Source organism: Flintibacter sp. SJQ-8 (genome assembly GCF_054108085.1).
In genome coordinates this window covers 1-55,926 of record NZ_JBPJWR010000001.1, presented here as the reverse complement: position 1 = coordinate 55,926, position 55,926 = coordinate 1, and the positions used below count along the sequence as shown (strand labels likewise).

The 55,926-nt window shown below is 62.1% G+C and carries 53 protein-coding genes, 1 pseudogene and 2 riboswitches (1 of these 56 only partly in view); of the genes and pseudogenes, 26 read left to right on the top strand and 28 right to left on the bottom strand.

The window, feature by feature from the left end:
• From ACSAMP_RS00270 to ACSAMP_RS00245, 6 genes are all read right to left on the bottom strand, one after another.
• On the bottom strand, positions 1-587 hold the 5' end (the start) of the coding sequence (locus ACSAMP_RS00270; RefSeq protein WP_441796043.1) for an ATP-binding protein. 613 nt of this gene lie to the left of the window's left edge; 587 of the gene's 1,200 nt are visible here — the first part of the coding sequence; the start codon lies at positions 585-587; its stop codon lies beyond the left edge, outside the window.
• Positions 588-732: 145 nt separating this feature from the next.
• A complete protein-coding gene (locus ACSAMP_RS00265; RefSeq protein WP_441796042.1) occupies positions 733-1,038 on the bottom strand; it encodes a type II toxin-antitoxin system prevent-host-death family antitoxin in 306 nt (101 codons plus the stop codon).
• Positions 1,039-1,234: 196 nt separating this feature from the next.
• Entirely contained in the window at positions 1,235-1,780 is a 546-nt protein-coding gene (locus tag ACSAMP_RS00260) for an NADH peroxidase (protein WP_441796041.1), read from the bottom strand.
• A gap of 13 nt (positions 1,781-1,793) precedes the next feature.
• Entirely contained in the window at positions 1,794-2,204 is a 411-nt protein-coding gene (locus tag ACSAMP_RS00255) for a Fur family transcriptional regulator (protein WP_457799175.1), read from the bottom strand.
• Positions 2,205-2,438: 234 nt separating this feature from the next.
• The gene (locus ACSAMP_RS00250; RefSeq protein WP_457799174.1) at positions 2,439-3,122 is read right to left on the bottom strand and encodes a TVP38/TMEM64 family protein; all 684 of its coding nucleotides are present in this window, start codon (positions 3,120-3,122) and stop codon (positions 2,439-2,441) included.
• A 13-nt stretch (positions 3,123-3,135) separates the two neighbouring features.
• A complete protein-coding gene (locus tag ACSAMP_RS00245; RefSeq protein WP_441796038.1) occupies positions 3,136-3,897 on the bottom strand; it encodes an exodeoxyribonuclease III in 762 nt (253 codons plus the stop codon).
• 141 nt (positions 3,898-4,038) lie between these two features.
• On the opposite strand from ACSAMP_RS00245, the gene asnA reads away from it, so the two are divergent.
• From asnA to ACSAMP_RS00215, 6 genes and pseudogenes are all read left to right on the top strand, one after another.
• A complete protein-coding gene (gene asnA, locus ACSAMP_RS00240) occupies positions 4,039-5,052 on the top strand; it encodes an aspartate--ammonia ligase (protein WP_441796037.1) in 1,014 nt (337 codons plus the stop codon).
• Positions 5,049-5,933, top strand: a complete 885-nt coding sequence (locus ACSAMP_RS00235; protein WP_441796036.1) for a glycoside hydrolase family 25 protein — start codon at positions 5,049-5,051, stop codon at positions 5,931-5,933. Before asnA ends, ACSAMP_RS00235 begins: the two co-directional genes overlap by 4 nt.
• Before the next feature lie 154 nt (positions 5,934-6,087).
• On the top strand, positions 6,088-6,618 hold the full coding sequence (locus tag ACSAMP_RS00230) for an ECF transporter S component (protein WP_457799173.1): 531 nt from the start codon (positions 6,088-6,090) through the stop codon (positions 6,616-6,618).
• A gap of 145 nt (positions 6,619-6,763) precedes the next feature.
• Positions 6,764-7,525: a carboxymuconolactone decarboxylase family protein gene (locus tag ACSAMP_RS00225; protein ID WP_457799172.1), complete on the top strand. Its 762-nt coding sequence runs from the start codon at positions 6,764-6,766 to the stop codon at positions 7,523-7,525.
• Positions 7,526-7,539: 14 nt separating this feature from the next.
• Positions 7,540-8,544: pseudogene (locus ACSAMP_RS00220) on the top strand (aldo/keto reductase).
• 83 nt (positions 8,545-8,627) lie between these two features.
• Positions 8,628-9,002 carry a sensor histidine kinase gene (locus ACSAMP_RS00215; protein ID WP_457799171.1) on the top strand — a complete coding sequence of 125 codons (375 nt, stop codon included), beginning with the start codon at positions 8,628-8,630 and terminating at the stop codon, positions 9,000-9,002.
• 63 nt (positions 9,003-9,065) lie between these two features.
• Here the strand turns inward: ACSAMP_RS00215 and ACSAMP_RS00210 are convergent, their stop codons facing one another.
• The 6 genes from ACSAMP_RS00210 to ACSAMP_RS00185 all read right to left on the bottom strand — a co-directional run bounded on the left by ACSAMP_RS00210 (position 9,066) and on the right by ACSAMP_RS00185 (position 16,853).
• Complete coding sequence (locus tag ACSAMP_RS00210) at positions 9,066-9,971, bottom strand: GGDEF domain-containing protein (protein WP_457799170.1); 906 nt, start codon at positions 9,969-9,971, stop codon at positions 9,066-9,068.
• Between the two features lie 21 nt (positions 9,972-9,992).
• The gene (locus ACSAMP_RS00205; RefSeq protein WP_457799169.1) at positions 9,993-10,457 is read right to left on the bottom strand and encodes a hypothetical protein; all 465 of its coding nucleotides are present in this window, start codon (positions 10,455-10,457) and stop codon (positions 9,993-9,995) included.
• Between the two features lie 158 nt (positions 10,458-10,615).
• Positions 10,616-13,333 (bottom strand): LPXTG cell wall anchor domain-containing protein, encoded by a 2,718-nt coding sequence (locus ACSAMP_RS00200; RefSeq protein ID WP_457799168.1) that lies wholly within the window; start codon positions 13,331-13,333, stop codon positions 10,616-10,618.
• 170 nt (positions 13,334-13,503) lie between these two features.
• Positions 13,504-13,592: riboswitch (cyclic di-GMP riboswitch) on the bottom strand.
• Between the two features lie 240 nt (positions 13,593-13,832).
• Positions 13,833-15,293, bottom strand: a complete 1,461-nt coding sequence (locus tag ACSAMP_RS00195) for an alanine/glycine:cation symporter family protein (protein ID WP_457799167.1) — start codon at positions 15,291-15,293, stop codon at positions 13,833-13,835.
• Positions 15,294-15,539: 246 nt separating this feature from the next.
• Entirely contained in the window at positions 15,540-16,100 is a 561-nt protein-coding gene (locus tag ACSAMP_RS00190) for a hypothetical protein (RefSeq protein WP_457799166.1), read from the bottom strand.
• Between the two features lie 45 nt (positions 16,101-16,145).
• A complete protein-coding gene (locus ACSAMP_RS00185) occupies positions 16,146-16,853 on the bottom strand; it encodes a ZIP family metal transporter (RefSeq protein WP_457799165.1) in 708 nt (235 codons plus the stop codon).
• A gap of 245 nt (positions 16,854-17,098) precedes the next feature.
• On the opposite strand from ACSAMP_RS00185, the gene pyrE reads away from it, so the two are divergent.
• The 10 genes from pyrE to ACSAMP_RS00135 all read left to right on the top strand — a co-directional run bounded on the left by pyrE (position 17,099) and on the right by ACSAMP_RS00135 (position 28,830).
• Positions 17,099-17,773 carry an orotate phosphoribosyltransferase gene (gene pyrE, locus ACSAMP_RS00180; protein ID WP_147563586.1) on the top strand — a complete coding sequence of 225 codons (675 nt, stop codon included), beginning with the start codon at positions 17,099-17,101 and terminating at the stop codon, positions 17,771-17,773.
• A 42-nt stretch (positions 17,774-17,815) separates the two neighbouring features.
• The gene (locus ACSAMP_RS00175; RefSeq protein ID WP_457799164.1) at positions 17,816-18,514 is read left to right on the top strand and encodes a JAB domain-containing protein; all 699 of its coding nucleotides are present in this window, start codon (positions 17,816-17,818) and stop codon (positions 18,512-18,514) included.
• A 152-nt stretch (positions 18,515-18,666) separates the two neighbouring features.
• Positions 18,667-20,640 (top strand): excinuclease ABC subunit UvrB, encoded by a 1,974-nt coding sequence (gene uvrB, locus ACSAMP_RS00170; RefSeq protein WP_457799163.1) that lies wholly within the window; start codon positions 18,667-18,669, stop codon positions 20,638-20,640.
• 24 nt (positions 20,641-20,664) lie between these two features.
• Positions 20,665-21,153, top strand: coding sequence for a Cys-tRNA(Pro) deacylase (ybaK, locus tag ACSAMP_RS00165; protein WP_441796024.1), 489 nt, complete (start codon positions 20,665-20,667; stop codon positions 21,151-21,153).
• Between the two features lie 354 nt (positions 21,154-21,507).
• On the top strand, positions 21,508-22,065 hold the full coding sequence (locus tag ACSAMP_RS00160) for a hypothetical protein (protein WP_457799162.1): 558 nt from the start codon (positions 21,508-21,510) through the stop codon (positions 22,063-22,065).
• A 41-nt stretch (positions 22,066-22,106) separates the two neighbouring features.
• On the top strand, positions 22,107-24,932 hold the full coding sequence (gene uvrA, locus ACSAMP_RS00155) for an excinuclease ABC subunit UvrA (RefSeq protein ID WP_457799161.1): 2,826 nt from the start codon (positions 22,107-22,109) through the stop codon (positions 24,930-24,932).
• 31 nt (positions 24,933-24,963) lie between these two features.
• Complete coding sequence (locus tag ACSAMP_RS00150; protein WP_441796021.1) at positions 24,964-25,461, top strand: COG2426 family protein; 498 nt, start codon at positions 24,964-24,966, stop codon at positions 25,459-25,461.
• A 46-nt stretch (positions 25,462-25,507) separates the two neighbouring features.
• Entirely contained in the window at positions 25,508-25,846 is a 339-nt protein-coding gene (locus tag ACSAMP_RS00145; RefSeq protein ID WP_457799160.1) for a hypothetical protein, read from the top strand.
• A 131-nt stretch (positions 25,847-25,977) separates the two neighbouring features.
• Positions 25,978-28,188 (top strand): SF1B family DNA helicase RecD2, encoded by a 2,211-nt coding sequence (recD2, locus tag ACSAMP_RS00140; protein WP_457799159.1) that lies wholly within the window; start codon positions 25,978-25,980, stop codon positions 28,186-28,188.
• 27 nt (positions 28,189-28,215) lie between these two features.
• Positions 28,216-28,830: a DUF4230 domain-containing protein gene (locus ACSAMP_RS00135; protein ID WP_457799158.1), complete on the top strand. Its 615-nt coding sequence runs from the start codon at positions 28,216-28,218 to the stop codon at positions 28,828-28,830.
• A gap of 63 nt (positions 28,831-28,893) precedes the next feature.
• Here ACSAMP_RS00135 and ACSAMP_RS00130 read toward each other — a convergent pair whose 3' ends face one another.
• Positions 28,894-29,850, bottom strand: a complete 957-nt coding sequence (locus ACSAMP_RS00130) for a threonine ammonia-lyase (protein WP_457799157.1) — start codon at positions 29,848-29,850, stop codon at positions 28,894-28,896.
• 75 nt (positions 29,851-29,925) lie between these two features.
• A complete protein-coding gene (locus tag ACSAMP_RS00125) occupies positions 29,926-31,641 on the bottom strand; it encodes a glutamine--tRNA ligase/YqeY domain fusion protein (RefSeq protein ID WP_457799156.1) in 1,716 nt (571 codons plus the stop codon).
• Positions 31,642-31,861: 220 nt separating this feature from the next.
• On the opposite strand from ACSAMP_RS00125, the gene ACSAMP_RS00120 reads away from it, so the two are divergent.
• Both ACSAMP_RS00120 and trxA read left to right on the top strand, forming a co-directional pair.
• Positions 31,862-32,710, top strand: coding sequence for an NAD(P)/FAD-dependent oxidoreductase (locus ACSAMP_RS00120; RefSeq protein ID WP_457799155.1), 849 nt, complete (start codon positions 31,862-31,864; stop codon positions 32,708-32,710).
• 36 nt (positions 32,711-32,746) lie between these two features.
• Positions 32,747-33,058 carry a thioredoxin gene (gene trxA, locus ACSAMP_RS00115; protein WP_457799154.1) on the top strand — a complete coding sequence of 104 codons (312 nt, stop codon included), beginning with the start codon at positions 32,747-32,749 and terminating at the stop codon, positions 33,056-33,058.
• A gap of 65 nt (positions 33,059-33,123) precedes the next feature.
• Here the strand turns inward: trxA and murC are convergent, their stop codons facing one another.
• The 12 genes from murC to ACSAMP_RS00055 form a co-directional block, all read right to left on the bottom strand.
• Positions 33,124-34,497: a UDP-N-acetylmuramate--L-alanine ligase gene (gene murC / locus ACSAMP_RS00110; protein WP_457799153.1), complete on the bottom strand. Its 1,374-nt coding sequence runs from the start codon at positions 34,495-34,497 to the stop codon at positions 33,124-33,126.
• A 173-nt stretch (positions 34,498-34,670) separates the two neighbouring features.
• Entirely contained in the window at positions 34,671-35,330 is a 660-nt protein-coding gene (locus ACSAMP_RS00105) for a coiled-coil domain-containing protein (RefSeq protein ID WP_457799152.1), read from the bottom strand.
• A gap of 101 nt (positions 35,331-35,431) precedes the next feature.
• Positions 35,432-36,688, bottom strand: a complete 1,257-nt coding sequence (purD, locus tag ACSAMP_RS00100; RefSeq protein ID WP_457799151.1) for a phosphoribosylamine--glycine ligase — start codon at positions 36,686-36,688, stop codon at positions 35,432-35,434.
• Positions 36,689-36,740: 52 nt separating this feature from the next.
• The gene (locus ACSAMP_RS00095; protein WP_227146171.1) at positions 36,741-37,097 is read right to left on the bottom strand and encodes a four helix bundle protein; all 357 of its coding nucleotides are present in this window, start codon (positions 37,095-37,097) and stop codon (positions 36,741-36,743) included.
• 37 nt (positions 37,098-37,134) lie between these two features.
• The gene (locus tag ACSAMP_RS00090) at positions 37,135-38,307 is read right to left on the bottom strand and encodes a phosphoribosylaminoimidazolecarboxamide formyltransferase (RefSeq protein ID WP_457799150.1); all 1,173 of its coding nucleotides are present in this window, start codon (positions 38,305-38,307) and stop codon (positions 37,135-37,137) included.
• 15 nt (positions 38,308-38,322) lie between these two features.
• Positions 38,323-39,033, bottom strand: a complete 711-nt coding sequence (locus tag ACSAMP_RS00085; RefSeq protein ID WP_457799149.1) for an IMP cyclohydrolase — start codon at positions 39,031-39,033, stop codon at positions 38,323-38,325.
• A gap of 57 nt (positions 39,034-39,090) precedes the next feature.
• Positions 39,091-39,173: riboswitch (ZMP/ZTP riboswitch) on the bottom strand.
• Positions 39,174-39,281: 108 nt separating this feature from the next.
• Complete coding sequence (purN, locus tag ACSAMP_RS00080) at positions 39,282-39,911, bottom strand: phosphoribosylglycinamide formyltransferase (protein WP_457799148.1); 630 nt, start codon at positions 39,909-39,911, stop codon at positions 39,282-39,284.
• On the bottom strand, positions 39,911-40,954 hold the full coding sequence (purM, locus tag ACSAMP_RS00075) for a phosphoribosylformylglycinamidine cyclo-ligase (protein ID WP_227146160.1): 1,044 nt from the start codon (positions 40,952-40,954) through the stop codon (positions 39,911-39,913). Before purM ends, purN begins: the two co-directional genes overlap by 1 nt.
• 103 nt (positions 40,955-41,057) lie before the next feature.
• Positions 41,058-42,482: an amidophosphoribosyltransferase gene (locus ACSAMP_RS00070; RefSeq protein WP_147562639.1), complete on the bottom strand. Its 1,425-nt coding sequence runs from the start codon at positions 42,480-42,482 to the stop codon at positions 41,058-41,060.
• A 21-nt stretch (positions 42,483-42,503) separates the two neighbouring features.
• On the bottom strand, positions 42,504-43,214 hold the full coding sequence (purC, locus tag ACSAMP_RS00065) for a phosphoribosylaminoimidazolesuccinocarboxamide synthase (protein WP_147562638.1): 711 nt from the start codon (positions 43,212-43,214) through the stop codon (positions 42,504-42,506).
• Between the two features lie 90 nt (positions 43,215-43,304).
• Positions 43,305-43,796: a 5-(carboxyamino)imidazole ribonucleotide mutase gene (gene purE, locus ACSAMP_RS00060; protein WP_147562637.1), complete on the bottom strand. Its 492-nt coding sequence runs from the start codon at positions 43,794-43,796 to the stop codon at positions 43,305-43,307.
• A 367-nt stretch (positions 43,797-44,163) separates the two neighbouring features.
• Positions 44,164-45,255 (bottom strand): glycosyltransferase family protein, encoded by a 1,092-nt coding sequence (locus ACSAMP_RS00055; RefSeq protein ID WP_457799147.1) that lies wholly within the window; start codon positions 45,253-45,255, stop codon positions 44,164-44,166.
• 228 nt (positions 45,256-45,483) lie between these two features.
• On the opposite strand from ACSAMP_RS00055, the gene ACSAMP_RS00050 reads away from it, so the two are divergent.
• Both ACSAMP_RS00050 and ACSAMP_RS00045 read left to right on the top strand, forming a co-directional pair.
• Complete coding sequence (locus tag ACSAMP_RS00050) at positions 45,484-46,035, top strand: phosphatase PAP2 family protein (protein ID WP_441796621.1); 552 nt, start codon at positions 45,484-45,486, stop codon at positions 46,033-46,035.
• A gap of 83 nt (positions 46,036-46,118) precedes the next feature.
• On the top strand, positions 46,119-46,970 hold the full coding sequence (locus tag ACSAMP_RS00045) for an aminotransferase class IV (RefSeq protein WP_457799146.1): 852 nt from the start codon (positions 46,119-46,121) through the stop codon (positions 46,968-46,970).
• A gap of 71 nt (positions 46,971-47,041) precedes the next feature.
• On the opposite strand, the gene ACSAMP_RS00040 is transcribed toward ACSAMP_RS00045, so the two are convergent.
• Positions 47,042-48,442 (bottom strand): sodium-dependent transporter, encoded by a 1,401-nt coding sequence (locus tag ACSAMP_RS00040; RefSeq protein ID WP_457799145.1) that lies wholly within the window; start codon positions 48,440-48,442, stop codon positions 47,042-47,044.
• A 181-nt stretch (positions 48,443-48,623) separates the two neighbouring features.
• On the opposite strand from ACSAMP_RS00040, the gene ACSAMP_RS00035 reads away from it, so the two are divergent.
• The gene (locus ACSAMP_RS00035) at positions 48,624-49,358 is read left to right on the top strand and encodes a hypothetical protein (RefSeq protein ID WP_457799144.1); all 735 of its coding nucleotides are present in this window, start codon (positions 48,624-48,626) and stop codon (positions 49,356-49,358) included.
• 351 nt (positions 49,359-49,709) lie between these two features.
• On the opposite strand, the gene ACSAMP_RS00030 is transcribed toward ACSAMP_RS00035, so the two are convergent.
• Positions 49,710-50,285 carry a uracil-DNA glycosylase gene (locus ACSAMP_RS00030; RefSeq protein WP_457799219.1) on the bottom strand — a complete coding sequence of 192 codons (576 nt, stop codon included), beginning with the start codon at positions 50,283-50,285 and terminating at the stop codon, positions 49,710-49,712.
• A 158-nt stretch (positions 50,286-50,443) separates the two neighbouring features.
• Here ACSAMP_RS00030 and ACSAMP_RS00025 point away from each other — a divergent pair, with 158 nt between their 5' ends.
• From ACSAMP_RS00025 to gatB, 5 genes are all read left to right on the top strand, one after another.
• On the top strand, positions 50,444-50,671 hold the full coding sequence (locus tag ACSAMP_RS00025) for a hypothetical protein (RefSeq protein WP_457799143.1): 228 nt from the start codon (positions 50,444-50,446) through the stop codon (positions 50,669-50,671).
• A 418-nt stretch (positions 50,672-51,089) separates the two neighbouring features.
• On the top strand, positions 51,090-52,403 hold the full coding sequence (gene aspS / locus ACSAMP_RS00020) for an aspartate--tRNA(Asn) ligase (RefSeq protein WP_457799142.1): 1,314 nt from the start codon (positions 51,090-51,092) through the stop codon (positions 52,401-52,403).
• 26 nt (positions 52,404-52,429) lie between these two features.
• A complete protein-coding gene (gatC, locus tag ACSAMP_RS00015) occupies positions 52,430-52,717 on the top strand; it encodes an Asp-tRNA(Asn)/Glu-tRNA(Gln) amidotransferase subunit GatC (protein ID WP_457799141.1) in 288 nt (95 codons plus the stop codon).
• A 15-nt stretch (positions 52,718-52,732) separates the two neighbouring features.
• On the top strand, positions 52,733-54,220 hold the full coding sequence (gene gatA / locus ACSAMP_RS00010) for an Asp-tRNA(Asn)/Glu-tRNA(Gln) amidotransferase subunit GatA (RefSeq protein WP_457799140.1): 1,488 nt from the start codon (positions 52,733-52,735) through the stop codon (positions 54,218-54,220).
• 1 nt (position 54,221) lies between these two features.
• Entirely contained in the window at positions 54,222-55,670 is a 1,449-nt protein-coding gene (gene gatB, locus ACSAMP_RS00005) for an Asp-tRNA(Asn)/Glu-tRNA(Gln) amidotransferase subunit GatB (RefSeq protein ID WP_457799139.1), read from the top strand.
• Positions 55,671-55,926: the final 256 nt, after the last annotated feature.

The window sequence follows — 55,926 nt, the reverse complement described above, 5'->3', positions numbered from 1 at the left end:
ACGGTATGATAAATGCCGTTGACAATTTGATAGGCACTCTGCTCGTCATACTCACTAAGCGCAATGATTGGAAAACCGCCAAAGCGAATGTATTCCTCCAGCAGTTCCCGGCGGGACAAGGCGCTGTCTGCCTTAAAGTCCAGATACTCTTTGAAGGAAAGCGTATAGACGGGAATGGAGACATAGCGTCCCGTGAGATAGGTGGATATCTCGCTGGACATGAGCTTGGAATTAGAGCCGGTCACGTAGATGTCGGCGTCTGCGCCCTCCAGCAAACTGTTGACTGCCCTTTCCCAGCCGTCGATTTCCTGAATCTCATCCAGCAGAAGGTAGCAATGGCCCTTTCCCTTCATGGCCTCGACCAACTCGTCATACATCTGCCTGGCGGTAATATTTTCGGAAATGTCCATCTCTGTGTACCGCTTGGAGATGATATGATCCTGGGGTATGCCCCGGCGCAGGAATTCCTCTTTCAGCATTTCAAAAATGGTAGACTTGCCGCAGCGGCGAACGCCAGCCAGTATCTTGACAAGGGGCTGGTCGATAAACGGCGCGATAGCCGCAATGTAGCCAGGTCTGTTGATCATAGTATCGCCTCCTTCATAGTTATTATTATAACCAAAACAATCTCGACATACAACAAGTTTTTCTGGTCTAACCTTAAAAACTTTCAGACTGCTTAGAGACAACAAAAAGGACAAGTACATCTGAATGTCAGATCATACTTGCCCTTTACTCGTTTTTCTTGAGTTCTTTTTCGATTTCTATATGGCAGACCTCCTGAATTGCCTGCTCCATCATAGATGCAACCTCATCCACGGAGTGATCTGGTGCGCCATGGAGACGGTCCTCCTCGACAGCGAGCAGCTCTTCGCGCAGCTTCAGCATTTTTTCCCGTCTTGTGAACGAATCGATATCCATGACAACAAGATCGCCTTCGCCGTTCTTGGTTAGATAGACCGGTTCTCCGGTGGACTTGCACAGTTGGGCAATGGCGTTGTAGTTCTGGCGGATACTTGCACTCGGCTTAATATTCATAACTGCGCCTCCATATAGTCGTCTGATAACTATATTATAATGAAATAACGCTATAAAGCAACGGCCATTCTTTCACAATTTATAAAATTTTAGATGGATCGTGCTGGGGCGGCAGGAGTCAACTTATGTCGTTCTTCCACATGGACACAAAAATGCGGCCCACAAAAACTGTGAGCCGCATTCTGTGCAGTAGATTTTACTTGTTGAAATAACGCTTCAGCAGGCCCTCGAAAGCCTTGCCGTGACGGGCCTCGTCCCGGGCCATCTCGTGGACGGTGTCGTGGATGGCGTCCAGGTTCAGGGCCTTGGCCTTCTTAGCCAGCTCGAACTTACCGGCGGTAGCGCCGTTCTCGGCGTCCACCCGCATCTGCAGGTTCTTCTCGGTGGAGTCGGTGACCACCTCGCCCAGCAGCTCGGCGAACTTGGCGGCGTGCTCGGCCTCCTCATAGGCGGCCTTCTCCCAGTACAGGCCAATTTCGGGATAGCCCTCGCGGTGGGCCACACGGGCCATGGCCAGGTACATACCGACCTCGGTGCACTCGCCCTGGAAGTTCTCACGCAGGCCGGCCAGGATCTCCTCGTCCACGCCCTGGGCCACGCCCACCACGTGCTCGGCAGCCCAGGTCTTCTCAGCGGACTGCTCCTTGAACTTCTCAGCGGGGGCCTTGCAGATGGGGCAGAACTCAGGGGCGGCCTCGCCCTCGAACACGTAACCGCAGACGGTGCAGACAAACTTCTTCATAATAATTTCCTCCTCATTGTTGAATATTTTGGTTGCTTTCTTCCTGTTTCATACATGTTTGGCATCTTCCATAGAAGGTCAGCTCGTGGCGCTCCACGGCCAGACCATATTGCTCGCTGACGTCGCGGGTGAGGGAGCTGTCCAGCTTGATGCTGTGCAGGTCGATCACCGCGCCGCAGTTGGTGCAAACAAAGTGACTGTGGGGAGCGGTGTTTCCGTCGAACCGCTCCTGCCCGTTCACCACGCCTACGCTCTGCACCTGTCCCTGCTGCTGGAAAAAGACCAGATTGCGATAGACGGTGCCCAGGCTTAGGTCGGGGTGGGTGGGCTTTAAGGTTTGATAGATCCACTCGGCGGAGGGATGACAGGTGGTACTGCGGATGGCGTTTAAAATGGCCTCCCGTTTTTTGCTGTATCGGATCATCGGCTCCTCCTTATCAGTAATAACTCTTGTTTGTGTTTTGATAATAGCATATCGGCTCGGGTTTGTAAAGAGGTTTTTTCAAAAAAAGCAAAAAAATTTCGAGTCCGGATATCCGGTCCCGCATAAAATATAAACTTGCCATTCCGAGGAGCGAAGCGACGTGGGAATCCGCTCTTTCATCGAGCATTACGGATTGCCACGTCGGCCCGTTGGGCCTCCTCGCAATGACAGCGATCATTCTTTTCCCAGCCGCTTTAACACGGCCCGCTCCAGCCTGTCGCCATAGAGCATCCCCAGCACGAATATCATCACCCCGGCAAGGCCGATCAGGACCATGGCCCACAGGGGGATGGACAGGGAGGCACCGCCCAGGGCGCTGGCGAACAGCAGGCCCCAGGGCCGGGTGAACAGGGCCAGCAGGGCAAAGCGGCCAAAGGTGATGGGGGTCAGCCCTGCCAGGATGCACAGCATGTCGTCGGGGAAGTAGGGGAGAAGAAAGGCCAGGGCCAGGAAGACGGTGGTCTTCTCCCGGATGACCTTTTGATACTTCTCCGCCAGCTTGCGGCTGACCACCCGGTCCACAAAGTCCCGCCCCAGGGTCCGGGCCAGCCAGAACACCAGCAGAGAGCCAGCCATCACCGCCCCATAGGTGAGGAAAAAGGCGGGCCAGGTGCCGAAGAGCAGACCTCCCGCCGCCGCCGTCAGGTTGCTGGGGATGGGGGCCAGCACCACCGACAGCAGCTGCACCACAAAAAAGGTCAGGTGGGAATAGGGGGCGCTGCGGTCAATATAGGCCCGCAGGGCCGGGATAGAAGTGCAGGCGGCAAAAAATCCGCTGCGAGATAAAAACAGCCCGCCCGCCCCCAGCAGGAGCACCGTAAGAGCCAGAACGGCCCATTTCTTTTTTTGTTTCATCATACGCCCTATTCTTTTAGTCCAGCTCAATATCCAGCAGCACCGGGCAATGATCGCTGCCTTCTACGTCGCTTAGGATCTCGGCCCGGCGGATCTTGTCCCGCAGGCGGTCAGAGACGATGAAGTAATCGATGCGCCATCCGGCGTTGTTCTGGCGGGCGTGGAAGCGATAGGACCACCAGGAGTAGGCCCCGGTGACGTCGGGATAGAGATATCGAAAGCTGTCGGTGAAACCGGAGGAGAGGAGGGTGGTCATCTTCTCCCGCTCCTGGTCAGAGAAACCGGCGTTCTTCCGGTTGGTCTTGGGATTCTTCAGGTCGATCTCTTCATGGGCGACGTTCAGATCCCCGCAGTAGATGACCGGCTTGGTCTTGTCCAGACTCATCAGATAGTCCCGCAGGTCGTCCTCCCACGCCATGCGATAGTCCAGGCGCTTCAGGCCGTCTTGAGCATTTGGGGTGTAGCAGCAGACCAGATAGAACTGGTCATACTCCAAAGTGATGAGCCGCCCCTCGTGGTCGTGGATATCCTTGTCCATGCCATAGGCCACGTTCAGCGGTGCGTGGGTGGTGAACACCGCCGTGCCGGAGTAGCCCTTTTTCTCCGCGGAGTTCCAGAACTCCAGCCAGCCCTCGCCCAGGTCCAATTGGGCCTGGCCCTGGACCATCTTGGTCTCCTGAAGGCAGAGAAAGTCGGGGGACTCCCGGCGGAAAAAGTCCAAAAAGCCCTTGTTCAGACAGGCCCGCAGGCCGTTCACATTCCAGGAAATCAGCTTCATAGAAAATATCCTCTTGTTGCAAAAAAATTTTGTCCACATTATTATACGTATCCCGGCCCCGCGGGGTCAAGAAGCAATTGCAATCTTTCGTCCGATTCGGTATAATAAAGGGGATTTTAGTCCGATAAAGGAGTGTTCATCATGCGTGAAATTTCTCTTCCTCAGGGTTACAGCTCCCTGCTGTCCGTCTATGAGACGCAGAAGGCCATCGGCCTGCTGAAGCGGCTGTTCGCGGACAAGCTGTCCGGTGCTCTCCGGCTGCACCGGGTGTCCGCCCCCCTGTTCGTCTCCGCCGAGACCGGCCTGAACGACGACCTGAACGGCGTGGAGCGCCCTGTCTCCTTTGATATCAACGGCGTGAAAGAGACCGCCCAGGTGGTCCACTCCCTGGCCAAGTGGAAGCGCATGGCCCTCAAGCGCTATGACTTCCAGCCCGGCGAGGGTCTGTACACCGACATGAACGCCATCCGCCGGGACGAGGAGCTGGACGCCCTCCACTCCGCCTATGTGGACCAGTGGGACTGGGAGAAGATCATCACCCGGGAGGACCGGAACGTGGCCTATCTCCAGCAGACGGTGAAGTCCATCGTCCAGGCCCTGGCCGACACCCAGTATTTCCTCCACTCCGTTTTCCCCCAGCTGTCTGTGCTGCCCCGCATGACCACCGACATCACCTTCATCAGCACCCAGGAGCTGGAGGACCTGTACCCCGACAAGACCCCCAAGGAGCGGGAGAACGCCTTTGTGAAGGACCACCCTGTCACCTTCCTCATGGGCATCGGCGGCAAGCTGCACTCCGGCAAGCCCCACGACGGCCGCGCCCCCGACTATGACGACTGGGACCTGAACGGCGACCTGCTGGTCTGGGACAGCGTGAACGGCCAGGCCCTGGAGCTGTCCTCCATGGGCATCCGCGTCAGCCCCGAGAGCCTGGACCGCCAGCTGACTCTGGCCGGCTGCGACAACCGCCGGGAACTGCCCTTCCACAAGCAGCTGCTGGCCGGCGAGCTGCCCTATACCATGGGCGGCGGCATCGGCCAGTCCCGGGTGTCCATGTTCCTGCTGGGCAAGGCCCACATCGGCGAGGTGCAGTGCTCCATGTGGGACGAGGCCAACATCGAGGCCTGTAAGAAGGCGGGCGTGACCCTGCTGTGAGCGTAAACTCCGCCCCGGGCCGCCGCCAGGAGAGACCTGAGAGAGTCAAAAAGGGGAGACGGGGCGCGCCCGTCCCCTGGCTCATCGCCGTGGCCCTTATTCTGGCGGCCTTTGCCGGGTTTCTGTACTATCTGCTCCAGCCCGTCACCTTCACCTATCGGGGCATGACCATGGAGGCCGTCCCCGGTGTGGCGGTGAACCGCTATGACCCCGACGGGTTCTATACCGACGAGAAGGGCCGGGTGCAGTATACCAGCAAGGGAGCCTCCGCCCGGGCGGGCATCGACGTGTCCTATTCCCAGGGGGACATCGACTGGGCTGCCGTGGCGGCGGATGGGGTGGACTTTGCCATCATCCGCCTGGGCTACCGGGGCTATACCCAGGGGGCCATCCAGACGGATAGCTGCTTCTATCAGAACATCCAGGGGGCTCTGGATGCGGGGCTGGACGTGGGAGTATATTTCTTCTCCCAGGCCATCACCCCGGAGGAGGCCCGGCAGGAGGCCGACTATGTGCTCTCTCTGCTGGAGAGCTATCCTATCACCTGCCCCGTGGTCTATGACTGGGAGCCCATCACCTTTGCCGAGGGGGCCCGCACCGACCAGCTGGAGAACGAGGTGCTCACCCAGTGCGCCGCCGCCTTCTGCCAGCAGATCGCCCAGGCGGGCTATACCCCGGCGGTGTACTTCAACCAGGAGATGGGCTATTTCAGCTTTGACCTGAAGGAACTCAGCCCCTTCCAGTTCTGGCTGGCCGAGTACGACAGCTACCCCAGCTTCTACTATGGCTTCACCATGTGGCAATACACCCACGAGGGCCGGGTGGACGGCATCCAGACCCCCGTGGACTGGAACCTGGATTTCAGCGGGCTGAAACGGTAAGCAGTACAAGACACGGACCTGCCGGTTTTTGGGCGGGTCCGTGTTTTTCTCTGCATGCCAAACTGACCCTATAGAATTTTCTTAAATTGGTCCTTAAAACAGTATCACTTCAGGCGTAGAATAGAGGAAAAATTGAGAGAGATGAGTGATTTCTATGTCCAGTGTATCTGATCTGCGCAAGAACCAGCCGGTGAAATGGCTGACCGTTACCGCCATGCTGATGGCTTTGAATATCGCCATGAGTTCCTTCGGCGTCCCCGTGCCCGGCGGGCACCTGTATCTGAACGACGCCGTCATCTGCACCGCCGCCATTCTGCTGGACCCCCTGGGGGCCTTCTTTGTGGGCGGCGTGGGCGCGTTCTTGGGTGACTTTTTCTTCTATCCCGCGCCCATGTTCGTCTCTCTGGTGACCCACGGGCTTCAGGCAGTGGTGGTCTCCCTGTGTGCCCACAAGCTGTCCAAGGAGCACCGTGGCCGTGCCGCCCTGGTGGGCGTGATTTTGGGCGTCATCATCAATGTGGCGGGCTACTCCGTGGGCCGGGCCCTGATGTATGCCACCCCCGAGGCCGCCATGCTGAAGTTCCCCTTCCAGGTGTTCCAGGCCACCTTCGGCGCTGTGGTGTCCATGCTGCTGTGCTTCAAGGCCGGGCTGCTGACCTTCTGGGACAAGTTTTCTCAGCGCTGAGTGATTTTCAAGAAAAGACCGCGGAGCGGGCGAGGGGCCTGCTTCGCGGTCTTGTGCTATCTTGTCATCTTGTCAACGGCACGGCTTTTTGCTATGCTTTTGGTGTGACAGATCAAACGACGACAAAACACAGGAGGTTTTGATCATGGACAGAGCGGAACAGACCAAGCAGACGTTAACGCAGCTTTATGGCCGGAGCGACAGCCCCCTGGCGGGGACCGACCCGGAGTTTGCCGCCATCAAGACGCGGCTCATCTACGGTGAAGTTTACGCCGAGGAGAAGCTGAGCGCCAAGCTGCGGGAGCTGGTCATCTTAGTGGTGGCCACCACCAACCAGACCATGGACGAAGTGAAGCGCCACACCGCCGCCGCCCTGGCCGCCGGGGTCAGGCCGGAGGAGGTGCGGGAGGCCGTGTACCACTGCGCCCCCTACATCGGCCTGGGCAAGGTGGAGAACGCCGTGAAGGCCATGGACCAGGCGTTTGCGGAGCATGGGGTGGCCCTGCCCCTGGAGAGCGGCCAGACCGTCACCGAGGAGAGCCGCCTGGCCGACGGCATCGCCGCCCAGAAGTCCATCTTCGGCGACCACATCGACGCCATGCGCTCCGCCGCCCCGGCCAACCAGAAGAACATCCAGGACTATCTGTCCGCCTATTGCTTCGGGGACTTCTACACCCGCAAGTTCCTGACCATCCCGGAGCGGGAGCTGCTCACCTTCGCGGTGCTCTCCGCCCAGGGGGGCTGCGAGCCCCAGGTGAAGGCCCACGTGGGGGGCAACGCCGCCGTGGGCAACGGAAAGGAGACTCTGCTGGCGGCCCTGACCCTGTGCATGCCCTATATCGGCTTCCCCCGCACCCTGAACGCCCTGGGCTGCATCAACGCCGTCCTGCCCGAGGCCGAGGGCTGAGAGGGGCGCGCGCCATGGAGTACACCAAGCTGGGCCGCACCGACATTGAAATTTCCAAAGTATGCGTGGGCTGCATGAGCTTTGACAAAGCGGGCACCATGCACGACTGGACCCTGGACGAGGGGGCCACGGAGGAAGTGGTCAAGCACGCCCTGGACGTGGGGCATCAACTTCTTCGACACGGCCAACGGCTATTCTGCCGGGACCAGCGAGGAATATCTGGGCCGGGCTTTAAAGAAGAACGTCAGCCGGGACAAGGTGGTCATCGCGTCCAAAGTTTACTTTAACCCCGGCAGGCTGTCCCGCCAGGCCATCCACCGGGAAATCGACGGCAGTTTAAAGCGCCTGGGCACCGACTATCTGGACCTGTACATCATCCACCGCTTTGACTATGACACCCCCATGGAGGAGACCATGGAGGCCCTGAACGACCTGGTGAAGGCGGGCAAGGTCCGGGCCTTGGGAGCCTCGGCCATGTATGGCTATCAGTTTTACAACATGCAGCTCATCGCCCGGGACCACGGCTGGGCCCGGTTCCAGGCCATGGAGAACCACTATAACCTGCTCTACCGGGAGGACGAGCGGGAGCTGATCCCCATCTGCAAACAGATGGGCGTGAGCCTGATGCCCTACAGCCCCCTGGCGGCGGGACACCTCACCCGGAGGACCTGGACGGCGGACACCCTGCGCAGCCGGACGGACCGGGTGGCCATGGGGAAGTATGACCGGACGGAGGAGCAGGACATGCCCATCGTGGCCCGGGTGGCGGAGCTGGCGGACAAGCACGGGGCGAAGATGCAGCAGATCGCCCTGGCCTGGCAGTGGCCAGAGGGGTGGCGTCCCCCATCGTGGGGGCCACCAAGGCCCGCTATCTGGATGACGCGGCGGGGGCCTTGGCGGTGCGCCTGACGGAGGAGGAACTCTCTTACCTGGAGGAACTCTATCGGCCCCACCCCATCGTGGGGGCCATCGACCACAACCCGCCCCAGGGGGTCATGCTGCTGGACGAGAAGAAGTAAGGCGGCGTTTAAGTTTTGTTTAAACCCGGCGGACCGGATGTGTTATAATGGCCGTGATTTAGATCGTCGAAGGAGGTCTGGCCATGACCATCAAAAAACAGCTGGCCCGCTCTCACATCGCCATGGTCCTGATCCCCGTGCTGGCGGCGGGGGCGCTGCTGGTGCTGGGACTGGGGCTGACGCTGGTGCTGCTGGACCGGGCGCTGCTGGCCCGAGTAACGGCCAATCTGCTGGACAACAGCCGGAAATACGGCGGGCGGGAGAACGTCCGCGTGGCTATTTCCGCCCGGGCGGCGGGGGAGCAGGCGGAGCTGGCCTTCACCGACAACGGCCCCGGGGTGCCGCCGGAGCAGCTGCCCCGGCTGTTCGACCCGTTTTACCGGGGAGACGCCGCCCACCCCAAGCTGCTTCAGACGGTGTGGGGTGTGGGCTATCGCCTGGGCCGGACGGCAAGATAAAACAGAAAACGCTCACGGTGTAGCTGGAAAAGCGCGCCGTGAGCGTTTTGTTTCTTGTTTGGTTTAGGTTGCGGGAAACAGGGGGACCAGCCCCTGGTCAGTGAGGTCAGAGATGGCGTAGCGGCCCCGCCCGCTGTGCTTGGCGGCATAGAGCACGTCGTCCGTCTGGGTGTACAGCGCCTGCACGTCCTGAGGGAAGGAGAAGCGGCACACGCCGATGCTGCACGACACCGGCTTCTGCCGGGGCAGGACCCCGTTGATCTCGGCCAGAAAGCCGTCCAGCAGGGCGGTGAGCTGGTCTAACGCCAGGGGCTGCTCCACCATCACGGCAAACTCGTCCCCGCCCATGCGGCCCACTCGGCCATAGGGGGCAAAGCGCATCTCCAGCTGCCGGGCCACTTGGATCAGGACCTGGTCCCCGGCGGGGTGGCCATAGGCGTCGTTGATGGACTTGAAATAGTCCACGTCGGCAAAGAGAAACCAGCCCTGGGTCAGGCCGCCCTTTTGCTGGAGCCGCTGGCAGTGGTTCAGGAACATCCTGCGGCCCATCACCCCGGTGAGGCCGTCCAGCGCGCCCAGATACTCCCGATAGGACAGGTATTTGTACACCGCCATCAAAGACAGGGCCATGATCAGATTCAGGGACAGGGCAGAGGCCAAAAACTGGATCTGGAGATGGACCAGGTCATAGTTCATCTCGTCGGTGAGGACCAGGCCGTGCTGCCCCAGCATATAGCCGATGCGCTGGGCGAAATAGATGACCGACGCGGCGGCAGCGGCCACCAGCATCAGGACGAAGATGGTCCAGGCCCGATAGAGCCGCCGGTCCCACTGGGAGTCGTGGACCGACTGGTCCACATACAGGCGGAAATTCTCCACTGCGGGCAGATGATAGACGTGCCAGGCCAGCTGAGACAGGACCACGCACACCAACGAGATGGTCACGTCGTTCAGATCCAGGCAGATCACCCGGGTCCAGCGGTAGCCCGTCTAGGGGAAAAAGGTCCCCATGGCCAGATAGACCAGACCGGCGTGGAGCTTGGAGGCCAGGGCGGCGGGCAGGATCATCCACAGCCGGGGGTGGCGGCGCTTGCGGCACCAGAGAAGGGCCAGGCCGATGAGCAGGGCGAACAGGGTGCGGGTGCCCACGCTGAGGATCAGGCTGGCCATCGGCGCCCCGCTGCGGAAGGGGGAGAACAGCTGGTCCATGGGCATCACATAGGAGGAGGACGCCTTGAACAAGCTGGCCAGGCCGAACACCGCCCCCAATACCGTGGCCTGTACAGGCCCCAGCAGACACCCGGCCAGAATGGGCGGGATATAGGCGAAGGTGATGGAGATGGGCTGCACATGGAGATAGCCCAGGAAGGTGAAGGACATCAAAAGCTCCACCGCGACCAGGGCGATGAAGAGATAGGTCTGAAATGAACTGCGGGATGGACGCGGCTCTGGCATAAAAACCGGCTCCCTTCTGAAACGTGGTTATATATTACACACTAGAATAGCCCATTTTGTAAAAAATGTCAAGATTTGCATCCGAGAACAGGCGCTTTTCTGATTTAGGAATAAAAAACCAGCCGCCCCAGTTAGGGGAGCGGCTGGTGGAAGAGAACTCAGTCCTTGTTCTTTTTCCTGCGGTCTGACAGGGTCAGAACGGCCAGACCGGAGCCGGACAGACCGGACAGAGCCAGCCACAGCAGGGAGGCATCTCCCGTCTTGGGCACATCGGCCTTGGGGACCTCCTCATCGGGCAGGTCGGTGAGGGGAACGTCCGCATCGGGGGCGGGCTGCTCAGGGGTCACATCCTCGCCGGGGAGGGGGGCCAGAGGAGTGGGCTCCTCGGGGATATCCACAGGGGGAGCGGGGGGCGTGGGATCGTCATCCCGGCCACCGCCGCCGCCGCCGCTAGGTCCGTCGGGGGCGGAGGTGGGGGTGTACGCCATGCTGAACTGCATGCCAAAGCGGAAGGCGGTGTCCTGGAAGGCGTTGTTGGTGGTCTCGCCGGCGATCTGGCTGGCGAGGGTATAGGTCCCGTCGCCGGACAGGGCGTCGGAGACCAGCTTGTTCATAGCGGCGTGGTCCTTCATCTGGTCATAGATGCTGGTGCCGTTGACGGTGAAGTTCACGCCATAGTAGAAGTAGTAGAAGGCCTGGGCCACGGTCTCGCAGGTCTCCGGCACGCCGGGCTGATCGCCGTTCTGATTGTCATAGTTGGTCAGGCGGGCAAACTCGGAGCCGGTCAGGTCCAGGAAGCTGTGGGCCAACTGGGCATCCTCGGCCCGCTGGCTGTTCAAAAAGTCCAGATAGAAGGGGGCCAGGTACTTCTGGGTAATCTGGGCGGGGGTCAGGTCCTCGCCCTCGCCGTAGCCCTTGGCAAGGAGCAGAGCACCGATGGCCTCGTCGCTGAGGTCCTTGTCAACACCCAGAAACTTCAGCGCATCATTCGCAACACGGCGGGGGATGGCGCAGAACTCGGTGCCGCCGTCGGGGATGGAGGCGGCGATCTGATAGCCGTCAAAGCCGGTGCCCAGGGACTGCTGGCCATCCACATAGCGGTCCACCGTGGCCGCAAAGGCGGAGTTGGCTACATACTGAAAATCCTTGCCGCTGTTGTTCACCAGCTTCACGTGATAGTTCATCACGTCGCCGGGCTGGATGGCGTTGTTGCCCAGGTGGGAGGCCCGTCCCATCAGCGCGGTCAGGGCATCGCTCAGGTTGATGTGGATGGTGTTGGGGGCACTGCTGCCGATGGTGACGGTCAGCTCGCCCTCAAAGGTGTGGGGCTTGCCGTCCACCGCGTGGACGCTGTCCAGGTCGGGCGTGACGGTCACGCCCTTGCTGGTGGGCTGATAACCGGCGGAGGGAACGGCGGGAATGGTGAGGTCATAGCCGTCCCGCAGCTCGAAACCGGCGGTTCCGGGCAGATACCACACGGTCATCAGAACAAAGGAGTCGGACTTGCCGGTGACTTTTACAAAGCCTTCGATCTGTTCGGCGGAAGCGACCTCACCATAGCACACACCGCCGTTTTGCGTCACAAAGTTTTTGGCATCGTCCAGAGAGCCGGTTTTAAAGCCGTCCTCGCCGGTCTTGCTGAACATATAGTTCTTCAGAACGCTCATGTCGGTGTAGCCGTAGCCACGGTAGGGGACAAAGCCCACGCAGACCCAGGTGCGGTCGGTCTTGCAGTTCTGCACAGAGCCGCTGTTGGAGAAGGGGAAGTCGATAAGAAAGCCATTGTCAGCGCCCAGCGCATCGTCGAAAGAGAGCGCCTGAGTTTCCAGGGAATCGAAGGTACAGACGGAGCTGTTGAGGGTGCCCGTCATGTTCGTTGCATCAGGTCCCTTGGCGTTGGCATAGTAGCGATAGCCCAGGTTCAGGCCGGCCAAAGTCACTTTTTCAACGACAGGGTACTTGGAGATGGTGGTGACGGCGGAGCCGCTGTCCACGGTCTGGGTCTGATAGTCGACGGTCCAGTCGACGGTCACCTCGTCGCCGGGTTCAACGGTGACGGTCTGATCCTCGCCCTCGCCAGAGACAGTTTTGGCAGTGACGGTGATGGTTTTGCTGTTGGGGCCCTTACTGGTCTGGGCAGGACCAAATAGGTCCAGGTTCATCTTCAGGGTGTGGGTATCCGCGTCAAAATCAGGCGACACCACGTTTTTAACAGAAACATCAGTCACGTTTTTGCTGAATTTCAGGAAGATAGCCAGGCCCTTTGCGGCAACCTTGTTGTTGTTGGTGACCTTAACAGTGTAGGTCAGCGATTTGCCGGCCTGAACAAAAGCGGGGGCGGTGAAGGTCACCTTTATGTTGGAGCATACCAGCTGGAGGGTCTCCTCGGCGGGCAGGGACTCGGTATAGCTGGCCCCGCAGGCGGCGCAGGTGTAGGTCATGGTGCCCTCGCCGCTGTCGCTGTTCACGTCAGTGAGCACGCCGGAGTCAAAGCTGCCGGTGCAGGCCACCTTGCCGTTTTCGTCGCAGTCGGGGCAGTCCACGGGGACCTCAATTTCGCCGGAGCCCTTACAAGTAGGACAGACCACGGCATCAGGGTCGGGAATCTCACCGGAGCCGGAGCAATTAGAACAGTCTATAGGATAAAGTTCATATCCCATGAAGCACATGGGATTATCTGTGCAGCCTTTCTCGTTGCAGATGGGGCAGACGTGGTCAAAATCCCAGGTGAGTACCTGCCCCTCGCCTTCACACTTGGGGCATTCGACCATATCCACCTCCGCCGGGCCTTCACAGTCGGGGCAGTCCTGGGTCTCGGTGATCTTGTGAGTTCCATTGCAAGTGGAGCAGGCGACGGGGTTATGCGAATGCTCCACCGTGGAGGTGTCGGTGTCCGCGGGGGGGGGGACTATTGTCCTCGTCAGCGAATGCGGTCACGCCCAGCAGGCTCATAGACAGGCTGAAGGCTGTGACCAGGGCTAATAGCTTTCTCAGTTTACGTTCCATCTTTCGTTTCTCCTTTCTTATTTTCAGGAAAATCGAAATATGTGGTGGCCGGGCTGGCATGGCGGCGGTGCCGCTTTAGCCCCCATGGCTTTGCGCCCCGGCGTTTCCGCCGGTTTGCCGTTTCAGTTATTTCCGGGGACCGGGAAATATTGTCCCCCGCTTTCTGAGAAAAGTATAGCACGCGGGGGTTACAAAACTGGTTACATCTTGTGGTTTTACCCGCAAAATTCCCCGAAATCGATAAAAATCCAGAATTTTGTAGATATGTCCTAAAAAGAACCGGGTTTTTGTGCAAAGTGGCAAAAAAACGCCCGCAGGCCGGAAAACACCGGTCTGCGGGCAGAAAATGCGCAAAAATAGGGGGAGCAGTTAGTTCCAAAAGTCGGTTTTTTCTTTCAGGCCGATGGAGGCGGCCTTGAACGCCGGGTCCTTGCCAGCCTTCTTCTGGGCCAGATAGTCGTTCAGGGCCCGCATGGCGGTGCCGCCCAGGATCAGGATCACGGGCAGGTTGATGAGGGCCATCACACCCATCAGCACGTCGGCCAGGTCCCACACCAGGCCGAACTTCATCTGCGCGCCCATAAAGACCACCAGACAGGCGACCACCCGGAACAGGTTCATGGGGGCCTTGCCCAGGGTGTGCCCGGCGATGTAGTTCAGGCAGCCCTCGCAGTAGAACAGGTTGCCCAGCAGGGTGGTAAAGGCGAACAGCAGCAGGGCGAAGGTGATAAAATAGGGGCCCACGGGGCCGAAGGTGGTGGACAGGCTGGACTGGACAAAGGGCGCGCCCTTCAGCTCCTCAGAGGGGATGATACCGGTGCACAGGCACATCATCGCGGTGGCGGTGCAGACCAGAATGGTGTCGATGAACACGGACAGCATCTGCACCAGGCCCTGCTTGACGGGGTGGGACACGTTGGCGGCGGCGGCGGCGTTGGGGGCGGAACCCACACCGGCCTCGTTGGAGTAGAGGCCGCGCTTGATGCCCTGCATCACGGCGGAGGAGCCGAAGCCCGCAGCCCCGCCGAAGATGGCCTTCACGTCGAAGGCGGCGGAGAAGATGCGCTGGAGCACCTGGGGCAGCATACCGATGTTCAGGATCATTACGATCAGGGCCATGATGATGTACAGCACGCCCATCACGGGCACCAGTACGCCGGTGACCTTGACGATGCGCTTGCCGCTGCCCATGATGCAGATGCCCACCAGAATGGCCAGCAGAGCCCCGCCGAGGACGGGGACCAGAGCGAACTGGCGGCCCATCAGGGTGACGGTGTGGGCATAAAAGCTGTAGCTGGACATGCTGTCGATGAGGTTGAAGGAGGCCAGCATGTTAAAGCCGCCGGCATAGGTAGCGACCAGGGCCACGGCAAAGACCACGCCCAGAAAACGGCTTTTTAAAGCGGCCTGGATATAATAGGAGGGGCCGCCATAGCTGCCGCCCTGCTCGTCCCGCTTTTTATAGATCTGGGCCAGGGTGCTCTCCACAAAGGCGGTGGCCCCGCCCACCAGGGCGATGAGCCACATCCAGAACACGGAGCCATAGCCGCCGATGGCGATGGCGTTGGCCACGCCCACGATATTGCCCGTGCCCACCCGGCTGGCGGTGGAGACCATCAGCGCCTCGAAGGCGGAAACGGCGTGCTTGTCGTCCGACTTCTCGCTGACCACCCGGATCGACTCCCCCAGCAACCGCAGCTGGACGAACTTGCTGCGGCAGGTGAAGTAAATTCCGGCGGCCAGCAGCAGGATGATCAGCAGATAGCTGTACATAAAGTTGCTGATGTTGGCGATGAGCCCGGCAAAGCCTGCGTACAACGCATCAAACATGATAATTTTCCTCGCTTTCTCTCTTCTTCTCTCCTAAAGTGTGTCCGGGCGGAAAAAAAGAGGCAGGCGTGGGGCCTTCCTCTTAAAAAATGTCCTCCCGGACATGTGACAGACATAGTATAGCATAACTTCGGTCATTTGAACAGCGTTTCTGGAAAATTTGAAAGAAACTCTGTATTTTTGTGAAAAGTCCTAAAAGAAAAGGCCGCCCCAGCGGGCGGCCTTCTGTCACTTCAAAGCGTGTGTTTAGTTCTCAACCCCGGCGGCGGCCATGACCAGGCCCAGCACCCCGGCGGTCTGCTCGGACCAGTCGGTGTTCACGTCGGCGCACCCAGCCTCGTTCAGCAGTTCCTCAGCGTCGTCGCTGAGCAGGACCTGGCAGTCGGCATTCACCAGGCCCAGCTGGGCGGCATACTCGGCGGCGGCGCTCTCGTCACCGGAGACGGTGTTCAGCATCTCGCTGACGATGACGTCGATCTCCTCCTGGCTCAGGGTGCTGGAGGAGGCCCAGTTCAGCAGGGCGGCGGCATAGGGCACGGCCTTCAGGGAGCTTCCGGCGCTGCCCACCTCCACGTTGCCCTTGATGTCCACCAACAGGGCGGACAGAACGTCGGCCTGCTGCTGTTTACCGTCGTTCTGGGCGGAGGAGCTGGAGGTGCTGGAAGAGGTGGAAGAACTGGTGCTGGAGGAAGTGCTGGAGGAGCTGCCCCCCTTGCTGCCGCAGGCGGCCAGGGAGAGCATCATGGTCCCGGCCAGGGCGGCGGCGGCCAGACGGCGGAGAACACTGCGATGCAAATTCATGTACATAAATCATACCTACTTTCTGAAAATACGGTGTGGCGTCGGGAGACGTCACCCCAGGGCCACGTCCAGCATCATCATGACGCTGAAGCCCAGGGCGAAGAACACGGTGCCGATGTTGGAGTGCTTGCCCTGAGACATCTCGGGGATGAGCTCCTCCACCACCACATAGAGCATGGCGCCCGCGGCAAAGCTGAGGAAATAGGGCATGGCGGGGACGATGCGCTCCGCTGCCAGAATGGTCAGCAGCGCGCCCACAGGCTCCACCGCCCCGGACAGCACGCCCCCGGCAAAGGCCCGGGACTTTTTCAGCCCCTCCGCCCGCAGGGGCATGGAGATGATGGCCCCCTCGGGAAAGTTCTGAATGGCGATGCCCAGGGACAGGGCCATGGCCCCGGCGGCGGTGATCTGGGCACTGCCGGACAGATATCCGGCGTAGACCACGCCCACGGCCATCCCCTCGGGGATGTTGTGCAGGGTGACGGCCAGCACCATCATGGTGGTGCGCTGAAGCTGACTGGCCGGACCCTCCGCCTGGCCGCTGTTCTGGTGGAGGTGGGGGACCACATGGTCCAGCAGCAGCAGAAACAGCACGCCGATCCCAAAGCCGATGAAGGCCGGGAGAAAGGCCAGATGGCCCATGGCCGAGGCCTGGTCAATGGCGGGGATGAGCAGGCTCCACACCGATGCGGCCACCATCACCCCGGCGGCAAAGCCGGTGAGGGAGCGCTGGACCATGTCGCTGAGAGAGCGGCGCATGAAAAATACGCAAGCCGCTCCTAGGGATGTACCCAAAAATGGGATCAAAAGTCCGAAAAAAGTTGCATTTTCTTGGTGGATATTCACCACTCCTTTCCTTGGAATGGCATTGTAGCACAAGTTCCCTGCAAATGCAATGGGAAAAATCGTCCCCCGATTATTTGTTGTATCCCGGCGAAAAGAATGGTATAATGATACCAACTTCCCCGGGTGCTGCCGGGAAAAAACGAAATGAGGTTAAGAACATGACATATAAAGAGGAATTTATCACTTTCATGGTGCGCTCCGGCGTGCTGACCTTTGGGGATTTTACCACCAAGAGCGGGCGCAAGACCCCCTATTTCGTGAACACCGGCAACTATAAGACCGGGGCCCAGGCCGCTAAGCTGGGGGACTACTATGCCGCCTGCATCCAGGAGAACATGCCTGACGGCATCACCTGCCTGTTCGGGCCCGCCTATAAGGGCATCCCCCTGGCTGTGTCCGCCGCCGCCTCTCTCTACCGCAGCTATGACCGGGACCTGCCCTATTGCTTTAACCGCAAGGAGGCCAAGGACCACGGCGAGGGCGGCACGATGGTGGGCTATAAGCCCCAGGACGGGGATGACGTGGCCATCGTAGAGGACGTGGTTACCGCCGGCACCGCCGTGCGGGAGTCCATCGAGCTGTTCAAGCATGTGGCTGACGTGAACATGAAGGCCCTGTTCGTCTCGGTGGACCGGATGGAGCGGGGCACTCGGGACTGCTCTACCCTGGACGAGCTGCGCCAGGACTATGGCATCAAGGTGTTCCCCATCGTCACCGTGCGGGAGGTCATCGACTTCCTCCACAACCGCCCTGTGGACGGCAAGGTCTATATCGACGATGACATGAAGGCCAAGATGGAGGCCTATCTGGAGCAGTACGGCGCAAAGCAGTAAAAAAGCGGGAAAGAAATCCATCAGAAAGGGAGTCGGTCCACCATGCCAGGACACAGCGGGCACAGGCAGCGGGTCAAAACAGAATTCCTGGCCCGGGGCGTGGAGGGCTGGTCCGACCACCGCATTCTGGAGCTGCTGCTGTTCTACGCCATCCCTCAGGGGGACGTGAACGAGCTGGCCCACCGGCTGGTGGACCACTTCGGCAGTCTGGCCGGGGTGCTGGACGCCTCGGCAGAGGAACTGAAAAAAGTCCCCGGGGTGGGGGAGCACACGGCGGTGCTGCTGAAGCTGGTGCCCGCCATCGGCGGACGGTATCAGGAGCAGCGGGGCGCGCCGGGGCAGATCATCCACAGCCCGGAGGAGGCCGCCGCCGTGCTGTCCCCCTATTTCTTTGGGGCGGCCAACGAGATGGTCTATATCCTGTGCCTGGACGGCAAGGGCAAGGTGCTGGGGGTGCGCAAGGTGTCGGAGGGCAGCATCTATGCCTCCGACATCAACATCCGCCGCATTGCCGAGGCGGCCATGAGCCTGCGCTCCGCCGGGCTGTATCTGGCCCACAACCACATCAGCAACCTGGCCTTTCCCTCCGCCGCCGACTGGCAGACCACCGACGTCATCCGCTCCGCCCTGGCCGGGGTGGGGCTGGAGCTGATCGACCACCTGATCTTTGTGGACGGGGACGTGCTGTCCCTGAACCAGTCGGAGTCGGGCGGCCACAGGCCGGTCTATGAACTGTTATAGATGAGCCGCGATAGAAGCATTCCTGATTTCGCTCTCCTTCCCGGGCGGGAGGGGGAGCGAAGTTGTTCTTGCATTAGAACATTGGTTCTGATATGATGGACATACTACAATAGCAGCAGCATCGCCGCCGCGGCGGGAAAACGGAGGAGAACATGGCAAAATTCCAGGTGGTTTCGGAATACAAGCCCAGCGGGGACCAGCCCCAGGCTATTGAGGCCCTGTCCAGGGGTATCGAGATGGGGCTGGACGAGCAGACGCTGCTGGGCGTCACCGGATCGGGCAAGACCTTCACCATGGCCAAGATCATCGAGCAGGTCCAGCGTCCCACCCTGGTCCTGGCCCACAACAAGACCCTGGCCGCCCAGCTGTGCGCCGAGTTTCGGGAGTTCTTCCCCAACAACGCGGTGGAGTATTTCGTCAGCTACTATGACTATTACCAGCCGGAGGCCTATATCCCCCACACGGACACGTTCATCGAAAAGGACTCGGCCATCAACGAGGAGATCGACCGCCTGCGTCTGTCCGCCACCGCCTCCCTGCTGGAGCGGCGGGACGTGATCGTGGTGTCCTCCGTCTCCTGCATCTATGGCCTGGGCGAGCCGGAGGACTTCGCGTCCATGATGGTCTCCCTGCGGGTGGGGGCCACCCTGGAGCGGGACGAGCTGCTCAAGCGCCTGGTGGCCATCCGGTATGAGCGCAACGACATCGCCTTCGAGCGGAACATGTTCCGGGTCCGGGGGGACACGGTGGAGGTGTGGCCCGCCTATTGGAAGGACACCGCCATCCGGGTGGAGTTCTTCGGGGACGAGATCGACCGCATCAGCGAGATCAACGTGGTCACCGGCTCCCCCATCCGGCGGCTGACCAACATCCCCATCTGGCCCGCCACCCACTATGTCACCCCCAAGGACAAGATGGACGCGGCCATTCAGGAGATCTATAAGGAGCTGGAGGAGCGGGTGGCCTTTTTCGAGAGCCAGAACAAGCTCATCGAGGCCCAGCGCATCAAGCAGCGCACCATGTACGACGTGGAGATGATGCAGGAGCTGGGCTATTGCTCCGGCATCGAGAACTATTCCCGGGTCATCGAGGGCCGCCCTGTGGGTTCGCCCCCCCACACCCTGCTGGACTACTTCCCCAAGGACTTTGTGCTGTTCATCGACGAGAGCCACGTGACCCTGCCCCAGGTCCGGGCCATGTACAACGGGGACCGGGCCAGAAAGACCACCCTGGTGGACTATGGCTTCCGCCTGCCCTGCGCCTATGACAACCGGCCCCTGAAATTTGAGGAGTTTGAGCAGCGGGTGAACCAGGTGGTCTATGTCTCCGCCACCCCCGGGGAGTATGAGCGCACCCGGTCCGGCCAGATCGTGGAGCAGGTCATCCGGCCCACCGGCCTGCTGGACCCGGAGATCCAGGTCCGCCCGGTGGAGGGCCAGATCGATGACCTGATCGGGGAGATCAACGCCCGCACCGCCAGAAATGAGCGGGTGCTGGTGACCACCCTGACCAAGCGCATGGCTGAGGACCTGACCGCCTATCTCCAGGGGGCAGGCATTAAAGTTCGGTATATGCACCACGACATCGACGCCATGGAGCGCATGGAGATCATCCGGGACCTGCGCCTGGGCACCTTCCACGTGCTCATCGGCATCAACCTGCTGCGGGAGGGCCTGGACCTGCCGGAGGTGTCGTTAGTCGCCATCCTGGACGCGGACAAAGAGGGCTTTTTGCGCAGTGAGACCGCCCTCATCCAGACCATTGGCCGGGCCGCCCGAAACGCCGGGGGCCAGGTCATCATGTACGCCGATTCCATCACCCCGTCCATGCAGCGGGCCATGGACGAGACCCAGCGCCGCCGGGAGAAGCAGGCGGCCTATAACCGGGAGCACGGCATCGTGCCCAAAACGGTCATCAAGTCGGTGCGGGACCTGCTGGACATCTCCGCCCAGTCCGACGAGACCGACTCCCAGGCCCGCAAGGGCAGCGCCCCCGCCCTGACCAAGCAGCAAAAGACCGCCAAGATCGCCGCGCTGGAAAAGCAGATGAAAGAGGCCGCCAAAATGCTGGAATTCGAGCTTGCCGCCGCCCTGCGCGACCAGATCATCGAACTGCGGGGGAAATAAGATTTCAGAAACCGAGGGAATACCATGGCAAAGCAAAAAGACGAGAAGACCAATGTGATGCGGGTTTTGGAGCAGAAGAAGGTGGCCTATACCGCCCACACCTATCCCCACGAGGAGGGGGTGGCGGTGGACGGCGTCACCGTGGCCCGGTCTATGGGCCAGGACCCGGAGTGCGTGTTCAAGACGCTGGTGGCCCGTGGGGCCTCCGGGGGATATTATGTGTTCGACATCCCCGTGGGGGACACCCTGGACCTGAAAAAGGCGGCCAAGGCGGTGGGGGAGAAGTCCATCGCCATGATCCATCAGAAGGAGCTGCTGCCCCTCACCGGCTACGTCCACGGGGGCTGCTCCCCAGTGGGCATGAAGAAGCAGTTCCCCACCGTCTTCCACGAGACGGCGGAGATCATCGACACCATCACCGTCTCCGCTGGGAAGATCGGCTATCAGGTGGAGCTGGCCCCCGCCGACCTCATCGCCCTGGTGGGGGGCAGGACGGCGGACCTGACCGTGTAAATCAAACCGGGTGACCGGGGCGTATCAACAACAGAACAGGAGGGTGTACCATGGAAAAGAGAGAACCGTGGGAAAAGAAGAGCACGTTTTCGGCCCTGAGCGTCTATCAGCGCATCCTTCTGCTTTTGCTGCTCGTGATGATCGCGGCCTTTACCGGTCTGGCGTTCTGGTTTCAGAGCCACCCGGGGCTGGTCTGCATCCGGCCTGGAGGGCAAAAAGGCCCTGCTGGTCCGGTCACAGGCGGGGGAGACCGTCCGCTACTCCGGCAAGCTGGACGGACAGAGCGCGGAGTTCTCCGTCACCGGAGACACCGTCAACTACCGCTGGGGGGAGGAGACCTATGGCCCCTATCAGGTGAAGCGGGACCCCACGGCCCGGCCCCCTTACGACCCGGAGAATTCCTGGCCCAGCGGCCAGATCGGGGTGGAGGTGCGCCGGGAGGGCACGGTGGTCTTTCGGGGCGGCTATGCCTCCCCAGGCCGGATGCTGAACGACTATTGGGCCAGAAATCTGGTGTGGGAGGACGGTACCGACTATGACGACTGGACCCCGGGCATCTATGCCACCACCTCCACCGGGGAGATCATCGGGCTCACCGGTTCGGCGGCGAATCGAACCGTCCACCAGCCCCAGCTGTACACCGTCATTCAGGTGGCCATGGGCCCCCGGCTGTCCCAGCGGGGGAGCTGGACCGACTATATCAAGACCACGGCCCTGGCCGTCTTCACCGTGCTGTATGTGCTGCTTTACAAGCAGCTGCTCCAGGCCAGGATGAACTGGCTGGTGAAGGACAGGGAGCAGGCCCAGCCCTCAGACGTCTCGGTGGCGGCCGCCCTGGTGGCCATGCTGCTGCTGACCGGGGCCGTGCTGCTCTGCTATCTGCTCCCCCTGACCAAGCTGACCCCGGTTTAATATGTTGAAACGACTCCCCTGACGGGGAAAGGAGAAGACCAATGCACACTCATATCACAGTCAAAGGCGCGCGGGTGAACAACCTGAAGAACATCGACGTGAGCATCCCCCGGGACAAGCTGGTGGTGCTCACGGGGCTGTCCGGTTCGGGTAAGTCCTCCCTGGCCTTTGACACCATCTATGCCGAGGGACAGCGGCGGTATGTGGAGTCCCTCAGCTCCTATGCCCGCATGTTCCTGGGCCAGATGGAGAAGCCGGACGTGGACTATATCGACGGCCTGTCCCCCGCCATCTCCATCGACCAGAAGACCACCAGCAAGAACCCCCGGTCCACCGTGGGCACCGTGACGGAGATCTATGACTATCTCCGTCTGCTGTGGGCCAGGGTGGGCACGCCCCACTGCCCCATCTGCGGCAAAGAGATCAAACAGCAGACGGTGGACCAGATCATCGACCAGGTGCTTGCCCTGCCCGAGGGCGCCCGCATCCAGGTCATGGCCCCGGTGATCCGGGGGAAGAAGGGCGAGCACACCAAAGTGTTCGAGGACGCCCGCAAGTCGGGCTATGTCCGCTGCCGGGTGGACGGCATCGCCTATGATCTGTCGGAAGAGATCAAGCTGGAGAAGAACAAAAAGCACGAGATCGACGTGGTGGTGGACCGGCTGGTCATCCGGCCCGACATCACCCGCCGCCTCACCGACAGCGTGGAGATCGCCGCCAACCTGGCCGGGGGCCTGGTGGTGGTGAACGTGGTGGGGGAGGACCGGGACATCCTGTTCTCCCAGAACTACGCCTGCGAGGACTGCGGCGTGTCCATGGAGGAGTTGACCCCCCGGATGTTCTCCTTCAACAACCCCTTCGGGGCCTGCCCCACCTGCATGGGCTTAGGTTCTCAGATGAAGATCGACCCGGAGCTCATTATCCCCAACAAGGACCTGTCCATTGTGGAGGGGGCCATCACCGCCTCGGGCTGGAACAACGTGAAGGGGGACGGTATCTCCCGCATGTACTTCGACGCCCTGTCCAAGAAATATAAGTTCAAGCTGAACACCCCGGTAAAGGACCTGCCGAAGGAGATCATGGACGTGATCCTGTACGGCACCGGGGGAGAGAAGCTGACATTGCACTATGACCAGCCCCGGGGCCAGGGGACCCTGTATCAGCCCTTTGAGGGCATCGTGAACAATCTGGAGCGCCGCTATCGGGAGACCCAGTCGGACAGCGTGAAGCGGGAGCTGGAGGAGTGCATGAGCGAGTGCCCCTGTCCCACCTGCCGGGGCCGCCGCCTGAAGCGGGAGTCCCTGGCCGTCACCGTGGGCGGGCTGGACATCGACAGCTATTGCCGCAAGAGCGTCAGCGATGCCCTGGACTTTATGGACCATCTGGAGCTGAACCCCACCCAGACCATGATCGCCGCCCAGATCTTGAAAGAGATCAAAAATCGCCTGGGCTTTCTGCGCTCCGTGGGGCTGCAATACCTCACCCTGTCCCGGGAGGCGGGCACCCTGTCCGGCGGCGAGAGCCAGCGTATCCGCCTGGCCACCCAGATCGGCTCCTCCCTCATGGGGGTGCTGTATATTCTGGACGAGCCGTCTATCGGCCTGCACCAGCGGGACAACGACAAGCTGCTGGCCACGCTGAAAAAGCTGCGGGACCTGGGCAACACCCTGCTGGTGGTGGAGCACGACGAGGACACCATGCGGGAGGCCGACTATATCGTGGACATCGGCCCCGGCGCCGGGGTGAACGGGGGCCGGGTGGTGGCCGCCGGAACGCCGGAAGAGGTGATGAACACCCCCGGCTCTGTCACCGGGGACTATCTGTCCGGCAGAAAGAAGATCCCCGTCCCCACCCAGCGGCGGAGCGGGAACGGGCACTATTTGAAGATATTCGGCGCGGCGGAAAACAACCTGCGCCACGTGGACGTGGCCATCCCCCTGGGCACCTTCACCTGCGTCACCGGCGTGTCGGGCAGCGGCAAGTCCTCCCTGGTCAACGAGATCCTGTATAAGAAGCTGGGGGCCGACCTGAACCGGGTGAAGGTCCGCCCGGGCAAGCACGACCGCATCGAGGGGGAGGAGTATCTGGACAAGGTCATCAACATCGACCAGAGCCCCATTGGCCGCACCCCCCGCTCCAACCCCGCCACCTATACCGGGCTGTTCAACGACATCCGGGACCTGTTTGCCTCCACCCCCGACGCCAAGAGCCGGGGCTATGGCCCTGGCCGGTTCTCCTTCAACACCCGGGGTGGCCGGTGCGAGGCCTGCACCGGCGACGGCCTCATCAAGATCGAGATGCACTTTTTGCCCGACATCTATGTGCCCTGCGAGGTGTGTAAGGGCCGCCGGTATAACCGGGAGACCCTGGAGGTGCGCTATAAGGGCAAGAGCATCTATGACGTGCTGGAGATGACGGTGGACGAGGCTCTGCCCTTCTTCGAGAACCTGCCCCGCATCTATAACCGCCTGAAAACCCTGGAGGAGGTGGGCCTGGGCTATGTGAAGCTGGGCCAGCCCTCCACCGAGCTGTCCGGCGGCGAGGCCCAGCGCATCAAGCTGGCCACGGAGCTGTCCAAGCGATCCACGGGCAAGACCATCTATATCCTGGACGAGCCCACCACCGGCCTGCACACCGCCGACGTCCACAAGCTCATCGAGGTGCTGCAAAAGCTGGTGGACACGGGCAACACCGTGGTGGTCATTGAGCACAACCTGGATGTGATCAAAACCGCCGACCACCTCATCGACCTGGGCCCCGAGGGGGGCGACGGCGGCGGCACCATCGTCTGCACCGGCACCCCGGAGGAGGTGGCGGCCTGCCCCGCCTCCTATACGGGACAGTATTTGAAGAAGATGCTGGGGTGACCGGCTAACCATCAACAAACGAGGTCAACAAATGGAACTTTTGAATTGGCTCACGGCAACGACTCCGGGCAAATGCGTGTTTACCATGCTGGTGTCCATGATCCCCATTGTGGAGCTGCGGGGCGGGCTGCCCTTTGGGGTGGCCATGGGCCTGCCCTATTATCTGGCCTTCCCCGCAGCCGTTATCGGCAACCTGATCCCCACCCCCTTCATCATCGTGTACATACGCCGGGTGTTTCTCATCCTGCGGCGGTACTTCCCCCGGATGAACGGGTTTATTGACCGCCTGGAGAAGAAGGCCCACCTGAAGGGGGAGAAGGTCCGGCGCTATCAGTCCCTGGGGCTGTGGCTGTTCGTGGCCATCCCCCTGCCGGGGACGGGGGCCTGGACGGGTTCGCTGGCGGCGGCCTTTCTGGACATGCGGCTGAAGAACGCCCTGCCCGCCGTGGTGCTGGGGGTACTCACCGCCGGGTGCATCATGCTGGGGCTGACCCACGTGGGCGTGAACCTGTTCTCCGGCGCGGTGTAACGGGGGCGGCGGCCCCGGGCATAGAATGGCCCGGAGGTGCTGCCCAATGGAGCTTTGGATGGAGGGAACGCTGTGCGTCCTGTGTGTGCTGGGCCTGTGCGCTTTGGCCTGGGTGCTGCTGGGGCGGCTGCTGCGGCCCATCCCCGCCCGGAACGTCCGGCTGGTCATCGCCGGACGGGGGGAGGGGGAGGACCTGGAGCAGACGGTGCGGGGGCTGATGTGGCTGCGGGGCCTGGGGCTGCTGTCCTGCCCGGTGGTCATCGCCGACGTGGACCTGACCCCCCAGGGCTGGGAACTGGCCCTGCGTCTCACCACCCGCTGGCCCGACCTGGCCCTGTGGCCGGCGTCGGCGCTGGAGGAGTACATTTGTCAAGTTAGGAATTAGGAGTTAGAAGTTAGGAGTAGGGGCCGCTGTCCTCAGCGGCCCGTGGTGACCGGAAGGGTCTGTTGTGCGGGCCGATGAGGACATCGGCCCCTACATGCGAAGCAATTACCAGAGAGAAGGGGGCTTGTCCCTTGGAGGAAGTTACAACACAGGCACAGGTGCTGGAGGGGACGGTCTCCGCCGTGATCTATCAGAACGAGGAGAACGGCTATACGATTCTGCGCCTGGACTGCGGGGAGGAGGAGACCACGGTGGTGGGCTCCATGCCCGGCATCTCCCCGGGGGAGTATCTGTCCGTGCGGGGCCGCTGGACCCGGCACCCCACCTATGGTCCCCAGTTCAAGGCGGAGGTGGTGGAGCGCCGCCTGCCCCAGGGCCTGAAGGAGATCTATCACTACCTGGCCTCCGGGGCTGTGAAGGGGGTGGGCAAGGCCACCGCCCGGCTGCTGGTGGAGGAGTTCGGAGAGGACGTGTTCCAGGTCATCGAGGACGACCCGGAGCAGCTCACCCGCATCCGGGGCATCTCCCCCAAGCGGGCCCGGCAGATCGGGGACGTGTTCCGTCAGCAGATGGGTATGCAGCGTCTGGCGGAGTTCTTGGGGGAGCACGGCCTGCCCCTGGAGCTGGTGCCCCAGCTGCGCCGGTGCTATGGCGACGTGGCGTTGGAGGCCCTGAAGGCCAACCCCTATCTGCTGGTGGGGGAGGAGTTCGGCGTAGACTTTGCCCAGGCCGACGCCCTGGCCCTGTCCCTGGGGGTGGAGACGGAGGACCCCCAGCGGCTGGAGGCGGGCCTTTTGTTCGAACTGGCCCACAATCTGAATAACGGCCACACCTTTCTGCCCCAGGGCAAGCTGGTGGGGGCCACCGCCCAGTTGCTCAGCGTGCCCGGGGAGGAGCTGGAGGACTGCCTGGATGACCTGGCCGCCCGGGGCTGCGTGGAGCGGGAGCGGGTGGCCGGACAGGACGGGGTCTATCTCCCCAGCTTGTACGAGGCGGAGACCCTCATCGCCTGGCGCATCCGGGAGATGAGCGAGAACGAGCTGCTGCCCCCCAGCGACATGGAGGGCCTGCTGCGGCGCATCCAGCGGGACCAGGGCATCACCTATGCCCCCCAGCAGCGCCAGGCGGTGGAGCTGGCCGCCCAGCGCCAGGTGATGCTGCTCACCGGCGGCCCGGGCACGGGCAAGACCACCTGTCTCCGAGGGGTGCTGGCCCTGTTCGAGGCCATGGGTCTGGACACCGCCCTGGCCGCCCCCACAGGCCGGGCGGCCAAGCGCCTGGGGGAGCTGTGCGGGACGGAGGCATCCACCATCCACCGCCTGCTGGAGACCGCCTTTGACCCTCACACGGGCAAGCTGGTCTTCACCCACGACGCCGACGAGCCGTTAAGCGCCGACGCGGTCATCGTGGACGAGACCTCTATGGTAGACGTGACCCTGATGGCCGCCCTGCTCCAGGCCCTGCGGGGGGACTGCCGCCTGGTGCTGGTGGGCGACCCGGACCAGCTGCCGTCTGTTGGGCCTGGAAACCTGTTCTCTGATCTCATCCGCAGCGGGACGGTGCCCACCGTCCGGCTGACGGAGATCTTCCGCCAGGCGGCCCAAAGCGCCATCATCCGCAACGCCCACATGGTGGACTGCGGCCAGCTGCCCGACTTAAAGCGCAACGACAACGACTTCTTTTTCCTCACCCGGCGGGACGGACAGAGCGCGGTGGACACCATCGTGGACCTGTGCCGCCGCCGTCTGCCCGAGCGGATGGGCATCCCGGCGGACCAGATCCAGGTGCTCTCCCCCACACGGCGGCGCTCAACAGGGACCAAGGCCCTGAACCAGGCCCTCCAGGCCGCCCTGAACCCGCCTCTGGACGGGAAGGGGGAGCGGCGCTTTGGCGACTGGGTCTTCCGCACCGGGGACCGGGTGATGCAGGTGAAGAACAACTACGACGTGCTCTGGCGGGAGGACGGGGGTACCGCCTCCGGCATGGGCATGTTCAACGGGGACATCGGCGTGGTCCGCATGATCGACCGGGAGATCGTCACGGTGGACTTTGACGGGCGGGTGGTGGAGTACACCCCGGACATGCTGGGGGAGCTGGAACCCGCCTTTGCCGTCACCGTCCACAAGGCCCAGGGGGCGGAGTATCGGGCGGTGATCTTGGCCGTCCTGGACGGGGCGCCTATGCTCCTGTCCCGCAGCGTGCTGTACACCGCCATCACCCGGGCCAAAGAGTTATTTATCATCGTGGGCGACGACCAGACGGTGGCCTATATGGTCGCCAATGACCGCCAGACCCGCCGCTATTCCGGCCTGAGGGCCCGGCTGGCGGGGGAGGATACTTAAGGCGAAAAAGACAAAGGAGAAAACACCATGAGCGAGAAAAAGAGACGAGCCCTTGGCTTTTGGTCCCGGCACGCGGTGCGCGTGGCGGCGCTGGTGCTCATCGCGGCGGCGGTGCTGTCCGCCGGGGCCTTTGGGCTGAAGAGCCTGTTCAGCACCGACGGCAAGACCACCCGCCTGGGCTTTGAGGACATCGGCCAGCTGGCCACCCAGGCGGCCTATTGCACCGAGGTGAAGGTGGCGGAGAAGTCGGCGGAGCTGTGGGGCCTGACCATCCCCTTCACCCAGAGCAAGTATATCTACAGCTATGACGTGGAGGTGAAGGCGGGCTTTGACTTCGGGGCCATCACCTGGAGCGTGGACCGGGACCGGAAGACCATCCGGGTGAAGCTGCCCCAGGTCCAGGTGCTCAGCACCGAGCTGAAGCTGGACTCCTTCAAGGTCTATTATGAGGCAGAGAGCATCTTCCAGCGCTTCTCCCTGGCGGAGAACAACCAGGCCATGACCGAGCTGAAGGAGCAGGCCCGGGCCGACGCCATCGCCAACGGCATCCTGGACAGCGCCCGGACCAACGGAGAGACCATCCTGCGCTCCTTCTTCGCCAACGCTTATGACCTGGATCAATATGAACTGATCTTCATATGAAAAATCGTCCGCGCCTGAACAACAGCGTCAGGTGCGGACGATTTTATGTCATCTGTGAAAAGGTCACTCCTGGAGCAGCTGGGCGGCCAGGGCGGGGTCCAGGTTGCCGCCGGAGAGGACGAAGACCACCTTATCCTCCGGCTTGACGGGCAGGGCCCCCGCCAGGGCGGCGGCCACGGGCAGGGTGCCGGAGGGCTCCACCGTCAGCTTGGCCTTGTCCATGAGCAGGCGGATGGCCTGGCGGATATAGGTGTCGTCCACGGCGCACAGGTCGTCCACCCGGGCCTGGATCATCTGGAAGTTGTCCGGGTTGGCGTGGTCGGTGCGGGTGCCGTCGGCGATGGTCTCTACTTTTTCCAGGGCCACAGGCTCCCCGGCGGCCCGGCTCTTGCCATAGCGGGGGGCCCCGGCAGGCTCCACGCCGATGGTGCGGATGCTGGGGGAGAGGCCCTTCACCGCCGTGGCCACGCCGGAGATCAGTCCGCCGCCGCCGATGGGCACGGCCACCGCCGCCGCGTCAGGCAGGTCGGCCACGATCTCCAGGCCGATGGTCCCCTGGCCCGCGGCCACATAGGGGTCGGCATAGGGGTGGATGTTCACCATGCCCTCCTCCCGGGACAGCTCCTCCGCCCGGGCCTCCCGCTGGGAGGACAGGGTGCCCACCAGCTCCACTTCGCCGCCGAAGGACTTGACCCCGGCCAGCTTCACCGGGTTGGCGTTGGTGGGCATGACGATGACGGAGCGGACGCCCAGCCGCTGGGCGGCGCAGGCCACCCCTTGGGCGTGGTTGCCCGAGGAGGCGCACACCAGGCCGTGGGAGCGCTGCTGGGGGGTGAGAGCGAGGGCCTTGTTCATGGCGCCGCGAATTTTGAACGCGCCCATGACCTGGAACCCCTCGAACTTCAGATAGACCTGGTAGCCCAGGGGGGCGTCCAGAGCGGGGATGCGCAGCAGGGGGGTGCGCACCACATAGGGGGCGATGCGGGCCTGGGCGTCCTTCACGTCTTGCAGAGAGATCATAGCAAATTCCTCCTGTCTGTTGATAAAAAAGCGCGCTGCGGGAATGCAGAGACCCGCAGCGCGTGTGAGACGAAGTTACTTTTTGGGCTTGAAGCTGTCCTTCAGGGACACGGCGCGGTTAAAGACCAGGGCGCCGGGCTTGGAGTCTCTGGAGTCGGCGCAGAAATAGCCCACCCGCATGAACTGGAACCGGTCAGAGGGCTGGGCGTTGGCCAGAGAGGCCTCCAGCTTGCAGCCGGTGAGCACCTCCAGAGAGGCGGGGTTCAGGCAGTCCAAAAAGTTCTTGTCGCCGCCGTCGGGGTCGGCGTCGGAGAACAGGTTGTCATACAGCCGCACCTCGGCATTCACGGCGGTGGCGGCGTCCACCCAGTGGATGGTGGCCCCCTTCACCTTGCGGCCATCGGCGGGGTCGCCGCCACGGCTGTCGGGGTCATACTCGGCGGCGATCTCGGTGACGTTGCCGTTCTCGTCCGTCTCATAGCCCACGCACTTGATGAGATAGGCCCCCTTCAGGCGGCACTCGGGCCCGCCGGGGTACAGGCGCTTATACTTGGGCACGGGCTCGGGGAGGAAGTCGTCGGCCTCCACCCACAGCTCCCGGGAGAAGGTGACCTCCCGGGTCCCGGCGGCGGGGTCCAGGGGGTTATTTTCGATGGTCAGGGTCTCGCTCTGCCCCGCAGGGTAATTGGTGATGACCAGCTTCACCGGGCGCAGCACGGCCATGGCCCGCTGGGCGTGGTCGTTCAGGTCCTCCCGCAGGCAGTGCTCCAGGAAGGAATACTCCACGGTGGAGGGGTTCTTGGCCACGCCGATGCGGTCACAGAAGTTGCGGATGGAGGTGGGGGTATAGCCCCGGCGGCGCAGGCCGCACAGGGTGGGCATACGGGGGTCGTCCCAGCCGGACACCCGGCCCTCCTCCACCAGCTGGCGCAGCTTGCGCTTGGACATGACAGTGTGGTCGATGCCCAGGCGGGCGAACTCGATCTGCCGGGGGTGAGAGGGCAGGTCGCAGTTCTCCACCACCCAGTTGTACAGGGGGCGGTGGTCCTCATACTCCAGGGAGCACAGGGAGTGGGTGATGCCCTCCAGGGCGTCCTGGATGGGGTGGGCAAAGTCGTACATGGGATAGATGCACCACTTGTCCCCCTGGCGGTGGTGGTGGATATAGCGGATGCGGTAGAGCACCGGGTCACGCATGTTGAAGTTGCCGGAGGTCAGGTCGATCTTGGCCCGCAGGGTATACTTGCCCTCGGGGAACTCGCCATTGCGCATCCGCTGGAACAGATCCAGAGACTCCTCGATGGGGCGGTCCCGGAAGGGGGAGCGGGCGGGGGTGTTCACGTCGCCGCGATACTCCTTGAACTGCTCGGGGGTCAGCTCGCACACATAGGCCAGGCCCTTTTTGATGAGACCCACTGCCTGGCGATAGTCCTCCTCGAAGTAGTCGGAGCCATAGAAGAAGCGGTCCCCCCAGTCAAAGCCCAGCCAGTGGATGTCCTCTTTGATGGCGTCCACAAACTCGGTGTCCTCCTTGGCGGGGTTGGTGTCGTCCATGCGCAGGTTGCAGATGCCGCCGAACTTCTCGGCGGAGCCGAAGTCGATGATCAGGGCCTTGCAGTGGCCGATGTGCAGATAGCCGTTGGGCTCAGGCGGAAAACGGGTGTGGACCTGCATCCCGGCGAACTGTCCGCCGGGAGCGATGTCCTCTTTGATGAACTGGTGGATAAAGTTCTGGCTCTCCACAGCCTCGCCCTCTGCTCCGGCGACGGTGGTTTTCGTCTCTTCCGACATAGATGAAGCCTCCTGTTTTTCTGGGTGCGCGGCGATGAAGAACCGCGATATCTTAACCGGACCATTATACACCACTCATCGAGTGGTATGCAAGGATTTCCGGGGCATTTTCCCCACGCCAGGCGAAAGTGTGGAGAAATGGAAAAAGCAGTCCTTGTCAAAGACGAAAAATCGGGTATAATAGCGGTGTGAAGAGGGAACATGAAACGGAGGCGAGACCATGAGCCACGATATTCTGGTGCTGGGCAGCGGTCCGGCGGGACTGGCCGCCGCCGTGGCGGCCCGGGGCCGGGGCAAGTCCGTCCTGGTCATCGGCAACCGCTGGCAGGACAGCCCCCTGGCCCGGGCCGAGCGGGTGGACAACTATCTTGGCCTGCCCGCCAGCAGCGGGAAAGCGCTGCTGGAGCAGTTCTATGACCACGCGGCCAAGGCCGGGGTGGACTTTGTCACCGGGCGGGCCGTGTCCATGATGGTCTATGGCGGCGTGTTCGCCACCGTGGGCAGTCAGGTATACGACGGAAAGGCCCTGATCCTGGCCCCCGGGGTGCAGCGCCAGGCCAAATATCCCGGGGAGGAGACCTATCTGGGCCGGGGCGTGAGCTATTGCGCCACCTGCGACGGGATGCTCTACCGGGGTAAGCCGGTGATCGTCGTGGGCCGCAGCCCGGACGCGCCCTTAGAGGCCAACTATCTGAAGAGCTTGGGCTGTCAGGTGACCTATGTGGCTGGTCAGCGGCCGGAGGGCCTGGACGGGGACGTCCCCTTTGTCCAGGGCAGCCGCCTTGCCGTCATTGGCGAGCAGGCAGTAACGGCCCTGGAGGTGGACGGAGCCAAGCTGCCCTGTGCCGGGGTGTTCATCCTGCGCCAGGCGGTGGCCCCCACCGACCTGCTGCCCCAGCTGGAGACGGACGGGGGTACCATCCGGGTGGACCGGACCATGGCGACCAATCTGCCCGGGGTGTTCGCCGCCGGAGACTGCACCGGCGGACCTCTGCAAGTGGCCAAGGCGGTGGGGGAGGGCCACGTGGCCGCCCTGTCCGCCTGCGCCTGGCTGGAGGAGCAGAAGTAAGAGATACAACGACAGAAACAGAAAGGAGATCATATCATGATCCATTTTACCAAGGACGGACTGGACAAGGCCCTGGCGCAGAAGGGCCTGCTGATGGTGGACTTTTGGGCCGACTGGTGCGGCCCCTGTAAGATGCTTGCCCCCCTCATCGAGAGCCTGGACAAGGAATATGAGGGCCGGGTCACTGTGGGCAAGGTGAACGTGGACGACGAGCAGGAGCTGGCCATCCGCTATGGCGTCATGTCCATCCCCACCGTCATCTTCTTCAAGGACGGCCAGGAGATCGACCGCAAGGTGGGCGTCATGCCCCCCCAGGTCTTCACCCAGGTGCTGGATGAAAACGCATAAGCTCCAGGAGAACAGAACAACCCCGCAGCCTTGTGCTGCGGGGTTGTGATTTTTGTGGTCAAAATTTAGTTGTCCGTTTTCAGCAGGGCCTCGCCCGCCTGGTAGATGTCTCCCGCGCCTACAGTCAGGATCAGGTCGCCGGGCTGGGCCAGGCGGCGGAGCTGCTCTGTCACGTCGGCCAGGGTGGGGCAGTAGATGGAGCCGGGAATCTCCCGGGCCAGGTCGTTGGAGGAGATGCCCAGGGTGTTGGTCTCACGGGCGGCATAGATCTCCGCCAGCAGGGTGATGTCGGGCAGCTTGAGCACCTCTACAAAGTCGTGGAACAGCTCGTGGGTGCGGGAATAGGTGTGGGGCTGGAAGGCGCAGATGATCCGCTGATAGCCCAGGCCCTTGGCGGTGGTCAGCAGCGCCTGCAGCTCGTGGGGGTGGTGGGCATAGTCATCATAGACCATGGCCCCGTGGAACTCCCCCTTCTTCTCGAACCGGCGGCCCGCCCCGTGGAAAGCCCGCAGGCCCTCCTCCACGGCGGCGGCGGGAATGCCCAGACAGTGGGCAGCGGCGCAGGCGGCCAGGGCGTTGCGCACGTTGTGGACGCCGGGGACGGACAGGCTCACGTGGGCATAACACTGGCCGTTGACCATGGCGTCAAAGTCGGCAAAGCCCCCGTGCCAGGTGAGATCAGCGGCGTGGACGTCCCCATCCTCCAGGCCGAAGGTGATGGTGGACCGGTCCAGGCCCGCCAGGGCGTCCATGGTGTTGGCGTCATCCCGGTCCGCCACCACAAAGCCGGTTTCGGGCACCAGCTCGGCAAAGCGGCGGAAGGAGTGCTTCACGTCCTCCAGGTCCTTGAAGAAGTCCAGGTGGTCGGCGTCCACGTTGAGGATGACAGCCACGGTGGGGAAGAAGGACAGGAAGGAGTTGCAGTATTCGCAGGACTCCAGAATAATGGTGTCCCCGTGGCCCACCCGGTGGCCGGCCCCCAGGGCGGGCAGCACCCCGCCAATCATAATGGAGGGGTCCCGCTGGGCGGCCAGGAAGATGTGGGCGCACATAGAGGTGGTGGTGGTCTTTCCGTGGGTCCCAGCCACGCACAGGGCGTTTTCATAGTGGCGCATCAGGGCGCCCCAGGCCTGGGCCCGCTCGAACACGGGGATACCGGCGGCGCGGGCGGCGGCGATCTCCGGGTTGTCGTCGTGGACGGCGGCGGTGCGGATGACGCAGTCGGCCCCGGCCACGCTCTGGGGCAGGTGGCCGATGGTCACGGGGATGCCCAGGGCGCGCAGATGGGCCACCTCTGCGCTCTCGTGCATGTCAGAGCCGGTGACCACCACCCCCGCGCCGTGGAGCACCTGAGCCAGGGGGGACATGGACACCCCGCCCACGCCCACCAGATGGGCCCGCTTTCCGGGACAGATATAGTCCTGTATCTTCAAATCCATAACAAGGCACCTCGATCATCGTTCAAGAGAATTGATAAGTCAATTTGTGGTCTTATTATAAGCGCCCAGAGAGAAAAGCGCAAGGCGTCCGGGGAAATATACCCGAAAAACCGGTGGAATATGCAAAAAAACAGAGGGCGGACAGAAAATGGCTCTGTCCGCCCCCTGGCGGTTTATTCCTCCGGCTGCTTCTGGCTTTCGGCGGCGATGGTGGTCATCACGGCCTCCTGGCGCTCCATCAGGGCGTTCACCTGGTCCAGGGCCTTGCCCGCCTGCTCCAGCTGGCGGGCGGCGTGGGTCACGGTGGACTCCACCTCGGCCCGCAGGGCCTCGTACTCCAGGCGGACCTGGTTGGACCACTGGGCCATCTGCTCGTGGAGCTGGCGCACCTGGCCCTCGGCCTGGTCCTGGACCAGCTGGGCCCGGCGGTGGGCGTCCAGCTCCAGCCCGGCGGCCCGCTCCTTCAGGGCGGCATAGGCCTGGGCGTCCGGCTCTAAGGCGGCGGCCTTGTCCTTCCAGGTCTGAAGCTCCTGCCGGGCCTGCTCCAGCTCCTCAGACAGGCGGGAGACGGTCTCCCGGCTGATGGTGAGGTCGGCGTTGGCCTGGTCCAGCTGGCTCTGGAGGGCTTCGGCCTCCTGCTGGGCTTTCTCCAGCTGCTCCTGGCCGTCGCTCTCCTGGCTCTGGCGGTCAGTCAGTTCTTGCCGGGCCTGGTCCAGCTGGGCCTGAAGCTCCTGCTGCTGCTGGGCCGCCTGCTGGGCGGAGTTCTCCAGATATTCTAATACGTCCTGGCGGTTAAAGCCGCCGAACATGGCGCTGCGGAAGGGATGATCCATGGTGACACCTCGTTAAAACACTGCCTGAGCGGCAACTTTGTCGTATTCTAACGTATTTTACCACAAAGGACCGGGGTTGCACAAGGGGGAGTTGCGGGGCGTTACACCTTGCCGATGTCGGTGCGGAAGTGCATATCCTGGAAGGAGATGGGCTTGGCAGCGGCATAGGCGTTGGCGATGGCCTGGGGGAGGGTGTCGCCGGTGGCGGTGACGCCCAGAACACGGCCCCCGTTGGTGAGGATGTCGCCATTGTCGGCCTTTTTGGTCCCGGCGTGGAAGACCACGGCGGACTTGCCCGCCTCCTCCAGACCGGAGATGGGATAGCCCTTCTTATACTCCACGGGGTAGCCGCCGGAGGCCAGCACGATGCAGCAGGCCGCGCCTGGCTTCCACTTCACGTCCACCTGGTCCAGGGTGCCGTCTACACAGGCCTGGAAGATGTCCATCAGGTCGGTGTCCAGCATGGACAGGATGGGCTGGGTCTCCGGGTCACCGAAGCGGGCGTTGTACTCCACCACCTTGGGGCCGTCGGCGGTGAGCATCAGGCCGAAGTAGATGACGCCCTTAAAGGGACGGCCCTCCGCCTGAAGGGCGGCCACGGTGGGCTGGAAGATCTCTTTCTCGCACCGGGCGGCGATGTCGGGGGTATAGTTGGGGGAGGGGCAGAAAGCGCCCATGCCGCCGGTGTTGGGGCCCTGGTTGCCGTCGTAGGCCCGCTTGTGGTCCTGGCTGGACAGCATGGGCACCAGGTGCTCGCCGTCACAGAAGGCCAGCACGGTGACCTCGGGGCCAACCATGCACTCCTCAATGACCACGGTGGAGCCGGAGGCGCCGAACTTGTGGTCCTCCATCATCTCCCGCACGGCCTTTTCCGCCTCCTCCACGGTGGCGGCGACCACAACGCCCTTGCCCAGGGCCAGGCCGTCGGCCTTGACCACGATGGGGGCGCCCTCCCGGCGGATATAGGCCAGGGCGGCGTCCAGGTCGGTGAAGGTCTCGTACTTGGCGGTGGGGATGTGATACTTCTTCATCAGGGACTTGGAGAAGGCCTTGCTGGCCTCGATGACGGCGGCGTTGGCGTGGGGGCCGAAGGCGGGGATGCCGGCGGCCTCCATGGCGTCTACCATGCCCAGAGCCAGGGGATCGTCCGGGGCCACCATGACAAAGTCCATGGCGTTGTCCTTGGCCCACTTCACCATGCCCTCCACGTCCGTGGCGCTGACGGGCACACAGGTGGCCACCTGGGCGATGCCCGCATTGCCCGGGGCGCAATAAAGCTCGGTCACCTTAGGGGACTGGGCCAGCTTCCAGCAGATGGCGTGCTCGCGGCCGCCGCCGCCGACTACTAATACTTTCATGGTTTCATTCACCTTTCTTTTTAGTTAGGAGTGATGAGTGATGAGAGATGAGTTAATCAGAATTTCGCATGGTGCGTGTGATTGATGCGAGAATTTTCCGCAATTCTTCACAGTCGTGGAACATAGAGGCGTATTCTGCCTGTGTCAAGTAATCACAGGAATACAACAATTCCAACCAATATAGTGTTTCAGCACATTCTTTTAAGGCGATGTAGGTTTTATTCAGAAAGTCCTTTCGGCTGCTTCCATACTGGGCTTCTGCCAGATTAGCTCCGATGCTGGTCCCACTGCGGAGCAGCTGTTTTGACAGGACATATTCCTTCTTTTCGTCGCAGAGGTATTGGTATAGATGAACGATCCGCTTGGCAAACAACAGACTTTTTGTCCTGCTGGGGCTGTTGTCGTTCATAGACTCCTACCTCCTAACTCCTATCTCATCACTCTTTTCAGTGGTGGAACAGTCTTACGCCCGTAAATGCCATGACCATGCCGTATTTGTCGGCGGTGGCGATGACCTGGTCATCCCGGATGGAGCCGCCGGGCTGGACGATGTACTGCACGCCCGACTTGTGGGCCCGCTCCACATTGTCGCCGAAGGGGAAGAAGGCATCGGAGCCCACAGTGACGCCGGACTGCTGTGCGATCCAGGCGGTCTTCTCTTCCTGGGTGAGGACGGGGGGCTTTTCCGTGAAGATGGTCTGCCACACCCCGTCGGCAAGCACGTCGTCGTGCTCCTGAGAGATATACAGGTCGATGGCGTTGTCCCGGGCGGGGCGGCGGATGTCAGGCAGGAAGGGCAGGGCGAGGACCTTGGGGTGCTGGCGCAGCCACCAGATGTCCGCCTTGTCCCCGGCCAGACGGGTGCAGTGGATGCGGCTCTGCTGGCCGGCCCCCACGCCCAGGGTCTGGCCGTTTTTCACGTAGCACACCGAGTTGGACTGGGTGTATTTCAGCACGATCTGGGCCAGCAGCATGTCGTTTTTGGCCTGCTGGGACAGCTCCTTGTGCTCTGTGACGATGTTCTGCAGCAGCTCCTCGGTGATGGCCAGGTCGTTATACCGCTGCTCGAAGGTCACGCCGAAGATGGTCCGGCGCTCCACCGGGGCGGGGGTATAGTCCGGGTCGATCTGGACCACGTTATAGTTGCCCTTCTTCTTGGTGCGGAGGATGGCCAGGGCCTGGTCGGTGTAGCCGGGGGCGATGACGCCGTCAGACACCTCCTCGGCCAGCACCCGGGCAGCGTCCTCGTCACACACGTCGGACAGGGCGGCCCAGTCGCCGAAGGAGCGCCGCCGGTCAGCTCCCCGGGCCCGGACATAGGCGCAGGCGATGGGGGACAGATCCCCCTCCGGGGCGAAGTAAATTTTCCGCTCCACTTCGGTCAGGGGCTGGCTCAGGGCGGCCCCGGCGGGGGAGACGTGCTTGAAGGAGGCGGCGGCGGGCAGGCCGGTGGCCTTTTTCAGGGCGCGCACCAGCTGCCAGGAGTTCAGGGCGTCCATAAAGTTGATGTATCCCGGGCGGCCATTGAGTACCTCCAGGGGCAGCTCCCCCTGGTCCATGGACAGGCGGGCGGGCTTTTGGTTGGGGTTGCAGCCATATTTCAGTTCCAGTTCCTTCATGATCTGTCCCTCCGATCAGCCGTGCTTGTTGATGATGACGCTGTCCCGGCTGCCGGTGTGAACGTCGATCATGCTCACATAGAGAGAGACTTTATTGTCCCCGTTCAGGCTGGCCCACAGCTGCTGGGCCCACTCATGGGCGGAGGCCTGGGGAATGGCCACCCGGCGGGGCTCCCCCTCAAAGGAGGGCAGGGGGTTCACGTCCTCCTGATAGGTGTGGATGAAGTGGCCCACGCCGGGGGCGGCGTGGTCATACTCGAAGAAGTAGCGGCAGCAGCAGTCCGGGTCCCCGTCCAGGCTCTTCAGAATGGACAGGTTATAGGTGCAGTCGGGCTTCACCACGCCGGAGATGCGGGGGGTGAAGTTGGGGCCGTCCGGCTCGAAGGCCCGGGTGTTCAGGGCGTGGCGATAGCAGTGGCCCTGCTGGATGTGGTCCCGGATGGTGTCCGTCTGGTCGCCGTTGGTGACCACGGTCATGCCGTTGGGCAGAATGCGCACGGGGTGATAGATGATGAGGGAGGGGTCGGTCATCTTGCTCTCGTCAAAGGCCCGGGTGCGGATGCCGTCCTCAGTCTCCTCGAAGATGCGGTTGCGGCTGTTTTCGCTGCGGCCCATGATGAAATAGGCCACGGCGACTTTGTCGTTGTCGGGGGTGCGGCCCAGGACGATGCCCCGGCCGGGGTAGGTATGCTGGGCGAGATACTGCTCCAGATCCAGCAGCTTCATGTTTCATTCCTCCTGTCTGATGTGAAAACAGGGCGCACCAACCCCGCAAAGCGAGATTCGGTGCGCCCAGACGGTCGGCAGAAAAGCACAGGCGATGCTCCCCGTGGTCTGTTCCACTTCCGTCAGTTACACCGCGTGTTTGGGTTTTGATAGGGGGTCACGCGGGCGGCCAAAGGCCGCCCCTACGTTATGCCCCTGTAGGGGCGGCCTTTGGCCGCCCGGGGTTTTAGGGCGGAGAGGGCCTTACATCACTTGTCCAGGATGCGGACGATACGGCCCTCCACCGCCAGGCGGTCCTGGCAGAACAGGGACACGGCCTTGGGCAGCAACTTCCACTCGCACTGCTCCATGATCCGCCGCTGCAGCACCTCCGGCGTATCGTCGGGCAGGACCTCCACCGCCTTTTGCAGCACGATGGGCCCTCCGTCGCACTCCGGGCTGACAAAATGGACGGTGGCCCCGGACAGCTTGACCCCATAGGCCAGGGCCTTCTCGTGGACATGAAGTCCATAGCACCCCGGTCCGGCGAAGGAGGGGATCAGGGCGGGGTGGATGTTCAAAATGGCGTTGGGGAAGGCCCGGACCATCTCCTCGGTGAGGATGGTCATAAATCCGGCCAGCACCACCAGCTGGATGTCCAGCTGACGCAGCTTGTCCACCAGGGCCACGGTCATGGCCCGGTTGGAGGGATAGTCCCGCCGGTCTATCACATAGCCGGGGATGCCCGCCTTTTCGGCCCGCTCCAGGGCGTAAGCGTCGGGGGAGGAGGAGATCACGGCGGCGATGGAGCCGTTTACGATCTCGCCCCGGCCCTGGGCATCGATGAGGGCCTGGAGATTGGTCCCGCCGCCGGAGACCAGCACGGCGATGCGCTTCATCACACCAGCTCCACGCCGTCGGCCCCGGCGACCACCTCGCCGATGGCATAGGCGCTCTCACCGGCATCGGCCAGGACGGACAGGGCCTGCTGGGCCTGTCCGGCGGGCAGGGCCAGGATCATGCCGATGCCCATGTTAAAGGTGTTGTACATGTCCCGCTGGGGGATGTTCCCCTTGTCCTGGATCAGCTGGAAGATGGGCAGCTTGGGGAAGGAATCCAGACGGATGCGGGCGGTGAGGCCGTCGGTCATCATGCGGGGGACGTTCTCGTAGAAACCGCCGCCGGTGATGTGGCTGACGGCGTGGATGTCAATGCCGGCCTTCAGCAGGGCCTTGATGGCCTTGACATAGATGCGGGTGGGGGTGAGCAGGGCCTCGCCCAGGCTCTTGCCCCCCAGCTGCTCCACGGGGGAGGTGAGGTCGGCGTGCTCCACGTCCAGCACCTTGCGCACCAGGGAGAAGCCGTTGGAGTGGACACCGGTGGAGGCCAGGCCGATGAGGACGTCCCCTTGGGCCAGGCGCTTGCCGTCGATGATCTTCTCCTCGTCCACGATGCCCACGGAGAAGCCGGCCACGTCATAGTCGTCGTCGGGCATCAGACCGGGGTGCTCGGCGGTCTCGCCGCCCACCAGGGCGCACTCGGACTGGCGGCAGCCCTCGGTGATGCCGGTGACGATCTCGGCGATGCGGGCGGGGTCATTCTTGCCGCAGGCGATGTAGTCCAGGAAGAACAGGGGGGCCGCACCGCCGCAGATGATGTCGTTGACGCACATGGCCACGCAGTCGATGCCAATGGTGTCGTGCTTGTCCATCAGCTGGGCCAGGCGGAGCTTGGTGCCCACACCGTCGGTGCCGGAGACCAGCACGGGCTTTTTCATCCCGGCCACGTCGGGGGCGAACATGCCGCCGAAGCCGCCCAGGGTGCCCATGACACCGGGGATATAGGTGGACTCTACCATGGGCTTGATGCGCTCCACCGACTCGTAGCCGGCGGTGACGTCCACGCCGGCGGCGGCGTAGGACTCGGAATGGGAGTTCTTCATGTGGAAACCTCCAAAATTTATAGTTTGGATATTAGGACGGATTGCCACGTCGGGCGCTGCCCTCCTCGCAATGACAGGGAGGAACCACGACGCGGACCGTGAATCACTCTTTGCCGCTCCAGCAGTAGGTACAGACCTTGTCCCGGTCAATGCCGATGGCATCCAGCAGGCCGTCCAGGGACTGGAAGCCCAGAGAGTCGAAGCCGAACTTCTCGCAGATGGTCTTGAGCATGCACTGGCCCCGCTGGGTGCTGGCATCGGCATACTCGTCCAGGTGCTTCTGGCCCTCGTCCCCCTCCAGCTCCTGCACGGTGCGGCGGGCCAGCAGCTCCATTTCAGAGTTGCTGCTGGAGAAGTTCAGATATTTACAGCCATACATGATGGGCGGGCAGGCCGAGCGCATGTGGACCTCTTTTGCGCCGCTCTCATACAGAAATTCCACCGTCTCCCGCAGCTGGGTGCCACGGACGATGGAGTCGTCCACGAACAGCAGCTTTTTGCCCTGGATGAGCTCGGGCACGGGGATCTGCTTCATCTTGGCCACCTGGTTGCGCACATTCTGATTGGTGGGCATAAAGGACCGGGGCCAGGTGGGGGTGTATTTCACGAAGGGGCGGGCAAAGGGCACATGGCTGGCGTTGGCATAGCCGATGGCGTGGGGCAGGCCGGAGTCGGGCACGCCGGCCACATAGTCCAGGTCCTGGGCCACGCCCCGCTCCTTGTCGTCCTGAGCCATGCGCTCGCCGTTGCGATAGCGCATGACCTCTACGTTCACGCCCTCGTAGTTGGAGTTGGGGTAGCCGTAGTAGGACCAGAGGAAGGCACAGATCTTCATGTCCTTCCCCGGCTGGGACAGGGTCTGCCAGCCGTCGGCAGTGACCTTTACGATCTCACGGGGGCCCAGCTCGTGGGAATCCTGATAGCCCAGCTTGTGATAGGCAAAGGACTCGAAGGAGACGCAGCAGCCCTCGTCGTTTTTGCCGATGAGTACGGGCAGACGGCCCAGCCGGTCGCGGGCGGCGATGATCTCGCCCCGCTCGGTGAGGATGAGCAGGGTGAGGGAGCCCTGGATCATCTCCTGGGCGTGGAGAATGCCGGAGACCAGGTCGTCCTTCTGGTTGATGAGGGCGGCGGCCAGCTCGGTGGCGTTCACCCGGCCGGAGCTCATGGCCATGAACTGGTGACCGTGGTCGGAGAAATAGGTCTGGATCAGCTCATCGGCGTTGTTGATGATGCCCACCGTGGAGATGGCATACAGGCCAAGGTGGGACCGCACCAGCAGGGGCTGGGGATCGGTGTCGCTGATGCAGCCGATGCCGCTGCAGCCGTGAAAGTCGGCCAGGTCCCGCTCGAACTTGGTGCGGAAGGGGGTGTTTTCGATGTTGTGGATCTGGCGCTGAAAGCCGTCCTTCTCATCGAACATGATCATGCCGCCCCGGCGGGTGCCCAGGTGGGAGTGGTAGTCCACTCCGAAGAAAATATCAAGGGTGACATCCCGCTGAGAGACGGCCCCAAAAAAACCTCCCATGTGTTACCTCCCTGCTGCGGCTTACTTGCCCATCAGACGGCGGGCCATCTCCTGATAAGCGCCCTCCACGTTGCCCAGGTCCCGGCGGAAGCGGTCCTTGTCCAGCTTCTCGCCGGTCTTGGCATCCCAGAAGCGGCAGGTGTCGGGGCTGATCTCATCGGCCAGGACAATGGTGCCGTCGGCGGTCTTGCCGAACTCCAGCTTAAAGTCCACCAGGGTGACACCGCACTCCAGCAGGGTCTTTTTCAGGAAGTCGTTGACCTGGAAGGCGTACTTCTTGATCAGGGCGATCTCATCCCAGGTGGCCAGCTTCAGGGCCACGGCGTGATAGCTGTTGATCAGGGGGTCGTGCAGGTCGTCGTTCTTATAGGAGAATTCGATGGTGGGCTCGTCGAACACGATGCCCTCCTTCACGCCATAGTTGCTGGCGAAGTGACCGGCGGAGATGTTGCGCACGATGACCTCCAGGGGGACGATGGAGACCTTCTTCACAGCGGTCTCCCGCTCGCTGAGCTCCTGGACAAAGTGGGTGGGTACGCCGGCCTTCTCCAGCTGCTGCATCAGGAAGTTGGTCATCTGGTTGTTGATGGCACCCTTGCCGGTGATGGTGCCCTTCTTCAGGCCGTCAAAGGCGGTGGCATCGTCCTTATAGGAGACGATGACCACGTTGGGGTCCTCGGTGGAATAGACCTTCTTGGCCTTGCCCTCGTACAGCTGCTCGACTTTCTTCATGTGAAACATCCTTTCCCTATTTATATCTCTTGATATCGCATTGATGTCTATTCGGTAGGGGCGGATATCATCCGCCCGCTGGGATCATCTTTAGTCCAGCTCCGCCTGGAGCTTGGCCTCTTTCTCGGCGATCTGCCGGGCCATCTTTTCCCGGGCAGCATCCAGCTTGGCGGCCAGGTCATCATCGGCCACGGCCAGGATCTGGGCGGCCAGCACGGCGGCGTTCTTGGCTCCGTTCAGGGCCACAGTGGCAACGGGAATGCCGCTGGGCATCTGCACGGTGGCCAGCAGGGCATCCAGTCCGTCCATAGCGCCCCCCTTCATGGGAATGCCGATGACGGGCAGGGTGGAATTGCCGGCAAAGGCCCCGGCCAGGTGGGCGGCCATACCCGCCGCACAGATCATGACACCAAAGCCATTGGCGCGGGCGGAGCGGGCAAACTCCGCCGCCTGGGCGGGGGTGCGGTGGGCACTGAGAATGTGGGCCTCATAGGGGATGCCGAACTCCTTTAATTGGGCGCAGGCCCCCTTGACCACGGGCCAATCAGAGTCAGAACCCATAATGACGGCGACTTTTTTCATTGTGATCTCTCCTTTCAACTGGCTCCCCCGGTTTGAAACGGGAGAAAAAGCGTCAGGCTGCCTGGGCACAGACAGCCTGACGGAGCGTGTTCAATGAGTTTTGGGCATGTTGCGTCCCTGCCGGTGGGCGCAGTGGTGACACAGAAACACGAAAGAGCGGAAACGGTGGGCCATTGCGCATACCTCCTTCACAGAAACGGCAACTTAGGTTCTTATTTTAACGAAAATTGACGAACTTTGCAAGGGATATCGGCGATTTTGTCGCCTTGCACAAGAAGAAAGAGCCATGATGGGAGATTGTTGTAGTTCAACATGGAAAGTGGTCCGCGGCTATACCAAAAGGGTGATAGGAGCGGCTTTGTCCAGGCTATAGTAGTCCCGCCGTGGTGAGGATGTTCACCACCTGGGTACAGCGCAGGGGCCAGGAGGCCGCAGCGGCGTGACTGCGGCGGCGCTGGGCGGCGAAGTTGGGCGGCTCGTCCAGGGCGTGGCGGCAGAGGGTGAGGAACTCCTGATCGGAGTGGGCCCCGTATACCACGTCGGGCAGGGGCTCGATCTGGTCGGGCCACAGCATAGACACCACGGGCCGCCCGGTGGCCAGATACTCCAGCATCCGGCAGGAGACCAGGTCGTCACAGGTGCGGTCATCCCGAAGAAAGTCCATGAGGATATTGCACCGATAGAGCCAGTCGGGTACCTGGGCCATGGGGCAGCCCCCGGGCAGGATGACGTTGGGCAGCCGCCGCAGCCGGGGCAGGAGGGGATTGCCCTCCCCCTGGGGCCCCAGCAGGACAAAGGTCCACCGGGGCATGGTCCGGGCGGCGTAGAGCAGGGGTTCTAAATCCAGCTCGGGCCGGATGGTCCCGACCCAGCCCAGCACCGGCCCCGCAGCTTTGGGCAGGGGGTCAAAGGCCAGGTCGGAGGGCTGGGAGAACAGAGGGAAATTCACCCCGTTGGGCAGCAGGGCCACGTTGGGGCTGCACGGGGCCAGCCGGTCCGCCAGCAGGGAGGAGGCGGCAAAGACCACGTCGGCGGCCCCGGCCAGACAGCCCTCCCAGTCCGGGGGCAGGTCGTCCCACTCCCGGTCACAGTCGTAGACCAGGCCGCCGTAGTCCAGCAGGTCCAGCAGATGGACCTGCCGGGGGTCGGTGGTCCACAGCAGAGGCTCCCGAAAGCGGTGGCGGGCGGCCACCCCCTGGATGAACCGGCTCACCTTCCGCTGCCCGGGGCGGAGCAGGCGGCCATAGGCCTCCTCCACCGGGACCCAGGTGGGGGGCAGGGTATAGGCGGTGATGTTGGGCCGGACCTTTTTGCCCTTTTTTAAATAGGAGCGGTCCAGCCGCCCGGCGGCGGGGGAGAAATACAGCACCTGCGTGTCCCGCAGGCGGGAGAGCAGCTGCTGGGTCCGCCCGGGGGAGGAGGACCAGGGCTGCCCGGCCAGACAGATGATCTGCTTCATACCCAGGACCTCCTTTTCCGTGTGATTTTTGTGTTTGGGTGGGAAAGAAACATTCTGTTCACAAAAGATTAAAGATAGCTTAATAAGAAAGTGCCTTGCGCCCGGAACGGATAACCGCTATAATGATAGTGGACCTGTAAAAAAACAGGGCGAAAAAAGGCGATTTTGCTTTCAAATTTATTATAGACGGGGGCCGGACCCCCGTCAAGGACAGAAAGGCGGAAAAGAATGTTAAGTGCGCTGCAAGGGATGGACGCCGGATTCCTCCTGATGCTCCAGGACGCCCGAACGGCCTGGCTGGACCCGCTGGCGGCGGGCTACACCTCCCTGGGCAACGGGGGGATGATCTGGATCGCCGTCTCCCTGGCCATGCTGTGTCACCGGAACACCCGCCCGGCGGGGATGCTGGCCCTGTGCGCCATGCTGCTGGGCCTGGTGTGTACCAACCTGATCTTAAAGCCGCTGATCATGCGGCCCCGGCCCTGGCTGGATGTGGTGGGACTGATCCCCCTCATCAACGAGGCGGACCCCAACTCCTTCCCCTCCGGCCACACCTGCGCCGCCTTTGCCGCCGCCATGATCTTCTGGCGGGCCCTGCCCAGCCAGTGGCTGGGGGTGCGGTGTCTGCTGGTGGTCATGGCCGTGTGCATGGGCCTGTCCAGGCTGTATGTGGGCGTCCACTACCCCAGCGATGTGCTGGCCGGGGCGCTGGTGGGTTCCTTGTGCGCCTGGACGGTGTGGTATTTCTGGCAGATGTATCAGCTGAGGCATTCGATGTAAGCAAAAGCGGGCCGATGGGGACATCGGCCCCTACGCAAATAAAGGGCATTCGCAACATCAATATATTTAGGGGAGAGATCAAAATGAAAGAAGTCGGATATTATAACGGAAAAATCGGGCCGCTGGAGGAGATGACCGTGCCCATGGAGGACCGGGCGCTGTACTTTGGCGACGGCATTTACGAGGCCACCTGCGTGGCCAACCGGGTGCCCTTTGCCCTGGACGACCACCTGGACCGGATGTACAACAGCCTGCGGCTGCTGGAGATCCCCTTCCACATGGAGCGGGACCAGGTGAAGGCCGAGCTGCAAAAGGTCATCGACGCGGCGGAGGAGAGCCCGGTGCAGTTTTTGTACTGGCAGATCTCCCGGGGCGCCTGTATGCGCAATCACCCCTTCCCCGACCCGGAGAAGGTGAAGCCCAGCCTGATGATCTATGTAAAGCCCCACACCATGAAGTCCATGGACAAGCCCTATAAGCTCATTTCCATGGAGGACATCCGCTTTAAAATGTGCAACATCAAAACGCTGAACCTGATTCCCAGCGTGATGGCCAACCAGCGGGCCGTGGAGCGGGGCTGTGACGAGGCGGTGCTCCACCGGGGCAGCCGGGTGACCGAGTGCGCCCACAGCAACATCTCCATGCTGAAGGACGGCGTGCTGCACACCGCTCCCACCGACGAGCTGATCCTGCCCGGCATCACCCGCAAGCACCTGCTGCAGCTGGCCCGGGAGCACGGCATCCCCGTGGTGGAGAAGCCCTTCTCCATGGTGGAGCTGATGAACGCCGATGAGGTCATCGTCACCAGCTCCAGCGCCCTGTGCATGAAGGCCGAGTCCATCGACGGCATCCCCGTGGGCGGCAAGGACCCCCAGCGTCTGAAGCTGCTACAAAACGCCTATCTGGAGAAATTCCAGCGGGAGACCGCCCGATAATCCCCATAGAGACGCAAATCGCCCCGCCAAACGGCGGGGCGATTTTCATGCGCTGATTCTTATGGATGCACTCAGAAGTTCAGCTTCCACAGGCCGGTGGACACCAAAAACAGGATCAGCATGACCACGGGGACCACATAGCGGACGAGGACGCTGTAAAGACCGGCCCGGGGGAAGGGCTCGCCGTTTTTCTGCACCTCGTCGCAGATCCACTTGGGACCCACGATCCAGCCGATGAGGATGCTGGTGAGCAGGGAGATGAAGGGCATCAGGAAGCTGTTGCTGATATAGTCCATCACGTCTAGCAGCTGGCCCACCGAGCCGTTGGGCAGGGGCAGCTCGAAGTACAGGGCGTTATAGCCCAGGCAGATGAGCACGGCGGTGACCAGGGAGTACAGGCCGATGACGGTGCACATCTGCTTCCGGCTCTTGTGGAACAGCTCCATGCAGTTGGCCACCAGGGTCTCCATCACGGACACACAGGAGGTCAAAGCGGCAAAACCCAGCATCAGGAAGAAGGCTGCACCCACCAGGCGGCCCACCAGGCCCATGGACTGGAACACCTTGGGCAGGGAGACAAAGGTCAGGCTGGGGCCGAAGGTCATACCTTCGGTGCCCAAAAAGACATAGACGGCGGGGATAATCATCATGCCGGACAAAAAGGCGGCGGCGGTGTCGAAAATTTCAATCTGGTTTGTGGCCTTGCCCAGGTCCACATCGTCCTTCACATAGGAACCATAGGTGATCATAATGCCCATGGACACGCTGAGAGAGAAGAACAGCTGGCTCATAGCGTCCAGCAGAACCTGGAGAAAGCGCTGTACCGTCAGCCCCTCCAGATTGGGCAGAAGATAGACCCCCAGACCCTGCAGGCCGGTGCGGGTGATGCCGTCCTCCCCCTGATAGGACAGGGTGAGGGAGAAAATGGCGATGCCCACGATGAGCAGCAGCAGGCCGGGCATGAGGATGCGGGAATAGCGCTCGATGCCCTTCTCCACGCCGCAGTAGACCACGAAGGCGGTGAAGGCCAAAAAGACCAGGGTGAACACGATGGGGGCCACCGGGGCGGTGATGAAGCCGGTGAAATAGCCGTCCTGGGCGGGTGCGGAGCCGTCGGTGGTGAGATAGGCGGTGAGATACTTTAAGATCCAGCCGCCGATGACGGAGTAATAGGTCATGATGAGGGCGGGCACCAGGAAGGTGAGAAAGCCCAGAAAGCGCCACTTCTCCCCCAGAGCGGCATAGGCGTTCAGGGCGTTGAGCTTGGTGCGGCGGCCAATGGCCACGTCGGTGGTCAGCAGGACAAAGCCGAAGGTGAGCACCAGCACCAGATAGACCACCAGGAACAGGCCGCCCCCGTCCTTGGCGCACAGATAGGGAAAGCGCCAGATGTTGCCCACGCCAACAGCGCTGCCAGCGGCGGCCAGCACAAAGCCCAGCGAGCCGCTGAAACCAGATGACTTCTTTTTCATGTCGTTTCAATCTCTCCTTTTTTCAGTCAATTCAAAAGTATGCCTGAAAAAACGAAAAAAGTAAAGCCCTTGGGGGGAGCATTTCTGTAGAAAAACTTGCTTTTCCGCGAAAATCAGTTATAGTGAGAGTAGAAGAGCGGCGAAAAAGCAACAAAGATCGAACAAGAAGGGAGTGGCAACGATGAAACGAAACGTAATGGCATCGGTACTGAGCCTGCTCATGCTCCTGTCCCTGTGCTGCGGCTGTCAGGGGAAAAACTCGGATGCCCCGGATTCGTCCAGGATACCGTATTTTGATGAAATATTTACGCTGTCTGAGGACCGCCCCGTTGTATTGGCTGATGTTGCGGTCCAAAAGGTTTATCCGCAGGTTTTTGCGGATGAATACGGTGACGAAGCATATCTGATCGCAAAGTGCAGCATTCAAAAAGCGTTCTTTGTTTCCACGCAATGCCCAAACCGGGCGATTTTGTCCACGCCAGGGAGCAGTTTTCTGTCGTGGCTCAAGGTAAATGGGCTTCAAGAGGAATATTACCCGGAATTACAGGAACTCTTGCAGCGGGCGGATTCTTTTATCGTGTATGCGGAGGACGAACCATCGTGGTTCGGACGCTACGGCTTGGATGAAGAGATGGCCCGGACATTAGAGCAGGACGGGTTCAACTGCCGCGTTGTGGAGGACCAAATGGTTTTCCCGCCCAGCCTTTATATCAACGACATATACATGTGGAGCTTGATCCCCATCATCGACGGCAAGGTAGACGGGACTGTTGTTGAGCGGGCTGTGGAAGAGAGCCATTATGCAGAGATGGTATATGAGATAGATCAGGAAGATTCCCCACGGATATACAATGGAGATACGACAGAAGAGGTGTATCAGTTTTTGGAGAAGTATGTAAAAGAGCATACGAAGTAGCAAGGGAAAAGAACGCCCCTGCTCCGTGGTTTTAGAATGGAGCGAGGGCGTTCTTTGTCATTGTCATTGCGAGGAGGGCAAAGCCCGACGTGGCAATCCGTAACCCCCGTCCCTTGGCCCCCTTGTTAAAGGGGGCTGTCAGCGAAGCTGACTGAGGGATTCCGTTTTTAGGATAGCTTTCCGGGGGTCGGAATCCTTCCGTCACGGCTTCGCCGTGCCACCTCCCTTTGACAAGGGAGGCTGCTGGACGGGGATTCGGATTCCCGCGTCGCTGCGCAGCCGTTGGCAGCTTTGCTGCCTTACGGATGCGGCGTACCCCTTGCGGGTGCTGCGCCCTCCTCGCAATGACAGTTAAGTCAATCCATAAGTCCTGCTGCACACCTGGCGGATCTTGGCCTGTAGGCTTTTCAGGTCGTCAAAGGTCTCTGGCCGCTTGCCGGGGTCCCGGAGGATGGCGGCGGGGTGATAGAGGGCGGTCATGGCTACGCCGGCCTTTTCCACCCACTGGCCGTGCTCCCGGGTGATGCGATAGTCCTCCCGGATGAGGCGCATGGCGGCGATGCGGCCCAGGCAGACGATGATCTTGGGCCGGATGAGGGCCACCTGGTTGCGGAGATAGCCGATGCAGGCGTCCTGCTCGGTGTTCAGGGGGTCACGGTTGTGGGGGGGACGGCACTTGACGATGTTGGCGATGTACACGTTTTTCTTCCGGTCCAGGTCGATGAGCTCCAGCATGTCGTCCAGCAGCTTGCCCGCCCGGCCCACAAAGGGCTCGCCCTGCAGGTCCTCGTTCTCCCCGGGGCCCTCGCCCACGAACATGACCTCCGCGTCCCGGCTGCCTACGCCGAACACCACGTTATGCCGCCCATCCGCCAGGGCGCACCGCTGACAGCCCATGCAGGTCTGCTCCAGGGCGTTCCAGTCCATCCAAGCCATTTTCCAGGCCCCTTTCTGTCTTGCTTTTGTTCCAGTATACCACATCGGGGAAGGGGAGAAAAGCCCCGGCGAGAAGATAGAAATATAGTTGAACCCGCCGCCCGTCTATGATAAGCTGAAAACAGAAAATCAAAAAGGAGGCTGACCACATGAAGCGCAGGAAAACCATTGTCCTCTGCCTTGGGGCAGGAATCGCATTCCTCGTCCAGCTCGTCCGGGGGCTTGTCCCCAGTGCAGCGCCCGGAGATATCCCATCCGGGGCCATGAATGATCCGGCGGCGGTGTGTTTCTCTGCCGCCCTGTCGGCCTTTGTGGTGTGGCTGGCGCTGGAGATTGTGTTCCGTCTGGCGGAGAAGTGGCGGGAAGGCAGAAAATAAGTTTAAGTCGGAGTGACGAAAATTCTTCATCCAACTAAAATGATGTTGTGAAAAACATAGTTGACAAGTAGGGATGTGCAGGCGTATAATGCGGCCATAAGAAAAAAGCGCGGACGGAGACCACACCTGACGGCATCCAACAGAGAGACCGGGCCACTGTGCTGAAAGCCCGGCCAGGAAAGACAAGGTGGTGCAACACTCCTGAGCTTACAGTTCAAAGGGCAAGCGCCGTTGAGGGCTGTACGGATTCCCCACGTTATCGGGGCTCGAAAGAGGTCTCTTGTTGGAGAGACAACGCGGGTGGTACCGCGGAATCATTGACACGGATGATTTCGTCCCGGGGTGTATCGTAATCAGATACGCCCCGGGATTTTTTCGTTCCCGGGCGTATCGCCGGACTTGAGAAAGGAAAAGTGTTATGGAATTTGTCACGGGAACGCCAAAGAAGAGCATGAGCAAGGGGGACCTGGCCGCTTTGGTGGGGCAGACCGTCACCCTGGACGGCATGGTCCACGCCCTGCGCCCCCTGGGGGGCGTGACCTTCCTCACCCTGCGGCTGCCCGACGGGGCGGTGCAGTGCGTGGCTGACCCGGAGCTGCTGCCCCAGGAGCTGAGCGAGGAGTGCGCCGTCACCCTCACCGGCCAGGTGGCCGCCGAGAGCCGGGCCCCCGGCGGGCTGGAGGTGCGGCTGACCGGGCTGGAGATTTTATCCCGCCCCGCCCAGCCCATGCCGGTGCCCGTGTCCAAGGGGCGGCTGAAGCTGAACCTGGACACCGAGCTGGGCCTGCGCCCGGTGGTCCTGCGGGCGTTGAAGGAGCGGGCGGTGTTCAAAATACAGGAGGGCCTGTCCCGGGCCTTCCGGGAGTATCTCACCGGCCAGGGCTTTACCGAGATCCACACCCCCAAGATCGTCCACGCCGGGGCGGAGGGGGGCAGCAACATCTTCCGCCTGGACTATTTCGGCCGCAAGGCGTTTTTGGCCCAGTCCCCCCAGTTCTATAAGCAGACCATGGTGGGGGTGTTCCAGCGGGTGTTTGAGGTGGCCCCCGTGTTCCGGGCGGAGAAGCACTCCACCCCCCGGCACCTGAACGAGTACACCTCCCTGGACTTTGAGATGGGCTTTATCCGCTCCTTCCAGGACGTGATGGACATGGAGGCGGGCTTTCTTCAGTACGCCATGGCCCTGCTGGCGCGGGACTACGCTGACGACCTGGCCCTGCTGGGGGTGACGCTGCCTGAGACAGACAAAATTCCCGCCGTGCGCTTTGACGAGGCCAAGCGGCTGGCGGCGGAGAAATATGGCCGCCCCATCCGGGACCCCTATGACCTGGAGCCGGAGGAGGAGCACAACATTGGCCGCTATTTCAAAGAGGAGTACGGCGCGGACTTTGTCTTCGTCACCCACTACCCCGCCAAAAAGCGCCCCTTCTATGCCATGGATGACCCGGAGGATAGCAAATATACCCTGTCCTTCGACCTGCTGTTCCGGGGCATGGAGGTGACCACCGGCGGCCAGCGCATCCACGACTATGCCCAGCAGGTGGCCAAGATGGAGGCCAAGGGCATGGACCCGGCGGAGTTTGACAGCTATCTAATGATCCACAAGCACGGGATGCCCCCCCACGGCGGGCTGGGCATCGGCCTGGAGCGGCTCACCGCCCAGCTGTGCGGACTGGACAACGTGCGCCGGGCCAGCCTGTTCCCCCGTGACCTGAGCCGCCTGGAGCCTTGAGAAGAGCGGAAGAGAGGAGAAGCCACATGAAGATCACCACAGAACTGATCGACCACATCTCCCAGCTGTCCCGGCTGCGCCTGCCGGAGGAGGAGAAGGCCAAAATGGCCGGAGACCTGGAGGGCATCCTAGCCTATATGGACACCCTGAACACCCTGGACACCTCCGGGGTAGAACCCCTGAGCCACGTGTTCCCCGTGAAGAACGTGCTGCGGGAGGACGAGGTGCGGCCCTCCATGGACCGGGGGGAGCTGCTGAAGAACGCCCCGGCGGCGGATGACGAGGCATTTCTGGTGCCCAAGACGGTGGAATAAGGGAGGGAGAACGTTATGCGCGATATCTTTGACTTGACCGCCCTGGAGCTGGGCGCGGCCATCCGCAAGGGAGAGGTTTCCCCCACCCAGGCCGCCCAGGCGGCTTTAAAGCGGATGGAGGAGACAAAAGAGAACGGGGCCTTTGTGGCCGTCACTGCGGACCGTGCCCTGGATCGGGCACGGGAGATCGAAAAGCAGATGGCGGCGGGGGCGCTCACCGGCCCCCTGGCTGGAGTGCCCATGGCATTGAAAGATAACATCTGTACGAAAGGCGTGTCCACCACCTGCGCCAGCAAGATCTTGACCGGCTTTGTACCCCCCTATGACGCCACCCTGGTGGAGCGGCTGGGGGCCCAGGGGGCGGTGTGCCTGGGCAAGGTGAACATGGACGAGTTCGCCATGGGCTCCACCACCGAGACCTCCTGCTACGGTCCCACCCGCAACCCCTGGGACCGGGCGCGGGTGCCCGGCGGCTCCTCCGGCGGGGCCGCCGCCGCTGTGGCGGAGCGGGACTGCTGGTATGCCGTGGGCTCGGACACCGGCGGGTCCATCCGCCAGCCCGCCGCCTATTGCGGCGTGACGGGGATCAAGCCCACCTATGGGGCGGTGTCCCGCTATGGCCTCATCGCCTACGCCTCCTCCCTGGACCAGATGGGCCCCCTGGCCCGGGACGCCGCCGACTGCGCCGCCGTGCTGGACGCCGTGATGGGCAAGGACCCCAGGGACGGCACCAGCCTGGACGTGCCCGCCGGGGGCCTGCTGGCCGGGCTCACCGGGGACGTGCGGGGCATGAAGATCGGCATCCCCGCCGACTGCTTCGGCGACGGCCTGGACCCCGAGGTGCGAGCAGGCGTCCTCCAGGCGGCCCAGGTGCTGAAGGCCCGTGGGGCGGAGCTGGTGGAGTTCGACTTCCCGGTGATGAAATACGTCATCCCTACCTATTATATTATCGCCGCCGCCGAGGCCAGCTCTAACCTGTCCCGGTTCGACGGGGTGAAATACGGCTGGCGGGCGGAGGGCTATGAGGACCTGACCGACCTGTACTGCCGCACCCGCACCCAGGGCTTTGGGGCGGAGGTGAAGCGGCGCATCCTGCTGGGCTCCTTCGTGCTGTCGGCGGGCTATTACGACGCCTATTATAAAAAGGCCCTCCAGGTGAAGGGATTGATTAAAAAAGCCTTTGACCAGGCGTTTACTCAGTGCGACGTGATGCTCACCCCCGTGGCCCCCACCACCGCCCCCAGGCTGGGGGAGAGCCTGTCCGACCCCCTGCAGATGTATCTCAGCGACATTTACACCGTGTCGGTGAACCTGGCGGGGCTGCCCGGGCTGTCTATGCCCTGCGGCTTTGACGAAAAGGGCCTGCCCATCGGCTGCCAGCTCATCGGCCCGCCCCTGGGGGAGAGCAAGGTGCTGGGGGCGGCCCACGCCTTCCAGCTGGACACGGACTATCACAAGCGCCGCCCCGGACGGGGACAGGCTGAAAAAAAGGAGGCGGTCTGACATGACATGGGAGACGGTGATCGGTCTGGAGACCCACGTGGAACTGGCCACCAAGACCAAGATATTCTGCTCCTGCACCACCCAGTTCGGCGGCGCGCCCAACACCCACTGCTGCCCCGTGTGTACCGGTATGCCGGGCACCCTGCCGGTGGTGAACAAAAAGGTGGTGGAGTTTGCCGCCAAGACCGCCCTGGCCCTGAACTGCACGGTGAACCGCCGCCACCGGTTTGACCGGAAGAACTATTTCTACCCCGACTTGCCCAAGGCCTATCAGGTGTCCCAGCTGTATGTGCCCATCGGGGTGAACGGCCGGGTGGCCATCACCACGGCGGCGGGGGAGAAGGACATCCGCATCCACGAACTGCACATGGAGGAGGACGCGGGCAAGCTGGTCCACGACCCCTGGATCGACCAGACCCGGTGCGACTATAACCGCTGCGGCGTGCCCCTGGTGGAGATCGTCACAGAGCCGGACTTCCGCACGGCGGAGGAGGTGGTGGCCTATCTGGAAAAGCTGCGCTCTACCTTAGAATATATGGGCGTGTCCGACTGCAAGATGCAGGAGGGCTCCCTCCGGTGCGACGTGAACCTGTCCGTCCGCCCCGCCGGGACCGAGGAACTGGGCACCCGCACAGAGATGAAGAACCTAAACTCCTTCAAGGCCATCACCCGGGCCATCGCTTATGAGACCCGGCGGCAGATCGAGCGCATCGAGGAGGGCAAGCGGATCGTTCAGGAGACCCGGCGCTGGGACGACAACAAGGACGCCACCTTTTCCATGCGCAGCAAGGAGAGCGCCCAGGACTATCGCTATTTCCCCGAGCCGGACATCCCGCCTCTGGAGCTGTCCGAGGAATTTTTGCAGACCCTGCGGGCCCAGCAGCCCGAGATGGCCCCGGAGCGCCAGGCCCGGTATCAGCGGGACTATGGCCTGACCGAGCAGGACGCCCGGCTCATCACCGGCCAGAAGGCCCTGGTGGACTTTTTCGAGGCGGCGGTGGCCTGCGGCGCTCCGGCCAAAGAGGTGTGCCACTGGATGCTGGGGGAGATGATGCGCCGCCTGAAGGAGGAGGCCATCGAGCCAAAGCAGATGAAGCTGACCCCGGACAACCTGGCCCGGCTCATCGCCATGGTGGACGCGGGACGGCTGAACCGGAACACGGCGGCGAAAGTGTTCCGGGCAGTGTTCCCCGACAACGGGGACGTGGAGGGCTATGTCCGGGACCACGGCCTGGAGCAGGTGAACGACGCCGCCCTGGTGGAGCAGACGGTGGCCCAGGTGCTGAGGGACAACCCCGCCGCGGTGGCCGACTATCAGGGGGGCAATCAGAAAGTCGCCGGCTTCCTGGTGGGCCAGGCCATGCGGCAATTAAAAGGCAAGGCCGACCCCGCCGGGGTGAAGGCCTGTGTGGAAAAAGCCCTGTGTCAAATCCATGAAAGCAACATTTGACCCAAAAATGTGGAAAAACCAGTGGAAAACTATGTGAATGCAGGAAAAACGTCACGTTATAAAGTGAAATAAAACACCTGTTCCAATGAAAAAACCGCCGATTTTGTGGAAAATCGGCGGTTTTTTTCTGCGTGGAATTGGGAAAAAACTCTTGATTTTTATGTCAACAGCTTTTATACTAAAAAACAAGAGTGGGGCAAAGTGGAGTAAATGCCCGCGAAGTGGAGCCTAAGTGGGGAGGAGTGAAGGACGTGAC

Bases quoted from the DNA above. Each gene is read 5' to 3' on its own strand.
- ACSAMP_RS00030 (WP_457799219.1), bottom strand. From the start codon at position 50,285: ATGGACTGGAACGCCCTGGAGCAGACCTGCATGGGCTGTCAGCGGTGC.
- uvrA (WP_457799161.1), top strand. From the start codon at position 22,107: ATGCACACTCATATCACAGTCAAAGGCGCGCGGGTGAACAACCTGAAG.
- purN (WP_457799148.1), bottom strand. From the start codon at position 39,911: ATGAAGCGCATCGCCGTGCTGGTCTCCGGCGGCGGGACCAATCTCCAG.
- ACSAMP_RS00085 (WP_457799149.1), bottom strand. From the start codon at position 39,033: ATGAAGCTGCTGGATCTGGAGCAGTATCTCGCCCAGCATACCTACCCC.
- gatA (WP_457799140.1), top strand. From the start codon at position 52,733: ATGCGCGATATCTTTGACTTGACCGCCCTGGAGCTGGGCGCGGCCATC.
- ACSAMP_RS00040 (WP_457799145.1), bottom strand. From the start codon at position 48,442: ATGAAAAAGAAGTCATCTGGTTTCAGCGGCTCGCTGGGCTTTGTGCTG.
- ACSAMP_RS00150 (WP_441796021.1), top strand. From the start codon at position 24,964: ATGGAACTTTTGAATTGGCTCACGGCAACGACTCCGGGCAAATGCGTG.
- ACSAMP_RS00120 (WP_457799155.1), top strand. From the start codon at position 31,862: ATGAGCCACGATATTCTGGTGCTGGGCAGCGGTCCGGCGGGACTGGCC.
- ACSAMP_RS00225 (WP_457799172.1), top strand. From the start codon at position 6,764: ATGGACAGAGCGGAACAGACCAAGCAGACGTTAACGCAGCTTTATGGC.
- ACSAMP_RS00035 (WP_457799144.1), top strand. From the start codon at position 48,624: ATGAAACGAAACGTAATGGCATCGGTACTGAGCCTGCTCATGCTCCTG.
- ACSAMP_RS00090 (WP_457799150.1), bottom strand. From the start codon at position 38,307: ATGAAGGAACTGGAACTGAAATATGGCTGCAACCCCAACCAAAAGCCC.
- pyrE (WP_147563586.1), top strand. From the start codon at position 17,099: ATGACATATAAAGAGGAATTTATCACTTTCATGGTGCGCTCCGGCGTG.
- trxA (WP_457799154.1), top strand. From the start codon at position 32,747: ATGATCCATTTTACCAAGGACGGACTGGACAAGGCCCTGGCGCAGAAG.
- purD (WP_457799151.1), bottom strand. From the start codon at position 36,688: ATGAAAGTATTAGTAGTCGGCGGCGGCGGCCGCGAGCACGCCATCTGC.
- aspS (WP_457799142.1), top strand. From the start codon at position 51,090: ATGGAATTTGTCACGGGAACGCCAAAGAAGAGCATGAGCAAGGGGGAC.
- murC (WP_457799153.1), bottom strand. From the start codon at position 34,497: ATGGATTTGAAGATACAGGACTATATCTGTCCCGGAAAGCGGGCCCAT.
- ACSAMP_RS00125 (WP_457799156.1), bottom strand. From the start codon at position 31,641: ATGTCGGAAGAGACGAAAACCACCGTCGCCGGAGCAGAGGGCGAGGCT.
- ACSAMP_RS00130 (WP_457799157.1), bottom strand. From the start codon at position 29,850: ATGATCTCTCTGCAAGACGTGAAGGACGCCCAGGCCCGCATCGCCCCC.
- ACSAMP_RS00025 (WP_457799143.1), top strand. From the start codon at position 50,444: ATGAAGCGCAGGAAAACCATTGTCCTCTGCCTTGGGGCAGGAATCGCA.
- ACSAMP_RS00245 (WP_441796038.1), bottom strand. From the start codon at position 3,897: ATGAAGCTGATTTCCTGGAATGTGAACGGCCTGCGGGCCTGTCTGAAC.
- ACSAMP_RS00070 (WP_147562639.1), bottom strand. From the start codon at position 42,482: ATGGGAGGTTTTTTTGGGGCCGTCTCTCAGCGGGATGTCACCCTTGAT.
- ACSAMP_RS00255 (WP_457799175.1), bottom strand. From the start codon at position 2,204: ATGATCCGATACAGCAAAAAACGGGAGGCCATTTTAAACGCCATCCGC.
- asnA (WP_441796037.1), top strand. From the start codon at position 4,039: ATGCGTGAAATTTCTCTTCCTCAGGGTTACAGCTCCCTGCTGTCCGTC.
- purE (WP_147562637.1), bottom strand. From the start codon at position 43,796: ATGAAAAAAGTCGCCGTCATTATGGGTTCTGACTCTGATTGGCCCGTG.
- uvrB (WP_457799163.1), top strand. From the start codon at position 18,667: ATGGCAAAATTCCAGGTGGTTTCGGAATACAAGCCCAGCGGGGACCAG.
- ACSAMP_RS00045 (WP_457799146.1), top strand. From the start codon at position 46,119: ATGAAAGAAGTCGGATATTATAACGGAAAAATCGGGCCGCTGGAGGAG.
- ACSAMP_RS00230 (WP_457799173.1), top strand. From the start codon at position 6,088: ATGTCCAGTGTATCTGATCTGCGCAAGAACCAGCCGGTGAAATGGCTG.
- ACSAMP_RS00205 (WP_457799169.1), bottom strand. From the start codon at position 10,457: ATGCCAGAGCCGCGTCCATCCCGCAGTTCATTTCAGACCTATCTCTTC.
- ACSAMP_RS00250 (WP_457799174.1), bottom strand. From the start codon at position 3,122: ATGATGAAACAAAAAAAGAAATGGGCCGTTCTGGCTCTTACGGTGCTC.
- ACSAMP_RS00260 (WP_441796041.1), bottom strand. From the start codon at position 1,780: ATGAAGAAGTTTGTCTGCACCGTCTGCGGTTACGTGTTCGAGGGCGAG.
- purC (WP_147562638.1), bottom strand. From the start codon at position 43,214: ATGAAGAAAGTCGAGCAGCTGTACGAGGGCAAGGCCAAGAAGGTCTAT.
- gatB (WP_457799139.1), top strand. From the start codon at position 54,222: ATGACATGGGAGACGGTGATCGGTCTGGAGACCCACGTGGAACTGGCC.
- ACSAMP_RS00215 (WP_457799171.1), top strand. From the start codon at position 8,628: ATGACCATCAAAAAACAGCTGGCCCGCTCTCACATCGCCATGGTCCTG.
- ybaK (WP_441796024.1), top strand. From the start codon at position 20,665: ATGGCAAAGCAAAAAGACGAGAAGACCAATGTGATGCGGGTTTTGGAG.
- ACSAMP_RS00190 (WP_457799166.1), bottom strand. From the start codon at position 16,100: ATGTACATGAATTTGCATCGCAGTGTTCTCCGCCGTCTGGCCGCCGCC.
- ACSAMP_RS00105 (WP_457799152.1), bottom strand. From the start codon at position 35,330: ATGGATCATCCCTTCCGCAGCGCCATGTTCGGCGGCTTTAACCGCCAG.
- ACSAMP_RS00055 (WP_457799147.1), bottom strand. From the start codon at position 45,255: ATGAAGCAGATCATCTGTCTGGCCGGGCAGCCCTGGTCCTCCTCCCCC.
- ACSAMP_RS00185 (WP_457799165.1), bottom strand. From the start codon at position 16,853: ATGCGCCGCTCTCTCAGCGACATGGTCCAGCGCTCCCTCACCGGCTTT.
- purM (WP_227146160.1), bottom strand. From the start codon at position 40,954: ATGAAGAACTCCCATTCCGAGTCCTACGCCGCCGCCGGCGTGGACGTC.
- ACSAMP_RS00095 (WP_227146171.1), bottom strand. From the start codon at position 37,097: ATGAACGACAACAGCCCCAGCAGGACAAAAAGTCTGTTGTTTGCCAAG.
- ACSAMP_RS00175 (WP_457799164.1), top strand. From the start codon at position 17,816: ATGCCAGGACACAGCGGGCACAGGCAGCGGGTCAAAACAGAATTCCTG.
- ACSAMP_RS00195 (WP_457799167.1), bottom strand. From the start codon at position 15,293: ATGTTTGATGCGTTGTACGCAGGCTTTGCCGGGCTCATCGCCAACATC.
- gatC (WP_457799141.1), top strand. From the start codon at position 52,430: ATGAAGATCACCACAGAACTGATCGACCACATCTCCCAGCTGTCCCGG.
- ACSAMP_RS00050 (WP_441796621.1), top strand. From the start codon at position 45,484: ATGTTAAGTGCGCTGCAAGGGATGGACGCCGGATTCCTCCTGATGCTC.
- ACSAMP_RS00145 (WP_457799160.1), top strand. From the start codon at position 25,508: ATGGAGCTTTGGATGGAGGGAACGCTGTGCGTCCTGTGTGTGCTGGGC.
- ACSAMP_RS00265 (WP_441796042.1), bottom strand. From the start codon at position 1,038: ATGAATATTAAGCCGAGTGCAAGTATCCGCCAGAACTACAACGCCATT.
- ACSAMP_RS00135 (WP_457799158.1), top strand. From the start codon at position 28,216: ATGAGCGAGAAAAAGAGACGAGCCCTTGGCTTTTGGTCCCGGCACGCG.